The following is a 57,671-nucleotide window of genomic DNA, read 5'->3' on the forward strand; positions in this document are numbered from 1 at the left end:
CTGGAATATTAGACTCCATTGGCGGTTGATTGGATAACGCGCCAGGGATCCCACCAGAAGAGCCGCCAGTGGTGTTATTTTCAACTGTCATTTCACTGCGCAGTGCTGGTAAATCAGGGTTAAAACGCTTTGATGTTTGCTCAACAGCAGTAAAATCCATACTGACGTCGACTTGAGAGGTAAAATTATCAGGACCTAAAATTGGCACCAGAATCGATTCAATCTTAGTGCGATATTCAGCTTCTTTTTGCTGTACTAATTCAAGTTCACGCCGAGCCGTCGCAGACGCGCCATCTTGGCTGCCAGAGTTCAATAAACGGCCGTTAGAGTCAGTTACCGTCACCCTTGATGGTTCTAAACCTTGTACTGCAGAAGCAACAATATCGACGATAGCATCGACTTCACCTTGGCCTAAGCCACCGCGACGGGTATTGATCACCACAGTTGCACTCGGTTTAGAGGCATTACGGGCGAAGACGTTTTCTTTAGGTAACGCAAGAATGACTTTGGCACGACTGACACTTTGTAGTTGCTCTATCGCACGGGCGAGGTTTTCTTCTTGGCTATGCTTAAGACGAGCCTGTTCCATGCGTTGGCTGACACCAAAGCCACTGTCTTTATTCAAAAAATCTTGGTTGGCCGCAGGACTGTCGATACCAGCACGGCTCAACATCATTTTGACTTCTTGATATTTATCTTCAGGAACTTTAATAACGTCCACGTCGATTTGGTACTTAACTTTATTTTTATCAAGTACATCTAGCACTTGAACCATTTCCTGAGTTTCCATTTTACCCAATGGACGATACTCTGGCTCCTGCGCCCACAGCATGACAAATACCGCCAAGGCTAAACAAATCGCTAAGGCTAAAATCATAGTCACTTGGCGCATCATATCGACACCGCCAAGATTTCCCATCATTCCTGACTTATGTTCTTGCTGGACACCTTGGTCAGCTAAACCGGAATTGGATCCGACAATCATTTCTGTACTCACGATTCGTACCTGCTAATTGGGTTATTCACTGGCCTAGACAGGCATGCTCATTATTTCTTTGTAGGCTTCGACAAGCTTATTACGCACTTGCACTGTCGCCTCGAAAGCAACACTCGCTTTCTCACGGGCAATCACAGTGTCCGATAAAGAAACGGTAGTATCACCCATCTCTAAACGTGTCGCGAGGTTTGACGATGCGGACTGTAAGCCGCTGACATTGCCGACGGCTTGCGATAGCAACTGACCGAAGTCTGCACCACTGGTGTTATTCACTTGCTGCATGATATTTGGCTGAACGCCAAACGACGGCGTTATTTCGCCTTGGAGTTTCTGCATTTCCTGCAGGAATGAATTTGCGCCTATTTGCATGCTGAGCTCCCAGTCGTCGAGTTCTTGACGATCAAAATACCGATAACGGGACAATGCAAAATAACGGCCAAGTTTTCAGATGGTCGTGATTGATAATAAATTGACGGGATAAGAAGATGTCAATATCTAAGGATTTTGGATGAAATGAGCCACTTTTGCGGTTGTGTGTTTTAATAAATACAGCCTCACACTCAATGTGGAGGCTGCGTGATGATAACTTGAATTTATAGACTAATTTGGCAGTTGGATCCCCATATCACGCATCCTTGCCATCTTGTATCTTAGGGTTCGTGCGCTAATTCCTAGCTTTTCGGCGACTAACTTACGACTTCCTTGGCATTGATTAAGGGTCTCTAAAATAATCACATGTTCTTGAGCTTTAAGCTCTTCACCTAAACCGTCCGGCTCAGAAGAAAATGGGTCTAGATCTTCACCGCTTAAAATCACATCCTGCGCATCGATAATAATGTCATTGGCAGTGATCAATTGACCAGCTCTTAATATCAAAGCACGCTGGATCACATTGTCGAGTTCACGTACGTTCCCAGGCCAGCGATGACTCAATAAACGTCGACGCGCATTCTCATCCAACTCAGGCACATCGGCAACATTCAATGCCTTAGCATGTTTAGCCAGTAAATGACGCGCAAGAGGTAAAATATCTGCAGGACGTTGACTTAACGCAGGCCAAGCTAAAGGAAATACGTTAATTCGATAGTAGAGATCTTCCCTAAATCCGCCAGCTGCGACCACTGCCTTTAAATCACGATTGGATGTGGCAAGCACGCGCACATCCAATTTAATGGTTTTACGGCCACCTAAACGCTCAACTTCACGCTCTTGCAAAACCCGCAACAACTTAGCTTGTAAGCCTAAATCCATCTCAGAGATTTCATCGAGCAGCAAAGTGCCACCTTGAGCCTGCTCAAATTTCCCCGGACACGCTTGATAAGCCCCCGTAAATGCACCCTTTTCATAACCAAAAAGGGTGGCTTCGAGCATGTTCTCAGGAATAGCGGCACAGTTAATGGCCACAAAGGCTTGATTAGCACGGCTACTGTGTTGATGAATATAACGGGCCAAAACCTCTTTACCCGAACCGCTAGGACCTAAGATCATGACAGAGGCATCGGAGGCGGCAACCCGTTGAGCCAGTGCTAATAAGGCTAAACTTTTTTCATCAGCGACGACGGGCTGATCCACATTTTGTTTTAATGGCAAATAGCGTGAGACTTGATTGAGTAACACTTCTGGTGCAAAAGGTTTTGCTAAATAATCAACAGCGCCTAATTTTATAGCGTTCACCGCGCTACCAATAGTCGCGTAGGCCGTCATCAACAGCACTGGCAACTTAGGATGATGCTGCTGCAGGTAGTTCAATAAACCTAAACCACCAATACCTTGCATCTGCACATCGCTAATAACTAAATCAAACTGATGTTGTTTCAAGGCTAAAATAGCGTCTTCACCGGAGGCAACATCAACACACTCATACTGAGCCAGCATTAAAGTATCCAACAAGGCTTCACGTAATGAAGCATCATCCTCAACGAGCAATAACTTTGCTTCAGACATGGGTAATCTCCAAAGGTAATATCACCGCGGATTTAGCCCGAGGGAATACTAAAGACACAGTACAGCCTTTATTCGGTAAACAACTGAGTTGCAGTTGTCCTCCATGATTGCGCACCACAGATTGCACAACGGCTAACCCAAGCCCAGTTCCCTGCGACTTAGTCGTAAAGAAAGGTTCAAATACCTTCTGCTGCATAGTGGCGTCTAAGCCTTTGCCATTATCGATTACATCTAATAATAACCGTTCGCCCTCTTCCTTCGCTTGGATACGAATTTCAGTTGCTCCAGCTTCTATGCTGTTCATGACTAAATTATTAATCGCCGAGCTTAATGCATTGGAATTAGCTAACATCGAGCTGCTTGATGCATCATCAAATGACAAGTCACAGCCTTGCTTTGCCGCTATCGGCTCACAATTTGCCAAAACATTGTCGATAACCTCAGCCAATGAGATTAGATCTCCAAGTTCATCCTGACGGCCTTTCGCCATCAATAGCATGTCGTTAACCTGCCGCTCGAGTTCATTGAGTCTATCAACAAGTTTTTGCTGGAATTTCGCTTTAGCGGCATCGGATAACTTAGGACTAGCAAGATTTGAAGCATATAACAAAGCGGCTGATAAAGGCGTGCGCACCTGATGAGCCAAAGTTGCTACCATCTTGCCCAGTGCAGATAAACGTTGTAAATGGGAGATATTTTTCTGTAATAACCGAGTTTCAGTCAGATCAGTTAACACAATTAATTGACCAGGCTCTGGCGTGAGTGGCGTAATTGCTAATTTAACGCGGCGGCCATTACGCAGTGACACTTCGTGACCATCATCGTCCTGTGGCGCAAAGGCACTGTGGATCACATCAATCCAGCGAACGCCACACAATGAGCGCTCTAGTAATTCAACTGCAACCGGATTGGCATCCGTGACTATACCGTCGCCATTGATAATCACCACGCCGGATGGCATAGCCTGTAAAATATGCTCCATTCGATTGGACATATTAGCGGCCTCACGCAGTTGGTTCCATTGTTTGCTAGTGTGCTTGAATGACTCAATTTGCGCTAGTGGGTTGGCTGACATAGTCACTCCGTCAAAAAATTGCTTATGACGGAGTGACTGCAGTATCTATGCCAAATTAGAAACTGAACTTTAGAGGTTAAAACTACTGATATAACAATAAAATAGAAAACTAATCTTTAGTCATTCCGTACTTACGCATTTTTTCTACTAGCGTTGTACGACGAATTCCTAACATCTCAGCCGCGCGAGCAACAACGTTATCTTGCAGCTCTAGTGCCTGACGTATCATGTCGATTTCCAGTTCTGCTAATAAATCCTTAAGGTTAACGCCTTCAGGCGGTAGCTCACTTGGGAAACGTGTCTCAGGGATTTCAACCGGCTCTTCATCACTAAAGATAGAAGCCAAAGCATCACGTTCCTGTTGCTCTTCGCTCATCTCTACACAATATTCGGGCACATCGATATGGCGATACTTAACGGGTAAGTCGTTAACATCAACCAGTCCACCCGGATATAAAATGGTGAGGCGTTCGACTAAGTTAGACAGCTCACGCACGTTGCCCGACCAAGCATGTTCTTTCAACGACTCTATCGCACGCTGCGTAAAACGCACTTTGCCACGACCTTCGTTGTAGACTCGGCTCACCAACTCTTGTAATAGCAAAGGCACATCGTCCTTGCGATCACATAGCGCAGGCATTTCAATCGGGAATACGTTTAGGCGGTAATAGAGATCCTCGCGGAACTCATTCACGCTGATCATGGTTTCTAAATCTCTGTGTGTCGCTGCGACAACGCGCACATCGGCATTGATGGTCTTAGTACCGCCAACACGCTCAAATACTCGTTCTTGCAGTACACGAAGCAATTTAACTTGCATCTGCAATGGCATGTCACCAATTTCATCGAGAAATAGTGTGCCACCTTCTGCCAATTCAAAACGGCCCTTACGAGAACAAATTGCCCCAGTAAATGATCCCTTCTCATGACCAAAAAGTTCACTCTCTAACAACTCTGGCGGTATAGCACCACAGTTAACAGGAATAAAAGGGCCATCACGGCGCTCAGACAAATAATGGATATTACGGGCGACCACTTCTTTACCTGTACCGGATTGGCCCAGTACTAGTACAGTCGCCTCAGATGTCGCCACTTGATTAATCAAGTGTCTTACATTGGCAATACCATCACTGCGCCCAACCAAGCTTCGAAACAACTTAGTTTGATTCGCACTTGTGGGGACTTGAGGGCGTTTAACTTGACCAAAGACTTGGCAGAAGTGTAATAATTCGGTGAGTTGAGGATAGGTTAAAGGTTCCTCAATATTTCCAAGAATGTTAGACACTTGCAGATCGTCAACGTTGCCAAGCAACAGCATAGGTTGCCATGGATGTTGACCCGCGATGTTTTTAAGTGCATCAGCATCCATAACATCAGTTAGGATAACTAAAGCTCGAAAACGAGTATCTTGGAGGCTAGCACTTAATTTTTCGGCGTCAATTTGTGCAATTTGCTCACCTAAAAAATCAAAAATGCAACACAGGCGATTTAATCGCTCTGATGGGGGGCCGATAAGTAAAATTCGTTGATCTGTTTGCATCATTCAGTAGGCCGTAAAGCTCTAATATGTATTAATTCGCATTAATTATTTATGATTAGTTGCTGTAAAAGCTTAACAAATTCAATGTAACAATCTGTGCCACCATCACTACTTGTGATGAATATTGTATTATCAGCAGACGAGAAGCAAGCCTCAGATGAGGTTTATGCCAAACTGAATTGATTTTAGTTCATTTACGTCATGATTCTAGTCTAAAACGTCAATACTTTGACTTTTAGCCAAAAAAAAAGACGCAACCAGTGCGTCTATTTTTAATCACGAAATAAGATATTAACCCGCTTCAGAATGTGCAGAAATATTATGTTTATCTGCAGGAATTGCATCCCAACCCTCTTTGATAGTACGTAAAATGTCACATACATCATCGATTGCTTTCACATCATTATTTAGGTTAGCTTCAGAAATTCTACGCAACATAAAGTCATATAAATCACTCAAATTTCTAGCTATCTGGCCACCAGCATCCATATCTAAGCTATTGTTTAAACCAGTAATAATCCCAATAGCTTTGCCAATGTACATGCCTTTATTAGACAAGTCATTTTGTTCAATCGCAAGGCGACTTTGTGCTAAACGTTGTAGTGCCCCCGCAAACATAAGCTGAATAATACGATGTGGTGACGCAACAGTAATTTCACTCTCTAAAGACACCTTACGATACGATTGCAGTGATCCTCTCATAAACACCTACCTGTTTAAATCTATAGTCTCATAAACACTAATCTGGCGCTTATTCTTATTACCTGCATGTAATAATGCTTGTCTATCTGCCATAACAACACTTGCTTTACCTGTGTACTCTTGAGTAAGTTCAAGCTGATGTTGAAGATAATCAACATCTGTCATATTAGCATCAGCCACTAATACATTGAGTAAAATTTGACGCTCTCCAACCAGTACCTGCAAGTTCGACACCAACTCGTCAGATTGAGACTCTTCAGCAGGAAGCTGAGTCAGCTTATTTAAAATTTCACTCAAAAGGACATTAAGCTCATCGAGTTGTTTCACTTATACTTCCCTTACTCATTTATAAATTCACTATCGTTTTTTAACAGCTCCAGGAAGCGAATTCAAACGATCAACAAGACCACTGCTCTGTTGATTGAGTTGACCAACGACAAGATCCATCGCATTAAATTGCTTCGTTAAACGCGCGGTTAACTGATCCATTTTAAGCGTAAAGGCTTCTCTTTGATCTGCGATTTGGCTTTGCTGATTGGTATATCCGGTTTGACGAGAAGCAATCAATCCTCGAGACTTGACATAGCTATCTGCAAGATCATTAAAGCGATTAGCAAGCCCTTTATCTGGTGTCGAGAATAATGCCTCAACACTGGCCATATCTTCAGAGATGACTTTATTAAGTTTAGTGTCATCGACAGATAACTTACCATATCTATCTGTTTTTATACCTATATCATATAATGCTATCGAACTGCCGCTATCAGTTGGCACTCGTTCACTCGATATACTTCGGAGTTGCGATTCTATAGAACGGATCATAGAGTCGCCCTGTAATGCAGCTGCTGTTTTTTTCTCTTTATCATAGGACGACATTTTATCAACTGCTGTCGCTAAACTATTGTAGGCATCGACAAAAGCTTTCACATTTGTCTTTACTGCATCATCATCTTGTTCAATTTTTAACGTAGTCGTCTTAGAAACATCAGCATCAGTTAAGTTTAACGTCACACCTGCAATAGCATTTTTAACTTCATTAGTTTGTGAGGTAACTTTCTGATTATCGATATAAACAACCGCATTTTTAGCATCTTGAAGCGTGGAGATATTTCCAGCACCGAACATATCATTTAGTCCAGTTCCAGTCGTGTCATTAGCTATAATACTAATTTGATTGTCTTCACCTGACTTATCTGAACTAAAAACCAAACGACTGCCTGCATCACTGGTAATAACAGTTGCAGTTACGCCCGCATTATCTGGTGATTCATTAACTTTTTTAGCAATCGCAGCAAGCGAATCGGTAGCCGAAACATCAATGGAAAAATTCTTACCATTGATACCAAAATCAAGGCTCCCTTCACCTACAGGTAATGCAGGATCAGCAACGTTTTTTCCAGCAATTTTATGATTTACGGCAAGTTGCTCAACTTTGATACCATAGCTACCGGCTTGTGCAGTTTTGTCTGTTGTTGCTGACAAATAAGTTTGATTACTAACAGATACCTTACGCAGATTGAGGGCATCGCCAGTTTGAAGTTTTTTTAAGGCATCTTGAAACGTAGACAACGCACTTTTTAAGGTTCCCATTGCAGAAACTTTTGCTTTGATGCTGTCTTCCGTTTTATTAAACATCGCTTCTTTCGGTGTTTTTTCGGCATCGACTAACACTTTAACAATGTTGCCAATATCCAAACCAGAACCGATACCCATCGCTGTTAATGCCATATAAACCTCTTACTCTTCAACTATCACTACTAGTAATGTGGATATCTACGCCTCTGTTTTCATCAAAAGCCCAGTGACTTCAGATAATTTCTCAGCTAAGGCTAATGCTTCTTCACTCGGCATTTGCCTAATGACATCGCCAGTATCTCGGTCAAGTACAGTCACAACAGCTTGTCCAGAGTTCTCATCAACCTTAAATGCTAAACCTTTACGCATCATAGACATCATATCAGACAACTCTGTGGCAACTTGAGCCAGCTTACTCGGATTCTGTTCATTTTTCGTTACATCTTGTTCCGCAGCTTGTTCACTAGCCGTATTTCGCTTTAACTCAGTATCTGGAGCAGATACTTTTAGCGGCGTTTGAGCTAAATCAACCTTACTGTGAAGCATAGAAGGTGAACTTGCTATATTGATATCCATAGCCATACCTCAGCAAATTTAGTAATAACTTTAAATAGTTACATTAAAATTACCCTATAAAACTACATTAACCTTTAAAGTGGCAAAGGGAGATCCGTCACCGAACCTCCCTTATCACTTTCTCACTATTCTGCGTTAAACTACAGCAGTGACAAGGCCACTTGAGGTAACTGGTTGGCTTGGGCCAACATTGCAGAACCCGTTTGTTGTAACACTTGATTCTTGGTCATTTGTGATGTTTCTTTCGCGAAATCCACATCAACAATTCGGCTCTTCGCATCAGCAACGTTTGCTTGAGTATTAGCACTGTTACTAATGTTGTATGCTAAACGGTTTTGAATCGCACCCAATTTTGCTCTTTGGTTATCGATTGTTTTTATTGCTGCATCAATATTTGTTAGTGATGTACTTCTCTGAGCCGCTGTAGATACTTTAATATCTGATGCCTGTACTTTTATCGCACTTGCAGTTACTTTACTCACCGAAATTGCAATATCTTCACTATTTTGATGGCCAACTTGGAAAGTTTTTCCACTTGAAAAACTGCCGTCTAATAGTTTTGTGTTACCGAATGCTGTTGTGTTAGCGATTGCAGTGATTTCAGTTGCAAGCGCATCAAGTTCTGATTTTATAGCACCAATATCAGATGTTGAATTTGAACCATTTTCTGCCTGAATTGTTAAATCACGCATACGTTGCAACATGTTAGTTTGTTCTTGCATCGCACCTTCAGAAATCTGGGCGATTGAAATGGCATCGTTAGCATTGCGCATACCCACATCCAAACCACGCACTTGGCTGTTTAGACGGTTAGAAATCGCCAAACCTGCAGCATCATCTTTGGCACTGTTGATACGTAAACCACTTGATAAACGTTCCATTGAGGATGCTAATCCAGTGGCAGATGAGTTTAAATTTTTCTGTGCTTTCAAAGATGTGACGTTAGTGTTTACTGTAATGGCCATGATCGTTTCCTCTTTATACCTGGCTTGTGAACTTGCCTGTCTACTTAAGCCAGGCGGGTCTTAGTGGTTACACTATATTTAACGGCAGCATCTTTTTTAACTTTAGAGTTATTTTTTAAAATATATTGATTTTATAAAATAACTCTAATTATCATAAGCATAAATATCAAACCCTATAAAACTTTGCCTACTTTTCTAGATAATTCTAGAACAAGTAGGCAAAAACACTTCAAGATAACGCCAATAACTTCACATCAGTAACATTAACCAAGAAGAGATAATGCAACTTGAGGTAACTGATTAGCCTGCGCAAGCATAGCTGAGCCTGTTTGCTGCAGCACTTGGTTCTTCGTCATAGTTGCAGTTTCTTTTGCAAAATCAACATCAACAATACGGCTCTTTGCATCAGCAACGTTGGCTTGAGTATTAGCACTGTTACTAATGTTGTACGCAAGTCTATTTTGAATAGCACCTAAGTTTGATCGTTGAGTATCAATAAGTTTGATTGCTGCATCAATATTTGTTAATGAAGTACTTCTTTGCGCAGCAGTTGAGACCTTCACATCAGATGCCTGAACTTTCAAAGCACTTGCAGTGACTTTCGATACTGAAACAGTTATGTCTTCTGTATTTTGATGTCCGACTTGGAAAGTTTTTCCCGCAGCAAATGAACCATCAAGTAACTTGGTATTACCAAATGCAGTGGAGTTTGCAATCGCAGATATTTCAGATGCTAGCGCATCAATTTCTGATTTAATAGCACCTATATCAGATGTTGAGTTCGCACCATTCTCAGCTTGAATAGTCAAGTCACGCATACGTTGTAGCATATTGGTTTGCTCTTGCATCGCACCTTCTGAGATTTGAGCAATTGAAATCGCATCATTTGCGTTACGCATACCCACATCTAAACCGCGCACTTGGCTGTTCAAGCGGTTAGAAATGGCTAAACCAGCGGCATCGTCTTTCGCACTGTTAATGCGTAGACCACTGGATAAACGTTCCATTGAGGTCGCTAAACCGCTACTGGAAGTATTTAAATTCTTTTGTGCCTTCATTGAAGTCACGTTGGTATTTACTGTAATAGCCATGTTGAGTTCCTCTTCCTAGTTATACCGCCAAGGCTTGGAGCTTGGCTAAATTTTTAACAATTTATCTTACAGATGGATAGGTACTTGCTTTCTGTTAAATAAAGTCGAACAGGGAAACAGAACCCACCTTACTAAACACGCTAGAGACTGCGTTCAATGCAAGCTGTTGCTTTTCAAATTCCGTAATCGCTGATGCATAATCGAGATCTTCCAAGAGTGATAGCGCTGATGAGTTCACCACTTTCTCCTCGGTATGAGTCTCTTTGTAACTTTCGACAACTTTCAGATTATTCCCCGCCACACTTCTGGCAGAACTAATTTGATTGACGCCACTATCGATGTTATTCAATATCTGTGCCAACTGAGCTCGCCCTTGGGGAGTGTTGGCAGAATTAGGGTCTTCAATTAATGCAATCGCACTGCTGATCGTATCGAAAATACTGACTTCGGCCTGCGGCTCCATGGTGAAACTATCGCCAGCGCTGGGTTTTCCATCAATTTTAACTTCTATACCATTAAAACTAACGGGATTAGTGGCATCGAAGTTAGCTACGTTTGCGACGGGATTACTTGCAGAATCGAGCACTTGCAAGTTAGTACCACCGGCACCATTATCAGTGAAGTTAAATGTATATGTATCAGCAACATAAGTTGCTGTATCAGCAATTTTTGCTGTTTTAACGCTTAACTCCCCCTGCTGACTGGCCAAATAATTGACGCTATAATCACCAAGTCCATTGGGTGCTTTCATAAACGCGCTATCGCCAGGGATGTTTGTCCCCATGGCAACACCCGTTTGTACTAAACTATTTTTGACGCCAGAATCGCCGCTATACACTATTTTAGGCGGCGTCGAGTTATCAAAAGCAAAAGGTTCTTTATCGGTACTGAAACCAGAGAACATATAATTGCCAGATTCATCCTTACTATTCGCAATAGAGAGCAATTCTTCTAAGCTGCCTTTCATCTCTTCGGCAATCATTTGCCGCTCAGTTCCTGAGAGTGTGCCGTTTATCGCTCGCATAACTTGCTCACGCATAGAGCCAGTTAAATCTTCAGCACTACCGAGTTTGCTTTCTGCCACAGCAAGACGATTTTTCGCATAGTCAATATTTTTCATAAACTGATCGACTAGCGCATTTTTCTGATTCAGATTATCGATACCCTGTGACGCCACAGGATCATCACCAGCAGTATTGACTTTCTTACCACTGCTCAATTGGTCAAGAATTTTGCTGGTCGCCGTTTGCTTTTGCAGCACACTGGTAATGCTTTGATTAAAAATCTGCGCGGATGATAATCGCATAGTTAAATCTCCTAACGCACAGAGGATAATAAGGTGTCAAAAATCTGCTGTGCAGTCGTCATGATCCGCGCAGAGGCTTGATAGGCTTGCTGAAAACGCATTAAATTTGCTGCTTCTTCATCTAAGTTCACACCCGACTCACTCTCTACTCGCGCATAAGCTTGTTGATACACGGCCTCTGCCGAACCGACACGCACTTCAGCCGCTTTCGTTTTACTGCCTACCTCGAGCTTAGTATTCTCGAACACATCAGCTAGGGTCGACTTTCCCCCATTCATCACCTTACTTTCGCTAAACTTAGCCATAGCGACAGCATTAGAGTTATCCCCCTCTGCGAAGGATAAATCGAAGGTAAATCTGTCATTGCCTGCAGCCGCTTTGCTGTCAACTTCAAAGGTAAAACCAAAAGCGCTAATACTCGGAGGCGTATAAGGGGCTGCAGCCCCAAGGGATGTTCCCGCGGCGTCGAATGCTTCATAGGTTGGAGGCACAACTGTGGTATCGAGCTTTATCGTCAACTCACTGCCCGTTACAGGGAAATTTGCGGCATTACGATTGCTAATTTGAGTCAGCTTCACTTGGGTATTGCCAGAGTTAGCGGCATCTGCGGTAATCTTTGGTGATGCGGCGGCAATGCCTTTAGGGTCTTTCATGACCACTTCAATGCCATTTGAAGCACCCGCTGTCGGGCGAATGGCAAAACGATCGCCAGACGCCATAGCGCCCGCTTTTATGTCAATTGAAAATCCAGATCCACCCGATAAAGTCGAGCCATTTAACGTCAGTGGCGTAATTGCCCCCGTTTTCGAATCTCTCAGTTCATAAGTTGCAGGCGCGGTAAATGACAGTTCGTAGGCACCACCAGTTAATAAACTGGTGTCATCTATGGTGACGCCTAACGTTGCATTACCCGTATTACCAGAAAAACCTGCTGCACGGCCCAAAGACATCATAGGATCGTTGATATCTTTGAAGATATTGGCACCAACTTGCCCATTGAGGTCAATACCTTGTGCTTGCATTTTATTGAAGTTATCAGCCACGCCCAAGGCTAATTGGTCGAGCTCATGACCCGCGGGAATTAACGTTTGATCACGATAATCAAAAATGGCCCCTAACTGACCGCCAAGTTTACTCGGATCAACAGTGACACTTTGCGAACCAATACTTGAAGTCAATTGGAGCTCATTCGGAAATGGATCACCCGCTTGGACTCCCATCGTCATAGCAATTTCACCAGAAACCAACATCACTGAGCCACCGAGCATTACGCTCTTAGCACCATTTTCTAATGGAATAACATTCACTTGAGCATACTGGCTTAACTCTTGAACAAGTGCATCTTGCTTATCAAGCAACTGCGCATCCTGATTCGGCGACTTCATTAACTCTAGGTTTAAATTTGCCAGTTCTGTACTGATCTCATTGATACGCTTAGTCATACCAGTGATCTGGTCATTGGTCTGATTAAGCTGGCCATTCAAATACGACTGCATCTGATTAAGACTGCTGGCAACTTGCTGTGCGTTTGTTAGAGTCGAACTCCGAATACCCAAATCTGCAGGCAAATCAGCCACACTATTCAGCCCCGAAAACAGGTCATTCAAGCTTTGTGGCACAACTTTACCTACCTGTGAAAACAGCTGATCTAGCTCACTCAATTTACCGTAGCTGGCTTCGGCGGCACTTAACGTTGTTTGGCCAATGCGTAACTCTCTTGCGGCATAGTCATTGTAGATACGCTTAACGTCATTAACGTAAGTTCCTGTGCCATAAAAACTACTACCAAAACGCTGCGATTCAAGAGTCGACTGGGTTGCCACTTGTCTGTGGTAACCAGCGGTATTGGCGTTAGCTATGTTATTACTGGTAACACCCAGTTGCGACTGGGAGGCAAGCACCCCAGTTCGCGCTATATTCAGTAGATCAACGGCCATTAGTTGACACTCCTATGAACAAACAGGGTTGTAAGATTCATCATTTGTCTTCTCCTGGCAGAATTGATTTCAGTTCTTCACTGATCGACTGCATCACTTTAATCACTTTTTCAGCGTATCGAGGATCAGTGGCATAACCCGCATCCTGCAAAGCTCGGATGAATTGAGTAGGGGAAGCGGCCACTTTTTTCGCATCTTGATAACGTTCACCTTCGGCAATGAAGGACACAAAATCGTTAAAGCTATGCTCGAAATCACTATAAACTCGGAAGTCAGCTTTTTGCTGGACAGCAACACCGTGCTCAAATTCTAAGGTACTGACGTTAGCCTTATCACCTAACCAACGACGATCAGCTTTAATGTTGAATAGGTTATGACTCGGCGCACCGTTATTGCCGCGGACGATTTTTTGTCCCCAGCCAGTTTCCAGTGCCGATTGCGCCAACAATACTTCTGGTTGAGTACCTAATGTTTTTGCGGCTTTTTCAGCATGTGGATATAAGGTCGCTAAAAATTCTTCTCGACTACCAAACCTGACAATCTTTTGGGTTTCCCTAAATGCTGCCGTCGGCAAAACTTGGCCGCTAATCACAGGTTCTACCACTGAAAGTGATTGTTCACTCCAGCTCGGCTTAGGCGTATCGATAGCCAGTGAACGATTAGGCGCATCAATGTCCATTGATGAATTGGCATCTTCAGCTCTATCCGGTTCAAATACAGGCCGAGCGATAGCAGCCGGCACACCATGATTTACAACTGTGGGTTCAACCACAGGAGCGGCTGAACTCTGCATAGGCACATTAAGCGCTTTATCGTCGTGGAGCATTTTCATGCCACCATCGTCACGCAATACCGATGCAGGCGTGAAATGACTTGTTTCGGGAGAGAGTTGCTGCACCATCATATCGGCAAGGCCCAATACACCTTTGTCAGATAAATCGACCGATAACTGCTGATCGCGCATCTGCTCGTAAAACTGAGTGTATTGGCTATTGAGTGGACTATCAGACTGAAAAACCGCATTGGCATCGCGCATACTTTTCATCAGCATTTGCACGAAAATACCTTCAAATTGTTGGGCGACCTTTTTCAAGGCGCCCTTCTCATCTTTCTGAGCCTGGGCGCGGAGTGAATCTAGCCCGCCCAGGTCAAGAAAATGTGATGAACTTGAAAGCTTTTCCATGATTTTCCCGACAGAAATTAGATGATAATAAGTTCACCATGCAAAGCTCCTGCCACTTTTAATGCTTCAAGTATTGCTAACACATCTGAAGGGGCTGCACCGACTAAGTTAACCGCTCTAACCAGCTCATCCAGCGTAGTGCCTGGATTAAACATAAACATACGACGGTCACTTTCTGTCGCTGTGATCGTACTGTTACTCGTGACGGTTGTTTGACCATTTGCCAACGCGTTAGGCTGCGAAACCTGTGTCGCCTCCGCAATCGTGACAGTCATGCCGCCATGGGTAATCGCCGCAGGGAGTAAGCGTACGTTTTGCCCAACCACTATGGTTCCAGTACGTGAATTAACGATCACTTTGGCAGATTCCTCTGCGGGAACAACATCAAGGTTTTCAAGCGTTGCTAAAAAGGAGACCCGTTGTGATACATCACGTGGAGCAGTTACCTGAACAGACGTCGCATCTAAAGGACGCGCCATATCAGGACCTAATAGATCATTGATCGCATCGGCCATTCGCTGCGCAGTAGAGAAATCCGAACGACGTAGGTTAAACGTCAAATAATCGCCAGTTGAAAATGGGGTTGCAACACTACGCTCAACAATCGCGCCATTGGGTATACGACCTACAGTTGGCGTATTTTGAATCACCTTTGAACCATCTAAACCATCGGCACTAAAACCACTCACCACTAAACTACCTTGGGCTATGGCATACACATTACCATCTACCCCTTTCAAAAAGGTCTGTAATAAGGTGCCACCGCGTAAGCTTTTGGCTTCGCCTAAGCTAGATACCGTCACGTCAAGATCTTGACCAGGTTTGATAAAAGCGGGCATATCCGCATGTACGGCTACCACTGCAACGTTTTTAATTTTCGGTTTGACGTTGTCCGGGAGATTAATCCCAAAGTTTTTGAGCATAGTCATAAAGGTCTGCTCGGTATAACTGGTTTTTTCCCCCGTTCCCGGCAAACCGACCACTAAGCCATAACCAATCAACTGGTTACTACGCACACCTTGCACATTGGCAATATCTTTAATTCGTTCAGCCTGACTAGGTAGAGAAAACACTAGCATGGCAACGGCTAACACCAGTTTATATTTCATGATACGACTCCTTAGAAGGGCCACCAGTCGCTCATAAAGAACTGGCTTAACCAGCCCACTTTTTGAGCATCTGCGAAAGTGCCTGTGCCACTGTATTGGATACGGGCATTAGCCATTCGCGTTGAATCGACAGTGTTATCGGGTTTAATGTCCTGCGAGCGAACGAGACCAGTGACACGAATAAACTCATCACCATTATTGATTGAAATCCATTTTTCACCACGGATCACTAAGCTGCCGTTGTTCAGCACTTGCATCACGTTTGCCGAGATGCTGCCATCTAGACTATTGCTCTGATCCGCATCCGATTCACGCTTAGTGTTCATGCTATCTTTGTAACGCAAATCAATTGGCACTCCGCCAATGGACACATTACTACCACCAGCAAAGATGGGATCTAAGCTCATGTCTGAGCCTTTTTTGATCTGATTGCCTGCACTCTTCTTAGCTTGAGTCGATTCCTTCAATACGATAGTGATAATGTCACCGACTTTGTGGGCGCGTATATCCGAATACAAGCTAGATGCCTGACTGTCTTGATAAATAGAGCCAGTTGCGGCAATTTTTGTCGGCGGCGCCTCTGGGTATACCGGCGCGTAAAAGGGATCATCCGCAAGGGGTTTCTTTTGCGTCGAGCTACAAGCTGCAAGCAATAACGCGACGGCCAACACAAGATATCTAGCCATGATGTTTGCCTCTATAAATTCTGAGTCACATAAGACAGCATCTGATCTACCGCTGAAATCACTTTGGAGTTCATCTCGTAAATGCGCTGACTTTCGATAAGGTTCACCAGTTCCTCGGTCACGTTCACGTTAGAGGTTTCTAAGGCGCCCTGACGAATCGCTCCCATGCCATCGAGCGAAGCGGTACCTTGAATTGGCGTGCCGCTCGCACCAGTTTCCGTATATAAGTTTTGTCCCATAGGATCTAAACCCGATGGATTAATAAAATCCGTCATAGTCAACTGACCCACGACTTGGTTCTCAGCGGTACCCGGCGTTTTTACTGAAACTTCACCCTCTGCTGAAACGGTAATACTGGTCGCATTATCAGGAATAGTGATCGCGGGTTGTAGCAAATAGCCAGAACCTGGCGTCACAATCTGACCCGTATCGTCTAAGGTAAACTGACCATTTCGAGTATAAGCAGTGGTTCCATCAGGGAGCTGGATTTCAAAAAATCCAGGACCTTCAATCATAAGATCCAGCGAGTTATCCGTCGTCAGCATGTTACCCTGAGTAAACATTTTTTGAGTGGCGACGACTTTCGTACCCGCACCTATGTTTAATCCGTTGGGTAACTTAGTGTTAGAAGCACTAACACCACCCGCTTGGTTAACTGTTTGATAGAGTAAATCTTCAAATACTGCGCGGCTTTTTTTGTAGCCCACAGTGCTAGCGTTCGCTACGTTGTTTGAAATCACTGAAATATCAGTTTGCTGTGCGTCTAAGCCAGTTTTACTAATCCATAACGCCGGATGCATAATCTATCTCCTAACTAATACGCATTAATGAAGATGAAGCGCGATCATTCTCTTCCGCGGTTTTCATCATCTTGACTTGCAATTCAAACTGCCGCTGAAGATCAATCAAAGACACCATTTCATCAACAGGGTTAACGTTACTGCCCTCTACGGCACCACTTTCAACTGCGACGAAAGGGTCAGCTGGTGCAGGTTCACCTGACATTTGTCGAAATAATCCATCTTCACCACGCATCATCTGCGCATTGCCGGGATTAACTAACTTCAATCTCGCCACTTCTTCTATCACTTCAGCAGTCGCCCCTTGAGGGCGAACAGACACTATGCCATCCTGTGAAATTGACACTTTATCAATAGGTAATGGCAGCACTATCGGGCCAGCATCCCCCATCACGGGATTGCCTCTGTCGTTATACAACATGCCCGTCGCATCGAAACTGAGACTACCGGAACGGGTATAAGCTTCACTGCCATCTTTCGCCTGAACGGCAAACCAGCCATCGCCTTTAATGGCAACATCGAGATCCCGTCCAGTGGTTTTTATCGGACCAGAGCGAAAATTAGCTGACGGAGATTCTGTCATCGCAAACACCCTTGAAGGCAACCCTTCACCGAAGGCTTGCATCGATCTGGCCTGCGCCATATCTGATTTAAAACCATCGGTATTAGCATTGGCTAAGTTGTTCGCACGGAGTGCCAGCTCATTCATATTTTGCTTAGCGCCACTCATGGCGACATAAAGGAATTTGTCCACAGACTGCTCCGTCAAATTTTCTACATGACAATATCCAAGCAAGCATCATGCCAAAAAAAATAACGTTTAATTTACTGATAGAATTGAAAAATATGAAAATGAAGTGATTTGACGGCAGGATAAAGGCTAAGTGTTGCCACTGGCGGCAACACTTAGTTAAATAAAGTAATGATTAGCGGATTTGTAATACGGTTTGTTGCAGCGTGTTATTCACTTCAAGGGTACGAGAGTTCGCTTGGAAGTTACGCTGCGCCGAAATTAAATCAACCAGTTCAGTCGTCAAATCGATGTTCGATTGCTCTAACGCCGATGAACTGATGCTACCAAAAGTTCCACTATTTGCCTCACCCGCTAACGCTGGACCTGAGTTCAAACTAGCCTTCCACGACGTATTACCCACTTGCGTTAAACCTTGTTCGTTAGCAAAACGAACTAAAGCAACCCGTGCTAAAGGCACGGTTGAACCATTAGAATAACTCGCGGTCACTAAACCATCTTCGCCGATTTCAACGTTAGTTAAGCGACCTACAGTCGTACCATCTTGCGTCAACTCAGTTGCACCAAAAGGAGCCGCATATTGCGTTGGGGCATTAAACTTCACAGTCAAATCTTGAGTACCATCGGCCCCAGCCCCTAAAACACCCGCACCACTGACGCCTAAAGCCTCAGTCTTGACTATAGCAGGATCGCTACCTGTGTAGACACCAACTGAATTGAACTTGAGAACAGAGCCTTTCCAACCACCAGCAGTTTGAGCCGTGCCCGTTGCATCAGGTGTACCATCGCCAGTGGTATCTGTTTGATAAGTACCAGCAGGACCGGCTAGATCGACTTGTTTTCCATCAACAGCATAGTAAGCTACCCAATTGTTCTCACCATTGTACGAACCATCTTTGGGCTTAACAAAATAAGTGGTCATAATATGTGGCTCACCGAGTGAGTCATAAATTGTCATTGATGTAACGTTATTGTAGGTTTTTGCATCTAGAGGATCGAATGCCGCGGGGTCGAGTGCACTTTCCTTAGCATTTAAGTTCATTTGTAAAGTAACATTCTCAGTCTTTACAGGGCTACCCGCAGTGTCTGGTATTTGTACCGGCTTAGCCGTCGTTAAACTCACTGATGTTGAGTTCCCATCTTTATCCACTGGGAAAGTTTGCAAATAATTACCAGCAGAATCAACCATGTAATTATTTTTATCGACCTTAAATGCTCCAGCACGGGTAAACGAGTGGTCTAATGTACCCAGTTCAGAGGCTGTAACGAAAAAGCCACCCCCTTTAATCGCCATATCAAGGGAGTTATTCGTCAACTGTAAGCTACCTTGATGGAATTGTTGTGCCACTTGACTCGTAGCAACACCACCACCGACAGCAGTTTTAGCATTTGAAAAAATAGAATTAGCGTACACATCCGCAAATTCAGCACGGGACTCTTTAAAGCCAATGGTGTTCGCATTAGCAATGTTATTCGCCGTAGTGTTTAAATCTTTCTGCGCGGCAGAAATGCCACTCAATGCAATGTTAAACGACATAATTCACCTCTACACTTGACTCAATTCATTTATGAGCGACTTACGCCCAATTCGGATACTGCAAAAATTCTTTTAGGTAAACTTAGGTTTCAGACACAGCTAACACATCGGTTAACTTGATGCCCATACCGCCTCTCAAGTTAAGAATCGCGCCAGTACTGGCCGTACCGAGAGAAACGCTGGTCACATGAGCATAGGTCGAGACTGGCAATTCTTGGGATTTCCCATCCACTAAACCACTCGCCTTGATCGTATAGTTACCTGCGGTTACAGGGTTTCCATCTTTATCGAGGCCATCCCAGTTAACATCGACATTGCCCCCCTTACTGCCATCAACTTTAAAGGTGGTCACAACTTGGCCTTTCTCATCCTCAACACGTACAGTAACTTCAGGAATTTTAGCTGGCGTGCTAATCACACCTTTTATTGTTGGGCTTTCAGCTGAAATGTTACCTGTATCAGTTGGGATCAATACCTTGCGACCAACAAGTCCTGATGCCTGTAATGCTTGGCTTGATGTCATAACACCGTTTAAATTAACGATTTCCTTATTCAACTTAGTAATACCATCAACCGTCGAGAATGATGCCATCTGCGCAATCATTTGGTCGTTGTCGACGGGCTTAAAGGGATCTTGCATCGATAACTGTTGGCTTAATAACGAGAAAAAGTCATCTTGAGTTAACTGCTGGCTTTTTGCTTCCGGTACTATTGACTCTTTTGGCAAACGTATGCCATCAAGAAACGGATTACCCGTTGAGCTGGTTGATGAATTCGTCGTAACGGCATTTGGCTGACTCTTATTTTGAGCCGTCTGCGCCGACGCTTGGTTAATTTGATTAATGAGGCTCACAGCTTACCTCCTAAGTAACACATGTTATTTACCCATCCCAAGTGTTTGTTGCAGCATAGACTTAGCTGCTTCAGCGACTTGAACATTCATTTGATATGAGCGCGAAGCAGAAATCATATCTGCCATTTCTTCCATGACATTAACATTCGGTTTATAAATAAAGCCGTCCGCATCCGCCATAGGATGATCGGGCGAGTATTCTTTCAGTAGTGGTATATCACTTTCTACAATGCCTTTTACTGCAACGCCTTGAGAAGCTTGTTGCTGACTTTGGGCTTTAGCCATTTCGGCTTCAAAAATGGGATGACGGGAACGATAGGTCTTATCTACACTACTCGAGACGGAATCCGCGTTGGCTATGTTGCTCGCGGTGGTGTTTAGCCTGACCGATTGAGCAGACATTCCCGAGCCAGCAACATCAAATATGCTAAATAAACTCATGATTAATCCCCTCTCAACGCTTTCTTCATGCCACTAAACTTACTGTCTAAAAAACCTAGCGACATTTGATATTCAAGTGCATTTTGCATGAATGCTGATTGTTCCTGTTGGATATCAACAGTATTACCATCACCGGTATCGGGTTGATTTGGCACACGGAACTTAACAAATTGCCCAGTCAACTCCGCAAGCCCAAAATGCTTATCTGGCTCTTGCATTTCAAGACTATTTCGCTGCTGCTGTTGGCCTCGAGCGGCCTGCATTGCCGCAGAAAAATCAACATCGCGGGCTTTGTAATGTGGCGTATCTGCGTTAGCGATATTGCTTGAAATGACTTCAGCCCGCTGCGCTCTAATACCGAGAGTGTATTGATGCACACCCAGTGCATTATCAAAATTGATCGCCATAAAATTGCCTCCTCGTGTTCTCACGAAAATAAAGCAATTCATGTGCCAACATCAGGAAAATTTTGAGAATAACAACAAGGATGAGTAAGTGATGGGTAAAAAATTACCGACAATTGTCGGTAATTTTCTTTAGAGCGGCTGAGTTAAGTCTTTTTCTGGTAATAAATGCCAGGGTTACAACGAACCATATCAAACTCGTCCGTTAAACCAGCGATAGATTCTGATGCACCGAGAAATAAAATCCCTTTGGGATTGAGAGCGGCAGCGAATTGCCGCAAAATTTTTGCCTTTGCCTCTGGTGCAAAATAAATCAGCACATTGCGGCAAAAGATAATGTCGAACTTGCCAAGCAGACTATAACTCTCGAGTAAATTATGCGCTCTAAAGTTCACCAACCGCTTCACATTGTCCTTTAACTTCATATTGCCTGAAGGTAATGCATCAAAAAACTGACGCTTACGTTCTTCAGATAAACCACGCGCTAATGCCAAACTATCGTACTCGGCATTTTTGCAACGTTCCAACATGGAAGGAGATAAATCCGTTGCTTGAATAGAAGCACTACCAGCCAAGGCACCAGGCTTCTTCTGTTGATACTCAAGAATAGTCATAGCCAATGAGTATGGCTCTTGGCCTGACGAGCAAGCCGCAGACCAAATTTTAAGCGGACGCCCCAGACGACTGTATTCAGGTAGTAGGACATTATTCAACAACTCAAATGGATAACGATCACGGAACCAAAGGGTTTCATTGGTCGTCATAGCATCGATCACTTCAGCTCTGAGCGCACGCTCAGTAGGCTTCATCGAATGCTTAACCACATCAGATAAGGATGGCAGGTTATATTTGCCCATCAAAGGAGCAAGACGACTGCGCACAAGATATTGCTTATTTTCACCCAGTACGATGCCGCTGTGTTGCTCTAAGAACAACCTAAATTGATTATATTCAGCCTCAGCGAGTGATTTATTTGGCACATTCACATCCTAAATCCTATAGCAAGCACCAAAATCAGTGCGAAACCATCATGTTATAAAGTCGAGATTATAGCGTAAAGCGTATCTAGGTACTAACCTACAGCAATTACAAACTTAAATGCTTATTCACAGCAGCGGCCAGTTCGTCAGGATTAAACTTAGCGATAAAGTCATTAGCCCCCACTTTTTGAACCATTGCCTGATTGAATACACCACTTAACGAAGTATGCAGTACCACTTTAATATGCTTAAGCTTAGGATCATCTCGGATTTCAGCAGTCAGGGTGTAGCCATCCATTTCAGGCATCTCAATATCAGAGATGATGAGGGGGATCTCATCGGCCACATTATCCATCTCTTTGGCGATCTCTTTAAGCTTGTCTAATGCTTCACGACCATCTTTTGCGGTATCAATTTGTAAATTCAATGACTCGAGTGAACGAATAATTTGTTTACGCGCCACGGCAGAATCATCAATAACCATAATATGGTAATGCTGAGTTCTGTCGAGGGTCAGTTTTTCATTGGCTTCTTCACTGATAGCCGTTTTAACCGGTGAAATCTCATCTAAGATTTTTTCCACATCGAGAATTTCAACTAATTCACCTTCAATTTCAGTCACAGCTGTCAGATAAGAATAACGGCCAGCACCTTGCGGCGGAGGCATAATCGCTTCCCAATTCATGTTGATTATCCGCTCAACAGAACTGACCAAGAAGCCTTGAACACTGCGGTTATATTCAGAAATAATGATGAAACAGTTTTCAGTGCTTGCTAAAGGTTTTCCCCCTGTTGCCGCACTCAAATCAATCACTGAAATGGTTGTTCCACGAATATGAGCAACACCCTTCACATAAGGATTAAGTTTAGGCAAAGTGGTCAGTGGTGGACACTGCAGTACTTCTTTCACCTTAAACACGTTAATCCCAAACCGTTGACGACCGTTTAATTTAAAAAGCAGCAATTCTAAACGGTTTTGTCCAACGAGCTGGGTTCGTTTGTTGACTGAATCAAGAATACTCGACATAACTCTGCCTTGTTGTTCTGTTTATGTTCGGCCCTATAACTCAGTTGAGTATAGGCATATTAATTGCTTACGTCTTATCTATCGATAAACATAGTCGAAACTGAGTCAATCTTCTGACAGTGATGCAAATTATTATTACAGTGGTCAGCTTCGAACTTAATAAAAGTATAGGTGCATTCTGGCGTTACAAGCTAGTCTCTTCATTATGAAAGTAAATTTAGTCTGTTTTTTTAGTCTTTTCACCCTCTTCATGCCCGCTTTTGCGAGTGCAGAGCCTATTGTCCCCACCGTATCGGCAATCTCAGAATTAGCTAAAGCGCTTATTTCAGAAAAAATATCCGTTCCAGAAAATGCCAAAGTAAATATTTCGCCACAGATGGTTGACGCAAGAATGCTGCCGTCACAATGTTCGTCTCCAATGAAAGTTGAACTGGCTAGCGATAGGGAAATTAGCCGTAATAACACCTTAAAAGTCAGCTGCGATACACAAGACTTAGCTTACCCTTGGCAAATCTATATCTCGGTTCGGGTGGATATCTTATTCCCCGTTGTTGTCTCAACCGAAATCTTAGCACCAGGCGAACTCATCTCTCCTAGTCAAGTAGAAGTCCGTTACATTGAACAAAATAGCTTGAGAGGTGCCGAATTCGATGACCCGAGTAAATTGGCTGGCGTGCGAGTAAAACGACGAGTAGCAAAAGATAATCCCATATTAAGCAACAACTTATGCTTCGTTTGTAAAAATGATTCGGTATCTATCTACGTTCGTTCTGGCTCATTCGAGCTCAAAACAGTAGGCGAAGCCCTACAAGATGGCAATAAAGGTGATCGGATCAGAGTCAAAAATAGCAGTTCAAACAAAGAACTAGATGCTATAGTCACAGGCATTGGCGAAGTTGAAGTAAGAATGTAAAATAATCTAAAGCTTTTTTGTAAGCTGCCGATACCCCAGTTAAGAAATCCCGTACACACGACGCTGGAGCCTAAAATGGCAATTGATATTAGCAAACTCAACACTGCAACGACTGCGCAAGTTCGTTCAGGCGCAACGAAAACGAGCAGCGATCAATCTGCTCAAGTTGCTACAAAATCGACAACACCACAGAGAAGCGACTCAGTGGTCATTACGGCCCAGGCACAACAACTTCAAGGAGCTCAGACTAAAATGGCTAGCCTTCCTGAAGTTGATCAAAAGAAAGTAGCAGAAATCAAACAAGCTATTGCCGAAGGTCGCTATAAAATTGACCCTGAAAAGTTGGCTGCCAATATTGCAAGTTTTGAAGCCGAACTTAATGACTTAAATAAAGAGTAACTATGACTGAAATAGCTAAACTGGTAGATCTACAACACGCCCATTTGGCTGTTCTTAAGCAAATCATACTCAAGGAAAAAGGCGCTTTGGTTGACCAAAACGCCGATTTACTGCTTTCCCTTGCTAACGAAAAATCGCAATGTCTGAAAGAACTAAAGAATAATGATGATATTCTGGCAAAACACAGTGATAAATCGCTACTCACTCAGCAAGTCGAACTCGTGCATAAAATGGCTGAGATCAAAGACGCATTGACTGAATGCAAAGAATTAAACGAACAAAATGCCAGTTTAATTGAGATGAATTTAGCGAGTTTAAATCGCTTTGCTCAAGCTTTACAAGCCAGCAGAAACGCCTCCAGCCTCACCTATAACGATAAAGGCAAGACCTCGACTATCTCAAGTTTAGGCAATGATTTAAAGGCCTAACAAGCGCATCACTCCCACTTAGCATTCCCTTTTCTAAGCTCTGATTAGATATTAATGTCTTGTACAAAAAGAAAAGCCGCGTAAATACGCGGCTCAATACATGCTGTTGAACATACTCTCAAAAACGCTAGAAATACGTCACTTCCTTCACTCGTTGTGGACGGCTCTGTTGTTGATAAAGCGCCCAAACCTGTGAAAAATCAAGTTCTAACTCAGTGACATAATGCTCGCCTGCGGGATAACTCTTAACGACTCGTGCGCCGCGGATCACGCCAGAAACTGACGCTTTGACATTATCGTCCGTCAACATCCAATCACTGACACTGCTGTTTGCCGTTATTTTCTGCCCATAAACTTGTTCCGCTAATTCACGATAAGCCACAATTTTTGATGCCTGCATAGCCATCAACACTCTTTGTGATTGCTCTTTAGCCGGTTGAGTCGCTAACGGCGCATATCCTATAGCCGTTAACTTAGGAAAACTCGGTGGCGGCACATCTTCCCATTGCACATATCTATCTTTAGCAGCGCAGCCAGTTAGCATTAGCCCCGTGATAAGTAATAAAAGGTAGTGTTTCATTTTCCATCTCCTAAGACACGCACTTCATTCATGCCTGGACTCGCCTGACGATATAAGATGCCATTTTGTGACACAATTTGCTCCGAAGGCTGCATGTAGTTTGCCAACTCTTTTTGAGTCACAAAAGTTTGAGATGCCGATACCACGCGATTGTTACTAATGTTCACAATCCGAGTATTGATCGCCATACCATTGGTTACTACGCTCATAGTCGAAACGACAAGATGCTCAACAGGAAGATCTTTCGACAATTTTTGCCAATCTCGCGTCAAAATAAAATCCCCGTCAGATGTGACTCTCAAGCCATCAGCTAAGTTTAAATCCACCACATTAAACTGAAAGCTATGGAGCGACGTCATTAATCCTTGCTGTAACTGTTGCGCTAACGCATTAGTGCCATTCAAATCACCCACTAATACTGGTGTTGCAACTACGATAGGTTGATCAGAACGCAAAGCATCATTTTGCTTAACAAGCTCAGTCACTATTCGCTGTGCTAAATGGTTAATCACTGCCGTTGGCGGCAACCCATTGCCATCCACTAAACTCGGTTTGGGCGGCGTAACCGGTTTAGCTACACATCCACCTAACATTATCAATGTTAAGGGAATAATCACACGCTTTAGCATTGGATTTACCTCATCTATGGGTGCATTGGCAGTCAAGTGACTCACTTTCTAAGCTTCAAATTTTTAATGAGTAACAAAAACCAGCAATCTTTGGACCAATATTAACCTCAGTCCGACAATATTCTTCTATTACGCAGTATATCGACTGTAACAATGGAAACTTTATCAAAAGTTCTCATACTCAGGCACGAAATTTGCTTTATTGACATATTAGATTAAGAGTCAGAAAACTGGCTCGATTGGTAATATCGCCATTAGCTTAGCGATAAGGATTGAATTGATGCACATACCAGGTTCAGCTTCGCTCATCATTTTGAGCCTTTTACTACTTTCTTTGCCCACCAGAGCCGAATGGATAGAAGCCAGCGGAGAAGCAACTATTATCAATGGTAATACAGCTCAAGCAAGGGAAGAAGCAATTAATCAAGCAGTTAGCTATGCGACATTAAGCACAGGTATTCAAATCTCCAGTGAGCAACAAACCTCTAATGGTAACCTCACACAAAATAACTTTGCGATAAATCGCAACGCCCAAGCCATAAACATTCAACTCGTTAGTGAACAAATTCAGGGAAATAAAATATATGTATCCCTACGCCTCGATCTAAATGATGATCCAACACAACAGTGTCCTAATGGCCAATTAAAGGCCGCTATTTTAATACCTCAAACACAAATAAAAGATCGTTCTCAGCTTAGATATGGACAACTTTCAGGCTTTGAAGAGGTCATTTCAGAGGCGTTAGGGAACACTATAGAAGATTACTCTTCAACTGGCTTTAGTCACATCCATGCTAACGAGCGACTCGATATTGAACAAGACCTAGTGGATATTCGCGGTTATCGACTCCCAAGCTGGCTCAGTGAAATTACCGACAGCCAATATATTCTTCAACCGCAGATCATTGATATATCGATAGAGCCTGTACAACCCACCTTCTTAGGATTTTGGGATGAAGCTCCGCTAAGGCAATTTCAATTCAAACTCAGCCTCTATCATGGGATCAGTGGCGAAGAGGTCTGGAGCAAAAGCTACAGCACATCAGCCCCATGGGAATTTGAAGAACAGGCTATCATTGCTCCCAACAGTAATAGATTCTGGCGTTCCTCCTATGGAAAAAGTATTACTCAATTAATATTGCAAGCTACCCGAGATTTAGACAGCACACTTAATTGCAGGCCATTACTTGGCCAAGTCGTTAGCCGACAAGCAGACAGGATTATATTAAATCTAGGCCGTAAACATGGCATTCGTGTCGGTGATAAATTCCAAGTAGTATTACAACAAAACTTACCCGATAGACTCAATGAAATGCGCGCCGTCGCGACCAAAAGTCGTGCAACGGTAAAAATTGAGCAAGTAAGCGAAGAAAGCGCCACCGCAGTACTTGTAGACCAAAATGCCGCCTACAATGTACAGATAAACGACATAGCGCTTAAGATTTAAGCAACTAAATCATAAGCCTTTTAATCAAAGATAAAACCAGTATAATCACTGTCGTCTCTTCATAGCTCAACAGGATAGAGCAGCCGCCTCCTAAGCGGCCGATCGGGGTTCGAGTCCCTGTGGAGAGACCAGATAGTGACCTTGGTGATATCAAACTCCCAGAAATCTTCCGGAGAAACGGAATGACCGAGCTATTTGCGTCTAATCTCAATATTATCGTTAAGCGTTGGCCTATCGTAGCTGCTGCGATTAAAAACCAAACCATCAATGAATTAGATGCTCACCTTATCAACGGTCGTAATCAAACTATCAGTGTTAATGGTATTCAGCTCAGTAGTCGTCATGACCGCATCGCCGAAGCACGGCTCTTTATCAGTACATTACCTGCAGATGCAACTCACGTAACCGTCTACGGTGTCGGTATGGGAGATGTACCAAGTTTACTTATCGATAATCCACAGTATCTTTCAATTGATGTTTGCATTTTAAATCTCAGCGTTTTTGCCCTCCTCATCAGTTACACAGATCAAAGCGAATGGTTAAAGCATCCAAACATTAATTTGACTGCGCTTCCAAGCACAAAGTTAAATTTTCCTAATATTGCAATTACACCAGATCTCACTCTTGTCAGTGATGAGAATGCGACTCTCAGAGACTTATTAGTCATGGAGCTCAATCGTGAGTTCTCTAATCAGCGACATCAATCTGATGATCCTGCAATATTAAAACGCTTCGAGGATAACCAACTTTATATTACTCACGATCCTGATGCTGCGAGCTTAATAAATAGTCATAGTAGCTATAAAGCTATCGTGATTGGCTCGGGTCCTTCTTTAGAAGAGCATTATGATTATCTGCAACAAATTAGTTCAAGTTCCCATAGGCCACTAATCATAGCGGCCGATACTGCATTACGTGGTTTACTTCACAATAATATAAAACCAGATATTGTGATCTGCATTGACGGATTGATAGGTGAATACCATTTACCGCTAGCCTCGACTCATAACATCAATCTTGTTTATTTTCCCCGGGTTGATCCAATGGTACTTAATGCTTGGTTAGGCCAAAGATTTATTGCCTATGGAGGCAGTAAAATATACGACCAGCTCGCTTCTCAATATCCCAAACTAAGACTGTTCACGAGTGGAAGCGTCATTCATCCGGCAATTGATTTAGCGATCAAATTAAAGGCAAAAGAAATTACCCTATTAGGGTGTGATTTTTGTTATTGCAATAACAAGAGTCATTCGTTCTGGAATGATCACAAATTTGGTCAAAACGATATAAAAGAACAAATATGGGTTAATGCGGTTATTCAGAAAGTGAAGGAAGCTAAACACTGGTTGATCAATGGCAAAGGCCAGCGGATAGCGACGGATCTAAACCTAAGAGCATATCTCAGACACTTGGAACGCTACATCGCTAAGCATCCAGAAGTAAAGTTTTACCAAGCGAGTTTATCAGGCGCTAAAATTCGCGGTTCTCAGTATAAGGACCTCATGTTATGAGCTTAAGTCTACAAGATTCACTGCGGCAAACGGCAGGTTTATTTAGACTCGGTCAAGAAGCAAAGGCTTCAGTAGAGTTACGGTTCTCTCTTGATAAAATAGAAAAAAACTACCCAGAACTTGTCCTTAATTCGACTTTTCAGCAAATATTGCCTGCTATGCTTCAGGCACAAGAGCAACACGATTGGTTAAGTCTTGCCGATTATTTAGAATATGAACTAATAGAACTAGTCTGATAAAGCAAGAGCACCAGACATCAAGCTTCCCAGAGACTTGCCGTTAATAGACTATACCGAGCCATTTGCGAGTAACTATGACTACACATTCACCTATTTTTATCGCTGAAGTATCCAGCAACCATCATAGAGACCTACAACGTTGCATAGAATTTATCAAAACAGCTGCAGACATAGGTTGCGATGCTGTTAAGTTTCAACTGTTTAAAATTGAAGAACTGTTTGCACCTGAGATTCTATCTAAGAGTGAAATGCATCGTAAACGTAAACAATGGGAGTTGCCCGTCAGTTTTCTGCCCCAACTCAAGCAATCCTGCGATGAATACGGTATTCAGTTTTCTTGTACCCCGTTTTATCTCGACGCGGTAGCACAGCTTGAACCCTTTGTGGATTTCTACAAGATCGCATCCTATGAATTACTTTGGGACGACCTGCTAGCGGCCTGCGCGAAAACAGGAAAACCAGTTGTGATTTCAGCGGGCATGGCCACGATAGAAGAAATCGATCACGCGTTAAAAACCTTGAAAGAAAATGGTGCCAGTGACATTACCTTACTGCACTGTGTTTCTGCATATCCAACCCCAGAACGTGAATGTAACTTAGCCGTTTTGGGCAGTTTTAGAAATCGTTACCAAGTTAAAGTTGGATGGTCTGATCATACCGTTTCCAGTGCTGTCATCAATCGGGCCGTACATAGATGGGAAGCGGATGTTGTCGAGTTCCATTTAGATTTAGATGAAACAGGCGATGAATACGCTGCAGGTCATTGCTGGCTACCACAGCAAATTGCAACGGTAATTCAGGGGGTAAAACTTGCAACCGTCATTGATGGAAGCCCTGTAAAACAATTTGTTGCCAGCGAAGCCTCAGATAGAGCATGGCGAGCCGATCCGCAAGATGGATTACGCCCAATGAAGTATCAAAGAGAAAAGTTTGGAGTATCAGAATAATGAGTATGTCCCCAATTACAGTAGTAGCAGATGCTATTATTGAATTTTTAGCCCACCAAGGGATTAAAGCATTTCACAATTATCCCGGCGGAACCATCGCTCCTTTATTAGATGCTTGCAAACGTTTCGGTGTGACTGTTTACACTTCACGAAATGAGCAAGGCGCCGGTTATGCTGCACTGGCTCAAGGCAAACTAACCCAATTACCAGGTATAGTGGCAGTAACATCAGGCCCGGGTGTAACCAACGTATTAACGCCCGTCGCCGATGCCTATTTTGATGGTATTCCGATGTTAGTATTTACGGGCCAAGTAGGTACTGGCGACCTCACAGGCCAAAAAAGAGTAAGACAATCTGGATTCCAAGAAGTTGATACCCCATCATTGATGAAACCTATCACTAAGGGGCAATTCCAACCTAAAAACAGTGCGGAGCTATACGCTATTCTTCCTATTGCATGGCAACTGGCTTTAGAAGGCAGAAGAGGTCCTGTTTCGATTGACTTACCAATGGACGTTCAACGCAGTGCAGCAACTGAATCCATCAAAGCACCCGAAATGGTTGCTAATCCTGTGAATCGCACAGAGCTAGGCACTTTTATAGATGCGCTAATCAATGCCATTGACCATTCACAAAAACCAGTGATTATTTGCGGCAATGGTATGATATCACCAGCATTAGTGGATGCAATCCGTACCTTAAGAAACTACTGGCCTGCACCTGTGAGCCATAGCTTGCTGGGCGTAGGAGTTTTGGACACCGATGATTCTGGTTCATTAGGGTTTCATGGCCATACCGGTAGCCAATTAGCAGGTAAGGCAATTGCTGAGTGTGATTTATTACTGGTATTAGGTTCCAGATTAGATGTTCGCCAAACTGGCACACTGAAAACAGCCTTTGCCTCCAATGCTAAAATTTTTAGAGTCGATTTAGATATTGGAGAATTAACTGATAGTCGTATCGCTCACCATAAGGCTGTTCAAGCTGAACTTGAGCAATTTTTTGATGCCTTACACCCCAAATTTGCTCAATTATCACCACCTAATCTATCATCATGGCATAACACCATTTCGCAGTGGAAAGCGCAATTAGCTTGGCCCTACCCAGATTATCCAGGAATTGCACCTAAACTCTTGCTAGAAAAACTAAGCAACTCTTTGCCAGAGAACACTATCGTCACCACAGGTGTTGGCGCACATCAACATTGGGTTGCAAGGCACTTTAGATTTGCCCTCCCCCATCGCCAGCTTTTTACCTCGGCAGGCCATGGCACCATGGGCTATGATCTCCCGACAGCGATAGGTGCCGCAATCCACTCACCAGAGTCCACCATTTTGTGTATCGCGGGTGACGGTTCATTTCAAATGAATATCCAAGAACTGGGCGTGATCAAGGAGTTAGGCCTTAAGATCAAAATACTGGTTCTGGATAACCACAGACTAGGCTTAGTATCTCAATTCCAATTAATGAATTGGGAAACCGATACTGCTTGCGGTAACAAACAATCGCCTAATTTTGCCTTAATAGCTCAAGGTTACGGCATTAAAGCATTGCATTGTAGTGATAGCACTAAACTAGAACAAACATTGGCTGAATTTATTGAGACCGATGAATCCATTCTGCTTCATATCGAAATTGCCACAGAGCATGATGTCCTCCCAATGCTATTAGGGGGTCAAACAACAGATAAAATGTGGCCTTACTTTGACATGCAAGGTAATCCAAGGGATCCATCAAATGTCTAAACTCGTTTTAATCACAGGTGGAAGCAGAGGAATTGGTGCCGGTATCGCCAAAGCCTTTGCGGAGGCGGGATATTGGGTCGCTATAACTTACCTTAATAACCAAGATAAAGCCGTGTCATTAGCTAACATCTTAGGAGATAAGGTAGCCGCTTTTGCATTGGATCAATCAAAACCTGAGAGTATTAAACAATGTATTACTGAGGTCGAAAAATATTTTAATCGAAGTATTGATGTACTGATTAATAATGGCGCCATAGCCCAGGAAAAGCCCTTTAGCGACATTACTGCCGATGATTTTACCACTATGCTGAACACTAATCTGCGCGGCCCATTCTTGCTCGCACAAGCTTGTATTCCTGCAATGCAACAGCATGGCTTTGGCAGAATCATCAACATTGGCTCCATTGGAGGTCAGTGGGGAGGCTATAACCAAGTTCACTATGCCGCAGCCAAGGCAGGGCTTATTAACCTAAGCCAATCAATTGCAAAAATCTATTCGCGATATGGGATAAGAGCCAACACGATTGCTATAGGTTTAGTTGCAACAGAAATGACTGAGCATGAATTGAATACTGAGACAGGCAAACAAAAAGCAGCGGCAATTCCAGTTGGACGTCTTGGCAAAGTTGAAGATATAGCCTCAATCGCCCTCTTTCTCGCCTCCCAAGATAGTGATTATCTCAGTGGACAAACCATAAATGCCAATGGCGGAATGTACTTTGGATAAGGATGCTCTAATGAGAAGAAATTGCTTTCTTTGTCAATCAAAAACCGAAGTTGTTTTTTCAACAACTTGGGTACTTCCTGGCCTCGAACCAAGGGAAATAGGTTTTTCTGTATGTCCTGAATGTGGATCTGTTTGTCAAAGTCCATCGGTTAGTTTTGATGAAATGATGACGTTTTATAGCTCGATGGCGGTTTACACTAATCCAGGAAGACAAGAGAAACCAACTGAAGCCAAGATTAGAGACCTTGATGAGCAAATTCGTTTTATTCGTAGAGGCATAGGTTTCCTTCCCAACTCAGCACTGCAAATTGGTAGCTCTGACGGTTATACCTTATCGCGTTTTCGCGAGGCAGGAATTAGCAGAGTCCTAGGCGTTGAGCCAGGTACAGCGTCAGTTGAACTTGCAAAACGGTTATATCAAATCGATTGTATCCACGGCAGCGCAGAAGATTTTGACACTGACGAACAATTTGAGCTAATTATTTTGACCCATGTGCTGGAGCATCTTTATCGTCCCCAAGACACCCTAAAAAAATGCCATAACCTGCAACAGAACATGGCAGAGGGGTTTATTTATGTCGAAGTGCCACTCATGGCTAAACCTGCCAGTCTATGCCCTGGATTTTTCTCTTTCGAACACATTAATTACTACACTCGGGATAATTTGGTTCGCAGTCTGAGCGAAGCGGGTTATTCAGTTGTATCTCTCGTCGAGCACTACAACAGTAACCTTTCGCCTATTATTGGCGTGCTAGCAAGTACCAAAGCACAAGACCACTGTGATGATGCACAACCCAATATCTGCCGGAATAGGGCTATTTTGTCTGATTACCGCGCAAAAGAAGTGGCGTACTGGCAAGGTTGTTTAAATGCAATATTACCAGCACTTAAGCAGCGTAAGCGAATCTTCCTTTGGGGTGCAGGTATCCATACATGCCAAATTGTTGCCAACACTAATCTTATCGACGAATGCGTTATAACGGGACTGACTGATACCTCCAAACTAAAGTGGGGATTAAGGCAAGGTGAGTGGATTTGCCAAGCGCCAGATACAATCGATTGGCAGGATGGAGATTGTGTCCTCATCTCATCCTACGCCAGTGAGAAAGAAATATTTGATGCGATCAAATGGCTAAGAGATAAAGGTATTCTCACCTTAAGACTTCACAATGTTGACGATACTCGGACTCATTAATGATAAAGAATTTACTGATTGTGGGTGCAGGCGTAGAAGCCTGTGAAGGTATCCGCATTGCCAAGGAAATGGGACTTAAACTTGTTATTGCTGATGGCAACCCCTCAGCCCCAGGACTTACCATGGCAGATTGGCCAATTATTGCCAGTACCTACGATGGTCAAGCCATCTTAGCTGAAGTCAAAAAACTCCAAACACAGGGCGTAAATATTGATGGTGCGATCGCCATGTGTGCCGATGTACCTTTAAGTGTAGCTATCGTCAGTAATGACTTGGGGTTACCAGGCCTGTCACTTGAGTCAGCTTTTTGGGTTTCTGATAAATTAGCAATGAAAAAGAGGCTGCAAGCAGAAGGTATTCCTATTCCACGCTTTGCGGATGTATCGGATAAATCAATTTTACTTAGTCAAGCCAATCAGATTGGCTTTCCACTGATTATTAAACCCGTTGATAGCCGTGGCGCACGTGGAGTTCAGCTAATAGAGATAGCCTCAGAACTTGATAGCGCATGGGAATTGGCAGCCAAAGAATCCCCAACCTCAAGGGTCATGCTGGAAGAATATCTCGAAGGTCCACAGTTCAGTACAGAAACCTTGATCGATCGTGGACGCTACTATACCCTCGGTTTTGCCGACCGTAACTATGAGTGGCTCCCTCGAACTAAGCCTTTTATCATTGAAAATGGCGGCGATGCTCCTACGGGTGTTAGTGCAAACATCAAAGCTGAGGTTATTGCCACTGTTGAACGAGCAGCAGCGGCACTTAGGATCAACCAAGGCGTAGCCAAGGGAGATATGGTCTATACGGCTCAAGGCGCTAAAGTGATTGAAATTGCAGGGAGACTCTCAGGCGGATTCTTTTCGACCACCCAAATCCCCCTTGCGACTGGCGTTAATTTTATCGAAAAGGCTATCAAACTCGCCCTTGGCGAGCCCTTAACCACAGAGGAAGTTACAGCTAAATATCAGCGGGCGGTCGCTATTCGCTACCTTGATTTAGCACCAGGCCAAGTCCGCCACATTTATGGAGAATCACAAGCATATCAATCTATTGGGGTTGAAATGTTAACGCTATTTATAGCGCCTGGTAGCGTAATTTATCCGCTTGCTAATCATACGCAAAGAACGGGATTTGCTATAGCCTGTGCCGATAACAAAACCGATGCAATAGCCAGAGCGCAAGCCGCGCTGGCGTTGATCCACATCGAATATGAGGATGAACCAGTATGACTACTGCCCTCTACACGGTATTTCATCTCAATCTAGCCTTTTCCTCCATTGAAAATGAACAACATGCCGAAGTCATTCGCAAATGCTATTGGCCACTCCTACAGATAGCGCAAAAAGGTATTCCTGTCGGAATTGAAATGACGGCCTATACCTTAGAAGCAGTTCAACAGGTTGACCCTCTGTGGGTAGCGGAATTCAAACTATTGCTCCAACAAGGAATGTGCGAACTTATCGCCAGCGGTGATAGCCAAATTATTGGGCCTTTGGTTCCTGCAAAAGTCAATCAGGCTAACCTCCGTCTTGGGCAGGATACCTATCACACCTTGCTTGGGGTACGTCCTCAAATTGCCTATATCAATGAGCAAGCCGTTTCAGCAGGGCTCTTAGATGTTTATATCGATCAAGGTTTTGAAGCTGTAGTGGTGGAATGGGATAATCCCTACTCCCATAATCCAAACTGGTCCAACACACTGTTAGATAGGCCACAGAGTTTACAAGCCGCAAGTGGTAGAACAATTAAGGTGATTTGGAACCACGCAATCGCTTTTCAAAAGTTCCAGCGTTATGTTCATGGCGAATTAACACTCGAAGATTATCTGCACTATCTCGTTAAAATCTTCAAACCTGGCATGTTGGCCTTTCCTGTTTATGGCAGTGATGCCGAAGTGTTCGACTTTCGTCCAGGTCGCTATCAAACTGAGGCGGATCACGTTGAAGGGGAATGGCAGCGGATTACCACCCTTTTTAACACTCTTGCAGAGATGGATAACTATTGTTGGCAGTTGCCTCAACACATTCTTAAGTTTTGGCAAGAATCAAATGCGGTCGAAATCACCAATGCAGAGCATCCGGTTTCAGTCAAAAAACAAGCTAAATATAATGTTAGCCGCTGGGGATTAAGTGGTCGTAATGACCTCCTACTTAACAGTCTATGCTATCAACGATTCACCACACTCGCACATAATCCACATGCAACAGAGCAAGACTGGCGAAACTTATGCCGTATGTGGGCAAGCGATCTGCGTACCCACCTCACCGCAAAACGCTATCAGCAACTTAACTTGGTTGCTAATCCTGCTGATGCGCCAGTATTTGCGCCTTGGGAAGCACAAGAAGATATTCAGATTGAGTACGATACACAAAGACGTCGTTTGCATATTCGTACCCCTAAGGTACACCTGAGCCTAAATGGTAACCGTGGATTAGCTATTGATAAATTAGCCTTTAAGTCCCACGGCTTTGAACCCGTCCTAGGTACCTTATCCCATGGTTACTTCGACCATATTAGTTATGGTGCTGATTTCTACTCGAATCATTTGTTGATGGAACGATTTCGTGCACGTGATCGTGTCACCGATCTCAATCGGGTGAATTATGAATTAGGCTGCGCAGAGGGCAATTTAGTGATTTATTGCCGTCAATCATTAAAAAGTGGCGCCATCATTAAATGGTACCGTATCGAGCATGAATCTTTACATACAGGCCTTTTCTTTGAGGACAAGCAGCGCCCTGAAGCCTCAATCCGACTCAGTTATCTGACTTTACTCGGCTATGATAATAGAGCCTGGTACCAGACCAATCTCGGTGGTGAACAGGAAGAGTTTTTTCAAATACAAGAGGATATGGACCAAGGTTCTCCTGTTTCTTCAATTGTTTCGGCAAATAGCGCCATTGGTGCTACTGCTGGCCAAATTCGGTTTGGCAGCGGCCAATGTGGCGTGCGATTAACTTGGGATCCCGCCAATTGTGCTGCACTCCCCATGATTTTGAGTAAAAAAATAGATGATAAATACCTTAATCGACTATGGTTTTCGTTAGCAGAAGCCGATGAGACACTCAAGGAAGGTGGCAATTTACTCGATTTCAATCTCTGCATTACCCCAGAGAGTATTAATCTATGACCAAAATACTCGCCATCATTGGCGCACGCCTTAACTCTAGTCGCTTAGCTGGTAAACATTTGCTACCACTCGCTTGTGATGCCGCAGGTAATACTCTTCCTATTATTGGCCATATTTTAAGGCGCCTAAAGACGTGTAGCACAATTAGCGCAATAGAACTTGCCACAACTGCAGATGAGTTCAACCAACCCCTAATCAATTGGGCACAAGAAAACCAGCTAACCTGTGTCCCCTTTGAAGGTGATGTTAATGATCTGATGGGCAGGCTTGATAGGATCATCCAGCGACAACAGCCTGATTATATCGTGTATATCTGTGGTGATTGCCCACTTATAGACCCCAATTTTATCGATCACGCCTTAACGGCACTAATGGCATCAAACAAGGACAGTATTAAGCTCCGTGACAATGTAAGCTCAATTCATGAGGGAATGGCATTTTACAGCCAAAGGGGATGGAAAAAACTGATGACAGCCAGTCAATGCGACATGTCTCGGGAACACGTAGGTTATGCAGATAAACTCACCCCTGTACTTGATTATCTCTCTATTGACGATAGTGCGGATCATTCACGGATAAAGCACCGGATTTCCGTGGATACCCCTGCCGATTTTCGCTTTATGGCAGAGGTGTACTTTCGTTGGTATGTCCACCATGGTACGGAGTCGATTGTAAGCCTTGAATGGGTACAGCAACAACTGCTTGATGACCTTGCATTAGCCGCGATAAATACCCATGTACAGCAAAAAGCTGCCGATAAACAGTATCCTAAGGTAAGCCTTTATTGCCATGTTGATAGTGTCATAGGGATGGGGCACCTCAAACGCTGTGCCCTGATTGCCGAGGCACTACAGGAACAATTAGGATTAGGCACCCAATTACATGTTATTGGCTCCCCCTATGAACTCCCTTGGCTACACACCAAAGTGCAATGGTTTGAGGATGAAGTTGAACTCTTTACTCGCATTAAGCAGGACAAAAATCCCCTATTGATATTGGATTTCCATCCCGATTTTATCGATATGCTAGCTCTTGAAGATGCCTGTCACCACGCCAAACAGCAAGGTCATGCATTACTCGCGCTCGACAAGCTAACTGTGTTTGTAGAAAGTGTCGATAAGCTATTTATTCCGAGTTTTTATTGCAGTATTAAACATCCCAATATCAGTTACGGTTGGCAAAATTATCTCTTTAGTCCTATCACATTGCTCCCTAAAAAACCGCAAGTGATGATTTTAACGGGCGGCACAGATGCGCTGGATTACGGTCGATATCTACCCCATTTACTGGAAGATACGATCAACCCTCACTGGGATTACCTTTGGATAAGAGGCCCGTTAGCAAAGGCGCCTGAGATCAAAAGTGACTCCAAGATCAAGGTTCTCCATAATCCGAGCAACCTGCCACAATTATTGGCCGAATCAACAATAATATTAAGCTGTTACGGCTTATCCTTATTTGAATCTATCGCCGCACGGGCAGCCACTATCCTGTTACCAGTCAAACACCTGTGTGAAAATGCCGAATTGGACGCACTGGCAGCACATCAATGTTGCCAAATAAGCAATACTTTACCCGAGGCCGTATCTCAATTAATGATTTTACAAAACCAGCCTGAAGTTCGGAATCAACTTATAAATAAAGCTGGAACAGTTTTTGCCGATATAAAGGGGATGTCAAAATTACTTTCTATCGTGAGTGAGTTGCTTACGACCGTAAACCGTCACTGAGGAACAATGTATGTTTATCTTAGTTACCACCCCCGTAGGTAGAACAGAGCTAGGCGATCAAATCGATTATTTCCCGAGCCGTTGGAGTGGTAGCTCAGGCAAATTTAAAGTCACGACCTTTTACCCGTTTAATTTATCTTATCTCACCGCCATGCTAAAACGCGATACGGAGCATCGGGTCCGTATGATAGATATGAACTATTACGGAGTCGACAGTGATGAATATCTCAATATAGTCATCCAACTCGCACCAGATTTATTGATTGTAGAAATTGACTCTATTATTTACCGCAAACAATTGGCCATATTTAAGGTGCTTAAGCAACACTTGCCGCAACTTAAAATTCTTGCCTGCGGTCCGCAGCCGACTGCGACCCCAGAAGACTGTTTGCTGCAAGGCGTAGATTATATTGCTACAGGTGAATTTGAGCATTCCATCACTCACTTTATCCAAAGCGGTTTAAATGTTCATTCTCCTGGGATATATCCCAATAAACAGCCGAATTTAGTTGATATTAATACATTACCCTTGCCCGATGATATCGATCTCAAACGACGTAATTACTGCCGTCTGTATGGCTCAGAATATAACGAAGTTGAAATGTGGATCACCCGTGGCTGCCCGGTAATGTGCAATTTTTGTGTGGTGGCAAATGTCTACTATGCCAAACCTAACCACAGGGTGAGGGATTTAGATAAAGTCATTGCTGAAATTCGCTATCTCCAAAAGACCATACCCGATTTAGAGGGTATCTTCTTCAATGAAGAAGCCCACACCATTAACCGCAATTATCTACGAGCCCTGTGCCAAAGATTGATCGATGAAGGCCTGAATAAAGAGCTTAAATTCAACTGCATGGGTAACTACGACACTCTTGATACCGTAACACTCACACTGATGAAGCAGGCCGGATATTATAAAATCCGTATTGGGCTTGAGAGTTTAGATGAATCAGTAATGCAGCATATTTCTAAGTACCGTTCGAAGAGCAACTACCAACGTCTACTTGATGTACTGCACGATTGCCGCGAACTAGGAATTAAAATATACGGCACAATGTCAGTCGGAACCGTTGGGGCCAATTACGATTCAGACATTGAGTCGCTCAATACGATTAAAAAATTGCATGCCGAGGGATACATTCAGGAATTTTCTCTCTCCATCAACACCCCACTTCAAGGGACGCCTTTTTTTGATAAAGCAAAAGCGGAAGGTTGGCTTATTGCCACCTCCTCTGACTATGATGGGAGCTATGGTTCGATGGTCAACCTCCCCAATTATTCGGCGGAATTGATCAATAAAGCGTTTGAATATGGTTCGAAAATCAGAGCTCACATCAACCAAATAAACCAAGAGAAAGGCGTGCGTTACTCCTCCTATGACCGCGAATGGTGCGCCCCTGTTTATGCCACATCCCATCGTCTAATTGGGACCAAAATACTATGATGCCAATCTTGAGTGTTTGCATCCCTAACTACAACCATGGTGCGGTATTAGGGGAAACCTTAACCTCGGTATTATCAAAAAACGTCACTGCAAATTTGGATGACGTTGAAGTACTGGTTTCCGATAATGCGTCCACCGATAACAGCCTCAGTATTATTGCTCCGTGGCGCAGCCACCCAAATCTCCGGGTACTTGAGCAACCCCACACGCTGCCAATGTCCAGCCACTGGAACAGAGTGATGCAAGCTGCCAAGGCTAATTGGGTATTAGTGTTATCCTCCGACGATATATTACTACCCCAGTCACTGGACACCTTAAAAGCAGTGATCAAATCAACCGAAGCAGACGCGATATTCTTTGAATACGATTTTCTCACGCCCCAAGGCCGAGTCAGTAAATGCCCCTTCTATATGAACAGCGCGATAATTCTGGGTGAAGAGCAAAGCAAAATTTTTCTGAAGGGAAACAATTTCCCTCTCTCTGCATGCTTGTTTCGTCGCAAAGCACTGGAACAACTCGGTGGATTTGACGAAACAAAAGTCTTCTGCACTGACTGGCATGCATGGCTAGGCTTAAGTGCACGGGCATCTAAGATCATATATATCAAAGAGCCTTTAATGCTATACCGACAACACGAGGCCAACGAAACTCATCGATGTATTGAAAACCTGAGTGCTCTTAAGGAAGTCATCGCGATGAAACAGGACTTTATCAACAAAAATAAAGTGACTGATCCCGACGTACTATGGGGGGCGTTAAATAATGATGTAAAACTGGCCCATCGCTATGCTGAAATAATGAAATCTCGTCAGTTAGAACAAGCTTATTTACATTATCAAAAACAAGTGACGTTACTCACGAATAGACTCACTAGTCTGAGGTCAACAAAACCCATGCCGATGACAGCTCCTTATCCATTACCATTGGGCTCAGAAGTAATAGGACTGGCCAATCTAGCTCTCAAATAATCCTCTAGACAGTAACTTTCCGACCAATGCGGCAGGGTCGGTATATGCTCATCGTTAGGATGTATAATCTCCATAATGCCATTATTGAGCGGACTATATCTGACGTTTAGCGTATACCCCAACTTTTCAAACAAGCGACTTAAACGTTCGAAGGTCCATAATTGTTCAGTCCTGACTCGATATGTTAACAAGGGTAGTGGAGCTGAATAAGAGGACAACAACATAATAGCGTTAGCTACATCCCGCACATCAGTTAACGCAAAGTGTTTATCTTTATGTCCAAGATTGACAGACCGTTTAGTCTTGACTGCATCGACAAAGTAATCAACTAACTTCCCCCGAGGATCATTAGGGCCATAGCTAGATGACAATATCAAATGATAACAATCAAGCCTTTCACAGCGACGATAATAATCCAAAAACACCGCAAGACTTTGTTTAGATGCACTATACATATCCACTGGGCCAGGGGTTTCAATATCCCCAAATTGCCAAAAACTACCTGTTGCGATAAAGCGAATATTCACCTGTGTCGATGCCCATTGCAGCAAACGAAGGGGCAATAATAAATTCGCCTGCAAGCCTTCTCCTTTAGCCTCCTCACCATAACTGGCCGCAAGGTGAACGATCACTTTAGGGGCAAACATTGCTAGGTGAGATTCAAGCCTAGGGTCATCAAATGCAAGAGCCCCATCTATCGCGTGACGATTAATACATAAAATCTGCCAACCTTCAAACAATGCGCTCCTTCGTAACGTCTGCCCAAGAAAACCCGAAGCACCTGTTATCACCATACTCTTAGTCACTTAACCTCCGGCATAATAACACTAACGAATCAGCCATATAGTCGAGCATTGGTGTATCTAAACTGGGATGCACTCCTAACCAGAAGGTATTGGTCATCACATCGTCAGTATTGGTTAATTCAGTCGCAACACGATAATTGAGCCCTTTAAAATAAGGTTGTTTAGTCAAATTCCCAGCAAAGAGTAATCGTGTTCCAATTTTTGCCTGTTCTAACTCTCGCAGTAGTAAAGTTCTTCTCCCTGCAAGGGAACCAGACAAGGTCAGCGGTATACCAAACCAACTTGGATTGCTTCCCTGTGTAGCTTGTGCAATTTCAAGCCCATCAACATGACTTAGTTTAGATGCTAAATAGTTGAAATTATGGCGACGTTTCTCACAAAATGAAGCTAATTTATCCATTTGTGATAGACCACAAGCCGCCTGCATATCGGTGATTTTTAGGTTATAACCAATATGGCTGTAAATGTACTTGTGGTCATAACCTTGGGGAAGCTCACCGAGTTGATGGTCGAAGCGACGTTTGCAAGTATTATCCTCCCCAGGCTTACAATAACAATCACGCCCCCAATCACGAAAGGATTCGACAATTTTTGCCAACTTTTTGGAGCGGGTAAACACTGCACCGCCCTCCCCTGTTGTGATATGGTGAGCGGGGTAAAAACTTAAAGTTGCGACATCACCAAAACTTCCTACATGCGACCCTTGATATGTGCTGCCAAGGGCATCACAACAGTCCTCGATTAACCACAACCCATGCTGATCGCAAAACGATCTCACTGCTGCAAGATCGAAAGGGTTACCTAAAGTATGCGCAATCATGACCGCACGCGTCCGCTCACTTAAAGCTTGCTCAAGTAAACTTACATCAATGTTCAAAGTGTAGGGATTGACGTCCACAAAAACAGGGATCGCTTGGTTTTGAATTATCGGATTAACCGTTGTAGGAAATCCGGCAGCGACAGTAATCACCTCATCGCCGGCACGTATAGCTTTTTCCTGCAATTTTGGGGATGTCAATGCAGTGAAAGCTAATAAATTTGCAGCAGAGCCTGAGACTGTAGTCAATACATGTTCAACCCCCAGCCATTGCCCCAATCGCTGTTCAAAAGCTTTATTGTAACGTCCTGAGGTTAACCAACCATCTAAGCAAGCATCAACTAACATGCTGATATCATTACTATCAATCAACTTACCCGAAACAGGTATATAGCTCTCTCCTGCGATAAACAACTTCTTTACTTGCTTATCAGTGTATTGTCGGGTAAGGGTTAAAATCTGCTCCCTCAATGCAGCTTGGTTCGTCAAAGACAAGCTCCTGTTTCAGATAAAGATGAATTCATATAATTGTGAATTTGCGCTTGAGTGAGTAGCCTAACATCTGCACCATCCGCTACACCTAGATACCATTCAAGGATCTTTTCAATTGTCTGGCTCAGGCTCCAATGGGGTTGCCATTGTAATGACTCGCGTGCCTTTGTGCTGTCCAATAGTAGAATTTCCGCTTCCTTAAATCGACTAAATTGTGATTCAAAACAATATTGCATGCCTATATGTTGGTAACAACGTTGCACTAACTCGCCAACAGTCAACATATCCTTTGCAAGGGGACCAAAATTCCACGCTTCAGCATACTTCTGGGGCTGCTGATATAACGCCTCAGCTAACAGTAGATAACCGTGTAATGCGTCTAGCACATGTTGCCAGGGGCGAACAGCATCTGGATGACGCAATGCGACATGCTTACGGCGAACGATCGCAGCCATAGTATCAGGAATAATACGGTTAGCAGCATAATCCCCCCCCCCAATCACATTGCCCGCCCTTACAGATGCAATACCTATTTGGGGAGTGTTGCCGAAAAATGAAGCTCGATAAGCATTTACCACCAGTTCACAGCCAGCTTTGGAGCAGGAATAGGGATCAAAACCACCAAGACGATCGGACTCAATAAAACTATACTCGCCATGGGAAGGCTGATAACACTTGTCGGAACTGACGATGATAACGGCTAAAGGTAAAGGCCAATCCTTAAGGGTATCGAGTAATTTAGCCGTCCCCATGATGTTGGTATCTAGGGTGCTCAAGGGGTCCTGATATCCCGTAGCCACCAAAGATTGCGCCGCAAGATGGAAAATTACGTCAGGTTTAAACGCCATTATCTCTTTTTTGATTAACTCAGCATTATTTATGTCACCAATCCTATGCTCAACCACTGAGGCAATTTTTGCTAAATCAAATAATTGCTTTGGCATCACCTCTAAAGAAAACCCACGAACCTGCGCCCCAAGTGTCGTTAACATCAGGCTCATCCAACTGCCCTTAAAACCAGTATGTCCGGTCAGAAACACCCTTTTACCGGACCAAAAATCCACACTTGCTTTCATAGCCAGCATTTCCAAGGCGCTTTATCCGTTTGCCACAAGTTTTCCATTTGTAGTTTGTCCCTTAATGTATCAATCGGATGCCAGAATCCATCATGGCGAAATGCCATTAATTCCCCTGCCATGGCGAGTTGTTGCAGTGGCTCTTGCTCCCAAGAGGTGTTATCACCGTCAATAAAAGTCAGCACCTTAGGCGACAGGACAAAAAAACCACCATTAATCCGCCCACCTTCATTGGCTGGCTTTTCATCAAAACGAATCACTTGATTCCCCTCAAGCGTAAGCCCACCAAACCTTGGGGGAGGAACCACTGCCGATAAGGTAGCTAATCGGCCATGCTCTTTATGAAATCGGATCACAGAGCTGATATCAATATCCGACAAGCCATCCCCGTAGGTCATACAAAAAGTGTCTTCACCATCGAGCAATTTAGCAATGCGTTTAAGGCGGCCACCAGTCATAGTGTCACGCCCTGTATCTACTAATGTCACTTTCCAAGGCACAGTGGAAGCGTTATGAAGATACCGCTCCCCAGTCATAAAATCCAAAGTCACATCACTGGTAAAAAGATGATAATTACTAAAATACTGCTTAATTACTTCCCCCTTGTAACCACAAAGGATGATGAAATCACTTAATCCATGCACTGAATAAATTTTCATGATATGCCACAACAGAGGTAAGCCACCAATCTCTACCATTGGTTTAGGCCGAAGGGCAGTTTCTTCACTTAAACGAGTCCCCAAACCTCCAGCCAAGATCACAACCTTCATAGAGCCTCCTAAGATGCAATAAATTCCATAAACAAAGATGAAATCCGTTGTACATCCCCTTCTGCCAGTCCTGGATATAATGGTAGGGTTAGGATTTGCCCATAGAAGGATTCAGCATTGGGAAAGCTTCCTTCCTTAAAGCCTCTTCGTAAATAAAAGGGTTGGAGATGTACGGGGAAATAATGCACATGCACTTGTACATTTGCAGCTCTCATATCGTTGAATAGTTGCTTTCTTCTTGATGCGTCATTTAGGCGGATGATGTGTAAATGTCTAGCGCTTTGAGAATTAGATAAAGGCTCAACGCAGCTCAAGGGTAAACCAACGAGTTCTTTACGATATATAGCGGCTAGTTCATTGCGTTTCAAAACAAAGGCATTAAGCCTGCTAATTTGCGACAAACCAAGCGCTGCCTGCAACTCGGTCATCCTATAGTTAAATCCCAAGGCGTGTTGTTCATAATACCAGTCCCCTTCATCAGGTCTTAACATTTTATCGGGGGCTTTAGTGATACCGTGGCTGCGGTAAAGGGCCATTTTTTCAGCTAATTCTGAGCTGTTTGTCATGGCCATACCGCCTTCGGCGCTGGTGATAATTTTGACGGGGTGAAAGCTAAAAACTGTAATATCAGAGTATTGGCAGCTACCCAAAGGGTATCCATGATAGCTCCCGCCAATCCCATGTGAGGCATCTTCAATGATGTGAAAGCTATATTGTTCAGCAAGAGCAGCGATCGCTGCCATATCACAACTATGACCACATAAATGTACAGGGATAACAACCTTAGGGAGCTTCCCTATCCGAGCCGCTTGTTCTAATTTCATTGCCAATGCATGTGGACAAAGATTACCCGTTAGAGGATCCACATCGACAAAATCAACCTCAGCTCCACAATAAAGCGCGCAGTTTGCCGAGGCGACAAAGGTAATTGGAGAAGTCCATACTATATCGTTTGTTCCAACCCCAAGAGCGAGACATGCAATATGCAAGGCAGAAGTCGCACTATTTACTGCTACGCCATAGCGAGCTGAACAATAGGAAGCAACTGCTGACTCAAATGCAGGAACCTTAGGCCCTTGAGTCAAATAATCAGAATTAAGCACTTCAATCACAGCATCAACATCAGCCTGATTAATGTCTTGTCGGCCATAGGGGATCATGCAACGGTATCCAGTTTAAGAATTTCAGCCTGTGTTAAAAAATGTGGATTAGTGCCAGAATTATATTCAAATCCCATCGGCACAGCCTGCCCCTTCTCTCCTAAGGCATTGGTACAAAAGTCTGTTTCACGCCCAAAAAAACGAATACTTGGCGTGATGACAAAGTGGTCATCAAATTCAATCGTATGATGGGAGTCATCCCCTGGACACATGACCTCATGCATCTTTTCCCCGGGACGAATACCTACAATCTGCTGCTCCAAACTCGGCCCATAGGCTGCAGCAAGATCAGTGATGCGTATGGAAGGAATTTTAGGTACGAAGATCTCTCCGCCCTGCATACGGGAAAAGTTTTTTAAAACAAAATCAACACCATCCTGAAGAGTAATCCAAAAACGTGTCATATCGGGATGCGTAATGGGCAGCGAAGTCGCGCCATTGGCAATCAGTTGTTTAAAGAAAGGCACGACTGAGCCACGTGACCCCACAACATTACCATAGCGAACGGCGGCGAATCGGGTTTTGCCATCTCCCACCACGTTATTAGCGGCAACAAACAGCTTATCGGAGGCCAACTTAGTCGCACCATATAAATTAATTGGACTCGCGGCTTTGTCTGTTGAGAGGGCGATGACCTTCTTAACATTATTACTGATGGCGGCCCGGATCACATTTTCGGCCCCATGAATATTGGTTTTTATGCATTCCATTGGGTTGTATTCGGCAGCGGGAACCTGTTTAAGTGCGGCGGCATGGATTACAAAATCCACATCTTTAAAAGCTTGTTTTAATCTATCTGCATCACGCACATCACCAATAAAATAACGCATACAAGGAGCGTTAAAGATTTGCTGCATCTCGTATTGCTTTAGCTCATCACGTGAAAAAATGATGAGGCGTTTGGGTTTGTATCTTTGGAGAATAGTTTTAGTATATTTTTGTCCAAATGACCCAGTGCCACCGGTAATCAAAATTGTTTTATTATCAAACATAAAGCTCCCCACTTACTGTTTAAACCTTCGATTAACTGCTTGTGACAACTATGAGCAAATTCGTCAAACAACCCTGTTTATACAAAATTCGCGCCAAAAAACTTCATAGCGCTCAACACATAAAAAAATTATACTACTAATTAGAAATGATTATAGGCAACTATAGATAAAATATGAAATTTTTATCTGCTTATTGATATGTATAAATCAGAAATTTACAATTTAGTAGCAAATCTCGATTGACTTTTAGTGTCAAAAGATTGATGGGGCGTAACTTGCGCTAAGCCTCCATGAAATGACATTATGCTCGTAGCACCAAAGTGCACTTTAAGTTGTTCGCCCAAACGAGGAAAATATGCAACTACAAACCAACATATCGAATAACTTTACAATAAGCCCCTTCAACGAGTACTACTTACCCAGTATTAATCGCCATACGTTTGAGAGCGTTGACTCAAGAACTATATATAATAAAAAATTTAAACAGAGCTTTGCTTCTCAAGACAAGCTCAATATAGTGGTCGGACTAGATTCAGGACTATTAGCAAACTATGTATTAGAACAAGATATAGCCATAGGATCTAAATTTATTTTCGTTGAATTGGATGAAGTGCTTCCGCTACTCGTTATAGACATCCCATCGGCTCAAGAGAAACATGTTAAAATTGTAAATGAACTTGAATTTATAGAACTCTTAAAAAAAGAAGATATTCAATTATATATTGCCAAAGGTAAATATAACGTCTACGCATCTCTTGGAGCATCATCCCTACACCTTGATGCCTACAATACACTTTTGAATAGAATAGAGAATACAATTCAAGATGAATACTTCAATTATAGTATAAGTTTCACTCAAAAAATATTTTTTCAGACGCAATTAGAAAACATACCCGACAATAAAACACCAGCAAAAATACTTAAAGATACATTTAAAGGTAAGACCTGCTTAATAGTTGCAGGCGGACCATCTCTTGATGAAAACATTGAATGGATAAAAGAAAATAATAAAAATATTTTTATTATTGCCGTATCTCGCATTGCTGGAAAACTAGCAAAGAATTCTATTCCAATAGATATAATTACTTGTGTTGATCCACAAGAGTTTAGCTTTGATGTCAGTAGAGAAATTTTTACATTGAGCGAGAACACTCTTCTAGTAAACTCTTACCACATTTGCCCCAAAATACTTTCTCAATGGCATGGACAAAGCGTATATCTGGGTCAAAAATACCCATGGTTCAACAGTAATGATCACGATAATATTATAACTGTTGGACCTACTGTGACTAATAGTTCGATTCGTCTGGCGATTGAGATGGGATTCAATAGAATACTATTAAGTGGCGTTGATTATTGTTACTCAAAATCTGGATATAGCCATGCAAACGGAACAGTTGAAGCGAATCTCGGCCCAACATTGGGGCGAAATAACAAATGGGTTGAAACTTATGCAGGCTATCAAGCAGAAACTCCAATACAACTGATTCATGCAATGGATGCACTAACCGATGAGGTAAAAAACTATTCTAACGTTGACTTTATTAACCTATCGGCTAATGCAGCAAAAATCGATGGTATTAACCATATTTCAACGAATAATATTATTTTAGATGATTTCGGTAGGAAAATAAAGTCTAATTCAACATTCAATAACATCGTAAGAAATAGAGAAAATTTAGTATTATCACTAAATGAGTGCAATGAAAAAAAGGATACTTTCAAAAAAACCTTAAAACTAACAAAAAAAGCCTTAGTACTCACAAAAAAATTAAGCACTAACACGTTAAAGTCCAAGGTGATAATAAATAAAATAAATAAAATAGAGGATGAGATTAATTCAAAAAACTCTATCGCCTCAAAAATAATTAAGACATATGGTTATTTTGAGTTTTCAAAATTTCTAACAACAAGAGAAACAGAAATTTGGACTCAATCACATATTAACCAAATGACAACAGACTACTACGAAGCCTTCAGCAACATTTGCCATGACATGCTGAAACTAATAACAAAATCTTGCGAAAAAATTGAATTTAGAATATTAGAAATTGATTCAAAATCATTAATACAGCTAGCTCCAACCTGGTTCAAAGACAACCAACCAGGAAGAGCCATTCTATGGCACAACAAAAATAAAAAACTAAATAATGCCGAAAGAAAAATTTACATAAAATTAAAAAATGAATTCAATAAAAATATTACGCAAGTAAGAAATGAGTATATTAATACTTTAAAATCTGTATCATCAATGGAATTCGTCTATAAAAAAATCATAGGACTAAACTCGAATAAAAACAGTTATGGATTATCACTTACAGTCCAAAACTTATTCCCCTTAATTGAATCTGACAATGAAGCGAAAAGGCTATATCACCTCGCCTTATCATTCCAACTCAGCCTTGAACAGCAGCCGCAGCAGGCATTAGATGCTTTACTTGCTCTGCCTGAAGAACTTTGTACTGAGATGGAGTTAAAGCACATTATTTTACTGGCACTCAAACTAAGTAACCTTGAGCTTGCAACAGCAACTCTAGTCAAAATTTTGGCTTATAGTGATGAGTACATGCCTCAGTATGCGCATATTTTAAAACTCCAGGGCAAGATTCAAGACTCAGTTAATGTCTACCTAGATTACCTAGAGAAGTATCCATCGGATACACAAACATGGATAAAACTTGGATTATTCATGTTTGAAATCAATCAAATAGAAGCTTCTCACACTGCATTTTCTAATGCAATTAATGCCGATCCCGATAATCAAGTGGCACGTGATTACTTATCTGAACTCACAAGACTAATGAACGTCTCACAATAACAGGCTCAAGATCACCGAACTCGCATATTCGTGTTCGGTGATTTCACTATTACCTCGCTAGACCGTATAATTAGCCTCGTTTCAGCATTGCTCATCTGCATATCCTAGGAGATTTTGTTTGGCTCATACCTATATACCTTTAGAAACTTACCGCCGTAAGTGGATTTTCAACCACAAAGACTTGCCTGTCACCGACGAGGACAAGGCGCACATCCTGCCGTTAACAGATAAAAGTGCGATGGAAATCTGGAACCAATGGATCAGCAACAAGAGTAGTCGTGCGGAGCAATTTACTAAGGGAGACTGGGCGACGAAGGCTGATGCTTGGGTGGAAACAGATCATTGGCAGAGCGCTTGGGATAGTGAAGATAGCAGTTTACCCACCATGTTAGCTGAGTTTATACAATGGCCCGATGAGACGCCAGTGTATTTTTGCTATGAAAAATATCAGATTATTGAAACTCGTTGGGATGTGTTCGTCCGCAATTGGAAGTGTTTTCTTTTCTTTGACGACGGTCCCATTTTGATCTCGCCAAAACAGAAACAAGCGGTGATGTTCGAACAGAGTGGTCAGTACAAGCTAGGCACTCGCGGATAATTTATACAGGTTGCTTAACGCTGATGATTTCCCATCGATAGCTTTACACCAACATTTTTACGCCGATAATTTAGCGGGATGAGTCATCTTGTTGGCATGCTCATATTTAATGATGAGTATGCCATATTTAACCATGTTTGAATGATGCGTAAGCACAATTAGCCTATCACTCCCCTCTTCTTTAGATTAACATCCGTTTTCGGTGCCGAGTATTTGAGAAGTTGGGGTCAACTTTTTGCTGTAAATACTCATAAAAATCTGCTTAAAACCCAATAATTAAAATAGAAAAATGAGGTGTATTATGAAGTTACTCTCTACTCTTACTCTAGCAAGCGCGCTGCTATTACCCCACACATTAATGGCCAAAGAAGTCTCAGGAGTGCAAGTCGCCGAGACAGTGACATTAGATAGCCAAACATTACAGCTCAATGGCGCGGGCGTTCGCAGTAAGTTCTTTATGGATTTATATGTGGGCAGTCTGTATTTGCCAGCAGCCTTGAGTAGCACTGCAGCGGTTATCGATGCTCCGATTGCGGCAATCCGCCTTAATATTACCTCTGGCATGATCACCTCAGAAAAAATGCGCGATGCGATCACTGAAGGTTTTGAGCACGCGACCGCAGAAAACACCGCCGATATTCAACCGCAAATAGATGCCTTTATGGCGCTGTTTAACGAAGAAATTAAAGAAGGTGACCAATTTACCTTAGTCGCCAATAAAGCCCGCGGCGTGACGGCCTATAAAAATGTTCAGGAACAAGCCACCATCGAAGGTGAAATGTTCCGTCAAGCACTGTTAAAAATTTGGCTAGGTGACAAGCCAGCCCAGAAAAGCCTCAAAGAGGCCATGCTAGGCAAATAACTGACATTAACGTTAAAATTTGAATTCGATATCCAAGGCGGCAGCGCCTTGGCTATCCATTTCAAGTGCGGCTTGGTCGGTCACTTCTAACTCACCATCAAAGTAATAACCGGCGTAAAGATTCACTGTTAATGCTGGGGTTGCTTGCCAACCGCCACGTAAATAACTCACCCATTCGTTCGTTTCTACCACTGTGCCATCGTCTTCGATAAGGAATCGCTCAGTTCGACGCGAACTACCAAAGCCGACATTCCAATCGGAATTAAATCGATAACTCAGCTCTAATCCTGCAGGACCACTAAAACCAGCTTGGAAAGGATTGGCGAGTGCCCAATGTTCATCTATCTGCCAGCGCATAGCGAGATAAGGCACAGTGCGAACTTCATCGATATCATTGAGATACGCGACGCCAAAGCCAATCATATTCCCCGAATCAAATGCATACATGGCAGACGCCACAATACCGTAACTCTGGGCTTCGCTGGCCGATGCAGTGTCGGCGTAGGCATATTGGATCTGCGGCGCTAAAAAGAAGGTCCAATGTTTATCCATGCGATAATTTAACGACACTCCGGCACGGTAACGATTGATATGATCCCAATTCTGCCCGTCGGTACCAAAAAGCGGTGCGACATTGTTAGCACCAGTGAGGGTGATATTGCGCCAATCATAATCCAGCCTGTCGTAACCCACACGAAAGCCCAAAGACCATTGCTGATTTAACGGAACATTCATCCCTGCACTCAGTAATAAACTGTCCCTTTGTAGCTCAGTATTACCATTGGCAACCTCGGCACTCTGGGTGCTGATCTGCGCGACACTTAATCTAAAAGGCTTATATTCCTGCGAAGGTTTATCCGCTGCAATAGCAGCACAACTCATTAACGGCAACAGTAATACAGCGCTTTTCAGCAGGCGCAGTTTTGCGCTCGATGGTGAGAGTTCTAGATTAGCCACGTCAGCTCCTTGCATTTAAAATGATTAACAGATTTTTTGCGCATAATACGCGCTATCAAGCTAAAAGGTTCATGCTTTCAATGTTGAGATACAAAATGATACTTTTATATTGTGCAAGTTTTATTAAATCCGATGCGCCTTCAGGAACATGTCTGCACAACCCAAAATATACTCATTTCTATCGCCAACGAGTTCATCTGCCGCTAAGCCCAATTCTAATTTGAGTTTTAGCTCACCAAACAACATTAAACATAAACGCACCGCACTATGGTGCGCATTACCGAAGCGATATTGCCCTAGCGCTTCTACTGTTACTAAATAATCAGCCAATAATCCCACTATATGTTTCGGGCCCGCGTCGAAGAACAACTGCGACACTTCAGGATGGCTTTCGGATTGCGCCACACAGGCTTTGAATACCGTAATAGCTTCAGGGCTGACAATCATCTCTCCAAATTGCAGGGCAAACTGAGTTAATGCCGATTCAGGCTTAGTCGGATCGCTTAACAAATCATCATTAAGATTATGGCCAACACACTTAGATTCGATTGCCGCAACAAATAATTCATCTTTGCTGCCGTAATGGGAATAGACGGTTTGTTTCGACACGCCCGCAAGCTTGGCAACCTCATCCATACTGGTATGGGGAAACCCTTGACGACAAAATAAATCAATAGCAGCCACAAGCACTTGCTGACGTTTTTGTTCGCTACGGCTCAGAGGTAACTGCATCTCAGAGGAATGCGTCATATCGACTCTCGAATAGATAGACATAATAAATTGGCATTAGTTAAGCACAAAATAGACTAGACAGTCTAGTTCCTCGCAACTAGACTAGCAAGTCTAGTTACATAGCATTAACGTTTAACTTACAGCGGAAGCACTTAAAATGGATCGAACTGCCCGACGTTCTTGGCGCACTATCAGCGTCTGCGTGTTTGCTTTAGTCACATTATCCGCCTGTCAAAAGGAAGTCACTGAACACGCCACGACAACCATACTGCCCACAGTCACAAGCAAAGCGTTGATCCTGACCCCAAGCTATCAGCACGAGCAAACCTTCACGGGGACTATCCGTGCGGGCAACACGACTGGCGTCGGCTTTGAACTAGCAGGAAAGTTAAACGAACTACAGGCCGATTCCGGCATCAAAGTGAAGCAAGGTCAAATACTGGCAATTCTCGATACCCGACTACTCGAAGCCGAACGTCAAGAGATCCAAGCGAGTCTGGCGCAAACCCAAGCCGATGTTGATCTGGCCACCAGCACTCTAAAACGTAATCAAGAATTGAAAAAATCTGGCTATGTATCTGAGCAGCTATTAGATGAAAACCGCTCACAATTAAATAGCTTAGCCGCGGCAAAAAAACGCCTACTTGCCTCACAGCATGCCAATCAACTTAAGCTCGATAAATCCATCTTAGTGGCGCCTTTCGACGGCACCATCAGCCAAAGACTGCATAACTTGGGCGAAGTGGTTACTGCGGGTAGCCCCATTTTCACCTTAGTGGGCAATATCAATCCTGAAGCCTACATTGGCGTACCTGTCGCGTTAGCGGAGCAGTTTCACGCCGGACAGAAAGTACAAGTCAGCGTGCAAGACCAAACCTTTACCGCCGAAATTGCCGGTATCAGCGCCGAAGTGAATCCCATCAGTCGCACCCTACAACTAAGGATCAGCCTGCCCCAAGATGCCCGTGTGATTAACGGTGAAATTGCGTATCTGCATCAACAGCAGCAAATTGAGCAAGCTGGGTATTGGGTACCAATTTCAGCGCTAACGGATGGCATTCGCGGATTATGGAATCTGTATGTCATCGCAAAGGATGAACAGCAATCCATCATAGAGCGACGAGATGTGGAAATTCTCTACACCACCCAAGACATGGCCTACATTCAAGGCGCGATTCAGCCCAATGAAATCTATGTCAGCCAAGGACTCCATAAGCTGGTCGTAGGCCAAGCCGTGTCTCCCATTGCCGCAGCCACGAGGTAGTTATGATTAAAGCCTTTGTTGAAAACGGCCGCTTAGTCAGCCTCGTTATTGCACTATTACTGGTCGCGGGCTTTGGCGCTATCTCGAGTCTGCCGCGTACTGAAGATCCACACATAACCAACCGTTTCGCCTCTGTGATCACCCCGTACCCCGGTGCTTCGGCCGAGCGGGTCGAAGCCTTAGTCACTGAAGTGCTCGAAAATCAGCTCAGACGCTTAGAAGAAATCAAGCTGATCCAGTCGACCTCTCGGCCGGGGATTTCAGTCATACAGTTAGAATTGAAAGACACTGTCATGGAGACAGATCCCGTGTGGTCTCGGGCGCGGGATTTATTAGCCGATGCGAAAGTCAATCTGCCCGAGGGCATACCATCCCCGACACTCGATGATCAAATTGGTTATGCCTACACCGCCATTTTAAGCTTAGTGTGGAATAGCAATACGCCCGTTCGAGTCGATATGCTCAACCGCTACGCGAAGGAATTACAGAGCAGACTCAGGCTGTTGTCAGGCACGGATTTTGTCAAACTCTACGGCGCACCGACCGAAGAAATGCTAGTGCAGCTCGATGGCAACAAGATGAGCCAGTTACAACTCACTCCCGCTGCCATCGCCCATATTCTCAGCGGCGCCGACAGTAAAATTGCCGCAGGTGAAATCAACAACCGCGAGTTTCGCGCCTTAGTCGAAGTCTCGGGCGAACTCGACTCCTTAACCCGCATTCGCCAAGTGCCACTCAAAATTGATAATCAAGGTCAAATAATTCGACTTGGGGATATTGCCACTGTCACGCGCCAAGCCAAAACGCCCGCGGACAGCATAGCCTTAGTCGATGGTGAACAAGGCGTTTTTGTCGCCGCGCGCATGCTTAACAATAGCCGTGTCGATCTCTGGCAAGCACAAGTGAATAGCGTCGTCGATGAACTTAATCGCGAAGTGCCCGCCAATATCCAGATCCAATGGCTATTCGAGCAAAACAGTTACACCAGCGATCGCCTTGGCGGACTCGTGGTAAACCTGCTGCAAGGATTTGTGATCATCTTGCTGGTATTGCTACTCACCCTAGGACTACGAAACGCCATCATAGTAGCGATTTCATTGCCCCTCACGGCACTGTTTACCTTGGCCTGCATGAAATATATCGGACTGCCGATACATCAAATGTCGGTGACTGGACTCGTCGTCGCCCTTGGGATCATGGTGGATAATGCGATTGTGATTGTTGATGCCATCTCACAACGGCGTCAACAAGGGATGAGCCGCCTAGCCGCAGTGAGTGAAACCATACACCACCTTTGGCTGCCCTTAGCGGGTTCAACGATTACCACGATTTTAGCCTTTGCGCCCATAGTACTGATGCCCGGTGCCGCTGGGGAGTTTGTCGGTGGCATAGCCATGTCAGTGATGTTTGCGCTGCTGGGCTCTTACCTGATTTCCCACACGATAATTGCAGGACTCGCGGGACGATTTAGCCATGAAGGCAAACATGATGTCTGGTATCAACACGGGATCAATCTCCCGCTGCTGAGCCAATATTTTCAAGCGAGCCTCAGAATCGCCCTTAAGCGCCCTATTCTCAGTGCGCTGCTTATCGGCATTACGCCAGTATTAGGTTTTTACGCCTCGGGCAAGATGACAGAGCAATTCTTTCCGCCATCGGACAGGGACATGTTCCAAATTGAAGTCTATCTTGCGCCCCATGTGAGTTTAGACAACACCTTGAACCAAGTGCAACTGATGGATAAAAAGCTCCATACAGTCAATGGGATCACCCAAGTCGATTGGGTGGTGGGCGGCAATACGCCCTCATTTTATTACAACCTGACGCAGCGCCAACAGGGCGCGACTAACTATGCGCAGGCCATGGTGAAAGTGACCGACTTTGAACGTGCCAATGAGCTGATCCCCGAATTACAACAGCAGTTCGACAGTGCTTTCCCCGAAGCACAAGTGCTAGTACGCAAACTCGAGCAAGGTCCGCCCTTTAATGCGCCTGTAGAGTTGATGATCTTCGGTCCGAATCTCGATACGTTGCGATCGCTGGGCGACGAAGTTCGCAATATCCTCGCGCAAACGCCGGACGTACTCCATACCCGAGCCACTTTAAGTGCCGGTGCGCCTAAGCTGTGGCTGCAAGTGAATGAAGATGCCAGCCTGATGAGTGGTTTAAGTCTGACGGATATTGCCAAGCAGATCCAAATGTCGACCACGGGCGTTATCGGGGGCAGCGTGCTTGAGCAAACGGAGTCATTACCCGTTCGAGTGCGACTCGGTGATGGCAGTCGCGAACAAGTCACCCGCCTTTCAGAAATTCAATTAGTGACCCCTTCGGGTGAGTCGGTCGCGCTCTCTGCCCTCGCCCACAACGAAGTGCAAGTGAGCCGCGGCGCCATTCCAAGACGTAACGGCCAAAGGGTGAATACCATAGAAGCCTATATTGTCAGTGGTGTGTTACCCGCCCAAGTGCTGAACGATATCAAAGATAAAGTGGCTCAACTCGCGCTGCCATCGGGTTATCGCATTGAAATCGGCGGTGAAAGCGCGAAGCGTAACGAAGCGGTCGGCAATTTACTGTCCAATGTGATGTTAGTCGTCACCTTGTTATTGGCCACTGTGGTGCTGTCGTTCAACTCCTTTAGGCTCACGGCCATCATTTTGTTGAGCGCGATACAATCAGCGGGACTTGGCCTATTAGCCGTGTTTGTGTTCGGCTATCCCTTTGGATTCCCTGTCATCATAGGTTTGCTAGGCTTGATGGGACTGGCCATTAACGCTGCCATAGTGATCTTGGCTGAACTTGAGGATATGCCGAGT

54 protein-coding genes and 1 tRNA gene (2 of these 55 cut by a window edge) are annotated in these 57,671 nt (G+C 43.7%); 21 read left to right on the plus strand and 34 right to left on the minus strand.

The window, feature by feature from the left end:
* The 24 genes from fliF to L5M29_RS16570 all read right to left on the minus strand — a co-directional run.
* A protein-coding gene (gene fliF / locus L5M29_RS16455; protein WP_028761190.1) for a flagellar basal-body MS-ring/collar protein FliF crosses the window boundary here: on the minus strand, positions 1-985 show its 5' portion. The gene continues 704 nt to the left of window position 1, outside the view; the window shows 985 of its 1,689 coding nt (coding positions 1-985); its start codon is at positions 983-985; its stop codon lies beyond the left edge, outside the window.
* A 45-nt stretch (positions 986-1,030) separates the two neighbouring features.
* Positions 1,031-1,366 carry a flagellar hook-basal body complex protein FliE gene (fliE, locus tag L5M29_RS16460; RefSeq protein WP_028761191.1) on the minus strand — a complete coding sequence of 112 codons (336 nt, stop codon included), beginning with the start codon at positions 1,364-1,366 and terminating at the stop codon, positions 1,031-1,033.
* Positions 1,367-1,597: 231 nt separating this feature from the next.
* Positions 1,598-2,941, minus strand: coding sequence for a sigma-54-dependent transcriptional regulator (locus L5M29_RS16465; protein ID WP_028761192.1), 1,344 nt, complete (start codon positions 2,939-2,941; stop codon positions 1,598-1,600).
* A complete protein-coding gene (locus L5M29_RS16470) occupies positions 2,934-4,016 on the minus strand; it encodes a sensor histidine kinase (protein ID WP_173497646.1) in 1,083 nt (360 codons plus the stop codon). The genes L5M29_RS16465 and L5M29_RS16470 overlap by 8 nt, the downstream gene beginning before the upstream one ends.
* 109 nt (positions 4,017-4,125) lie before the next feature.
* Positions 4,126-5,559 carry a sigma-54 dependent transcriptional regulator gene (locus L5M29_RS16475; protein ID WP_011847309.1) on the minus strand — a complete coding sequence of 478 codons (1,434 nt, stop codon included), beginning with the start codon at positions 5,557-5,559 and terminating at the stop codon, positions 4,126-4,128.
* Between the two features lie 288 nt (positions 5,560-5,847).
* Positions 5,848-6,258, minus strand: coding sequence for a flagellar export chaperone FliS (gene fliS / locus L5M29_RS16480; protein ID WP_212600932.1), 411 nt, complete (start codon positions 6,256-6,258; stop codon positions 5,848-5,850).
* A 6-nt stretch (positions 6,259-6,264) separates the two neighbouring features.
* Complete coding sequence (locus L5M29_RS16485; RefSeq protein ID WP_263168851.1) at positions 6,265-6,585, minus strand: flagella biosynthesis chaperone for FliD, FliT; 321 nt, start codon at positions 6,583-6,585, stop codon at positions 6,265-6,267.
* Between the two features lie 30 nt (positions 6,586-6,615).
* Entirely contained in the window at positions 6,616-7,986 is a 1,371-nt protein-coding gene (gene fliD, locus L5M29_RS16490) for a flagellar filament capping protein FliD (RefSeq protein ID WP_263168853.1), read from the minus strand.
* Positions 7,987-8,031: 45 nt separating this feature from the next.
* Positions 8,032-8,409, minus strand: a complete 378-nt coding sequence (locus L5M29_RS16495) for a flagellar protein FlaG (RefSeq protein WP_263168854.1) — start codon at positions 8,407-8,409, stop codon at positions 8,032-8,034.
* A gap of 140 nt (positions 8,410-8,549) precedes the next feature.
* Positions 8,550-9,374 (minus strand): flagellin, encoded by an 825-nt coding sequence (locus tag L5M29_RS16500; RefSeq protein WP_263168856.1) that lies wholly within the window; start codon positions 9,372-9,374, stop codon positions 8,550-8,552.
* Positions 9,375-9,637: 263 nt separating this feature from the next.
* On the minus strand, positions 9,638-10,465 hold the full coding sequence (locus L5M29_RS16505; RefSeq protein WP_263168857.1) for a flagellin: 828 nt from the start codon (positions 10,463-10,465) through the stop codon (positions 9,638-9,640).
* 94 nt (positions 10,466-10,559) lie between these two features.
* Complete coding sequence (gene flgL / locus L5M29_RS16510) at positions 10,560-11,771, minus strand: flagellar hook-associated protein FlgL (protein ID WP_263168860.1); 1,212 nt, start codon at positions 11,769-11,771, stop codon at positions 10,560-10,562.
* An 11-nt stretch (positions 11,772-11,782) separates the two neighbouring features.
* Positions 11,783-13,708, minus strand: a complete 1,926-nt coding sequence (gene flgK / locus L5M29_RS16515; RefSeq protein ID WP_263168862.1) for a flagellar hook-associated protein FlgK — start codon at positions 13,706-13,708, stop codon at positions 11,783-11,785.
* Between the two features lie 40 nt (positions 13,709-13,748).
* Positions 13,749-14,891, minus strand: a complete 1,143-nt coding sequence (flgJ, locus tag L5M29_RS16520) for a flagellar assembly peptidoglycan hydrolase FlgJ (protein WP_028761202.1) — start codon at positions 14,889-14,891, stop codon at positions 13,749-13,751.
* Between the two features lie 17 nt (positions 14,892-14,908).
* Positions 14,909-16,000: a flagellar basal body P-ring protein FlgI gene (locus L5M29_RS16525; protein ID WP_028761203.1), complete on the minus strand. Its 1,092-nt coding sequence runs from the start codon at positions 15,998-16,000 to the stop codon at positions 14,909-14,911.
* 11 nt (positions 16,001-16,011) lie between these two features.
* Positions 16,012-16,686 carry a flagellar basal body L-ring protein FlgH gene (flgH, locus tag L5M29_RS16530; RefSeq protein ID WP_028761204.1) on the minus strand — a complete coding sequence of 225 codons (675 nt, stop codon included), beginning with the start codon at positions 16,684-16,686 and terminating at the stop codon, positions 16,012-16,014.
* An 11-nt stretch (positions 16,687-16,697) separates the two neighbouring features.
* A complete protein-coding gene (flgG, locus tag L5M29_RS16535; protein WP_028761205.1) occupies positions 16,698-17,486 on the minus strand; it encodes a flagellar basal-body rod protein FlgG in 789 nt (262 codons plus the stop codon).
* A 10-nt stretch (positions 17,487-17,496) separates the two neighbouring features.
* Positions 17,497-18,240, minus strand: coding sequence for a flagellar basal-body rod protein FlgF (gene flgF / locus L5M29_RS16540; RefSeq protein ID WP_105251930.1), 744 nt, complete (start codon positions 18,238-18,240; stop codon positions 17,497-17,499).
* Positions 18,241-18,412: 172 nt separating this feature from the next.
* Positions 18,413-19,774: a flagellar hook protein FlgE gene (flgE, locus tag L5M29_RS16545; RefSeq protein WP_105251929.1), complete on the minus strand. Its 1,362-nt coding sequence runs from the start codon at positions 19,772-19,774 to the stop codon at positions 18,413-18,415.
* Between the two features lie 82 nt (positions 19,775-19,856).
* Positions 19,857-20,627, minus strand: a complete 771-nt coding sequence (gene flgD, locus L5M29_RS16550; protein ID WP_173497640.1) for a flagellar hook assembly protein FlgD — start codon at positions 20,625-20,627, stop codon at positions 19,857-19,859.
* Positions 20,628-20,651: 24 nt separating this feature from the next.
* A complete protein-coding gene (gene flgC / locus L5M29_RS16555; RefSeq protein WP_263168865.1) occupies positions 20,652-21,068 on the minus strand; it encodes a flagellar basal body rod protein FlgC in 417 nt (138 codons plus the stop codon).
* 2 nt (positions 21,069-21,070) lie between these two features.
* Complete coding sequence (flgB, locus tag L5M29_RS16560; protein ID WP_113939454.1) at positions 21,071-21,475, minus strand: flagellar basal body rod protein FlgB; 405 nt, start codon at positions 21,473-21,475, stop codon at positions 21,071-21,073.
* A gap of 143 nt (positions 21,476-21,618) precedes the next feature.
* A complete protein-coding gene (locus tag L5M29_RS16565) occupies positions 21,619-22,458 on the minus strand; it encodes a CheR family methyltransferase (protein ID WP_168824478.1) in 840 nt (279 codons plus the stop codon).
* 100 nt (positions 22,459-22,558) lie between these two features.
* Positions 22,559-23,479 carry a chemotaxis protein CheV gene (locus L5M29_RS16570; RefSeq protein ID WP_028761211.1) on the minus strand — a complete coding sequence of 307 codons (921 nt, stop codon included), beginning with the start codon at positions 23,477-23,479 and terminating at the stop codon, positions 22,559-22,561.
* Positions 23,480-23,684: 205 nt separating this feature from the next.
* Between L5M29_RS16570 and flgA the strand changes: the two genes are divergently transcribed.
* The 3 genes from flgA (at position 23,685) to L5M29_RS16585 (ending at position 25,219) form a co-directional block, all read left to right on the plus strand.
* Positions 23,685-24,392, plus strand: a complete 708-nt coding sequence (gene flgA, locus L5M29_RS16575; protein WP_028761212.1) for a flagellar basal body P-ring formation chaperone FlgA — start codon at positions 23,685-23,687, stop codon at positions 24,390-24,392.
* A gap of 75 nt (positions 24,393-24,467) precedes the next feature.
* Positions 24,468-24,791: a flagellar biosynthesis anti-sigma factor FlgM gene (gene flgM, locus L5M29_RS16580; RefSeq protein ID WP_107948432.1), complete on the plus strand. Its 324-nt coding sequence runs from the start codon at positions 24,468-24,470 to the stop codon at positions 24,789-24,791.
* Between the two features lie 2 nt (positions 24,792-24,793).
* On the plus strand, positions 24,794-25,219 hold the full coding sequence (locus L5M29_RS16585) for a flagella synthesis protein FlgN (RefSeq protein ID WP_028761214.1): 426 nt from the start codon (positions 24,794-24,796) through the stop codon (positions 25,217-25,219).
* A 127-nt stretch (positions 25,220-25,346) separates the two neighbouring features.
* Here the strand turns inward: L5M29_RS16585 and L5M29_RS16590 are convergent, their stop codons facing one another.
* The gene (locus L5M29_RS16590; protein WP_263139401.1) at positions 25,347-25,799 is read right to left on the minus strand and encodes an LPP20 family lipoprotein; all 453 of its coding nucleotides are present in this window, start codon (positions 25,797-25,799) and stop codon (positions 25,347-25,349) included.
* Positions 25,796-26,428 carry a FlgO family outer membrane protein gene (locus L5M29_RS16595; protein WP_028761216.1) on the minus strand — a complete coding sequence of 211 codons (633 nt, stop codon included), beginning with the start codon at positions 26,426-26,428 and terminating at the stop codon, positions 25,796-25,798. Before L5M29_RS16595 ends, L5M29_RS16590 begins: the two co-directional genes overlap by 4 nt.
* 280 nt (positions 26,429-26,708) lie before the next feature.
* On the opposite strand from L5M29_RS16595, the gene L5M29_RS16600 reads away from it, so the two are divergent.
* From L5M29_RS16600 to L5M29_RS16660, 13 genes are all read left to right on the plus strand, one after another.
* Positions 26,709-27,875 carry a flagellar assembly protein FlgT gene (locus L5M29_RS16600; RefSeq protein ID WP_131523072.1) on the plus strand — a complete coding sequence of 389 codons (1,167 nt, stop codon included), beginning with the start codon at positions 26,709-26,711 and terminating at the stop codon, positions 27,873-27,875.
* Between the two features lie 55 nt (positions 27,876-27,930).
* Positions 27,931-28,006, plus strand: a tRNA-Arg gene (locus tag L5M29_RS16605).
* Between the two features lie 51 nt (positions 28,007-28,057).
* Positions 28,058-29,386, plus strand: coding sequence for a motility associated factor glycosyltransferase family protein (locus tag L5M29_RS16610; RefSeq protein WP_263168867.1), 1,329 nt, complete (start codon positions 28,058-28,060; stop codon positions 29,384-29,386).
* A complete protein-coding gene (locus tag L5M29_RS16615) occupies positions 29,383-29,622 on the plus strand; it encodes a hypothetical protein (protein ID WP_263168869.1) in 240 nt (79 codons plus the stop codon). Before L5M29_RS16610 ends, L5M29_RS16615 begins: the two co-directional genes overlap by 4 nt.
* A 77-nt stretch (positions 29,623-29,699) precedes the next feature.
* Positions 29,700-30,572 carry an N-acetylneuraminate synthase family protein gene (locus tag L5M29_RS16620; protein ID WP_263168870.1) on the plus strand — a complete coding sequence of 291 codons (873 nt, stop codon included), beginning with the start codon at positions 29,700-29,702 and terminating at the stop codon, positions 30,570-30,572.
* Positions 30,572-32,317, plus strand: a complete 1,746-nt coding sequence (locus tag L5M29_RS16625; RefSeq protein WP_263168873.1) for a thiamine pyrophosphate-binding protein — start codon at positions 30,572-30,574, stop codon at positions 32,315-32,317. Before L5M29_RS16620 ends, L5M29_RS16625 begins: the two co-directional genes overlap by 1 nt.
* On the plus strand, positions 32,310-33,044 hold the full coding sequence (locus L5M29_RS16630; protein ID WP_263168875.1) for an SDR family NAD(P)-dependent oxidoreductase: 735 nt from the start codon (positions 32,310-32,312) through the stop codon (positions 33,042-33,044). Before L5M29_RS16625 ends, L5M29_RS16630 begins: the two co-directional genes overlap by 8 nt.
* 10 nt (positions 33,045-33,054) lie before the next feature.
* Positions 33,055-34,239 carry a class I SAM-dependent methyltransferase gene (locus L5M29_RS16635; RefSeq protein ID WP_263168876.1) on the plus strand — a complete coding sequence of 395 codons (1,185 nt, stop codon included), beginning with the start codon at positions 33,055-33,057 and terminating at the stop codon, positions 34,237-34,239.
* Positions 34,239-35,468, plus strand: coding sequence for an ATP-grasp domain-containing protein (locus L5M29_RS16640; RefSeq protein ID WP_263168880.1), 1,230 nt, complete (start codon positions 34,239-34,241; stop codon positions 35,466-35,468). The genes L5M29_RS16635 and L5M29_RS16640 overlap by 1 nt, the downstream gene beginning before the upstream one ends.
* Positions 35,465-37,369 carry a glycoside hydrolase gene (locus tag L5M29_RS16645; RefSeq protein WP_263168883.1) on the plus strand — a complete coding sequence of 635 codons (1,905 nt, stop codon included), beginning with the start codon at positions 35,465-35,467 and terminating at the stop codon, positions 37,367-37,369. The genes L5M29_RS16640 and L5M29_RS16645 overlap by 4 nt, the downstream gene beginning before the upstream one ends.
* Positions 37,366-39,099, plus strand: coding sequence for a cytidylyltransferase domain-containing protein (locus tag L5M29_RS16650; protein ID WP_263168885.1), 1,734 nt, complete (start codon positions 37,366-37,368; stop codon positions 39,097-39,099). Before L5M29_RS16645 ends, L5M29_RS16650 begins: the two co-directional genes overlap by 4 nt.
* Before the next feature lie 10 nt (positions 39,100-39,109).
* Positions 39,110-40,546: a B12-binding domain-containing radical SAM protein gene (locus L5M29_RS16655; RefSeq protein WP_263168888.1), complete on the plus strand. Its 1,437-nt coding sequence runs from the start codon at positions 39,110-39,112 to the stop codon at positions 40,544-40,546.
* Complete coding sequence (locus L5M29_RS16660) at positions 40,543-41,514, plus strand: glycosyltransferase family 2 protein (RefSeq protein ID WP_263168890.1); 972 nt, start codon at positions 40,543-40,545, stop codon at positions 41,512-41,514. Before L5M29_RS16655 ends, L5M29_RS16660 begins: the two co-directional genes overlap by 4 nt.
* On the opposite strand, the gene L5M29_RS16665 is transcribed toward L5M29_RS16660, so the two are convergent.
* Genes L5M29_RS16665 through pseB form a run of 6 tightly spaced genes read right to left on the minus strand, consistent with a single transcriptional unit; the run spans position 41,457 to position 47,627 of the window.
* Positions 41,457-42,320 (minus strand): NAD-dependent epimerase/dehydratase family protein, encoded by an 864-nt coding sequence (locus L5M29_RS16665; RefSeq protein ID WP_263168891.1) that lies wholly within the window; start codon positions 42,318-42,320, stop codon positions 41,457-41,459. The two genes, L5M29_RS16660 and L5M29_RS16665, sit on opposite strands and share 58 nt — an antisense overlap.
* Positions 42,313-43,626, minus strand: coding sequence for a lipopolysaccharide biosynthesis protein RfbH (gene rfbH, locus L5M29_RS16670; protein ID WP_263168893.1), 1,314 nt, complete (start codon positions 43,624-43,626; stop codon positions 42,313-42,315). Before rfbH ends, L5M29_RS16665 begins: the two co-directional genes overlap by 8 nt.
* Positions 43,623-44,705: a CDP-glucose 4,6-dehydratase gene (gene rfbG / locus L5M29_RS16675; RefSeq protein WP_263168895.1), complete on the minus strand. Its 1,083-nt coding sequence runs from the start codon at positions 44,703-44,705 to the stop codon at positions 43,623-43,625. Before rfbG ends, rfbH begins: the two co-directional genes overlap by 4 nt.
* Positions 44,702-45,475, minus strand: coding sequence for a glucose-1-phosphate cytidylyltransferase (rfbF, locus tag L5M29_RS16680; RefSeq protein WP_263168897.1), 774 nt, complete (start codon positions 45,473-45,475; stop codon positions 44,702-44,704). Before rfbF ends, rfbG begins: the two co-directional genes overlap by 4 nt.
* An 8-nt stretch (positions 45,476-45,483) precedes the next feature.
* The gene (pseC, locus tag L5M29_RS16685; protein ID WP_263168901.1) at positions 45,484-46,635 is read right to left on the minus strand and encodes a UDP-4-amino-4,6-dideoxy-N-acetyl-beta-L-altrosamine transaminase; all 1,152 of its coding nucleotides are present in this window, start codon (positions 46,633-46,635) and stop codon (positions 45,484-45,486) included.
* Entirely contained in the window at positions 46,632-47,627 is a 996-nt protein-coding gene (pseB, locus tag L5M29_RS16690; RefSeq protein ID WP_263168903.1) for a UDP-N-acetylglucosamine 4,6-dehydratase (inverting), read from the minus strand. Before pseB ends, pseC begins: the two co-directional genes overlap by 4 nt.
* Before the next feature lie 355 nt (positions 47,628-47,982).
* On the opposite strand from pseB, the gene L5M29_RS16695 reads away from it, so the two are divergent.
* The 3 genes from L5M29_RS16695 to L5M29_RS16705 all read left to right on the plus strand — a co-directional run bounded on the left by L5M29_RS16695 (position 47,983) and on the right by L5M29_RS16705 (position 51,905).
* Positions 47,983-50,445 carry a 6-hydroxymethylpterin diphosphokinase MptE-like protein gene (locus L5M29_RS16695; protein WP_263168906.1) on the plus strand — a complete coding sequence of 821 codons (2,463 nt, stop codon included), beginning with the start codon at positions 47,983-47,985 and terminating at the stop codon, positions 50,443-50,445.
* Between the two features lie 118 nt (positions 50,446-50,563).
* Positions 50,564-51,043 carry a DUF2947 domain-containing protein gene (locus tag L5M29_RS16700; protein ID WP_198572644.1) on the plus strand — a complete coding sequence of 160 codons (480 nt, stop codon included), beginning with the start codon at positions 50,564-50,566 and terminating at the stop codon, positions 51,041-51,043.
* A gap of 301 nt (positions 51,044-51,344) precedes the next feature.
* Positions 51,345-51,905, plus strand: coding sequence for a chalcone isomerase family protein (locus L5M29_RS16705; RefSeq protein WP_263168908.1), 561 nt, complete (start codon positions 51,345-51,347; stop codon positions 51,903-51,905).
* Positions 51,906-51,917: 12 nt separating this feature from the next.
* Here the strand turns inward: L5M29_RS16705 and L5M29_RS16710 are convergent, their stop codons facing one another.
* Positions 51,918-52,862, minus strand: coding sequence for an autotransporter outer membrane beta-barrel domain-containing protein (locus tag L5M29_RS16710; protein ID WP_259527771.1), 945 nt, complete (start codon positions 52,860-52,862; stop codon positions 51,918-51,920).
* Between the two features lie 123 nt (positions 52,863-52,985).
* A complete protein-coding gene (locus L5M29_RS16715) occupies positions 52,986-53,612 on the minus strand; it encodes a TetR/AcrR family transcriptional regulator (protein WP_259522376.1) in 627 nt (208 codons plus the stop codon).
* Between the two features lie 139 nt (positions 53,613-53,751).
* Here L5M29_RS16715 and L5M29_RS16720 point away from each other — a divergent pair, with 139 nt between their 5' ends.
* Together L5M29_RS16720 and L5M29_RS16725 are read left to right on the plus strand one after the other, a co-directional pair.
* The gene (locus L5M29_RS16720; RefSeq protein WP_259522375.1) at positions 53,752-54,858 is read left to right on the plus strand and encodes an efflux RND transporter periplasmic adaptor subunit; all 1,107 of its coding nucleotides are present in this window, start codon (positions 53,752-53,754) and stop codon (positions 54,856-54,858) included.
* A gap of 2 nt (positions 54,859-54,860) precedes the next feature.
* Positions 54,861-57,671, plus strand: the 5' portion of a protein-coding gene (locus L5M29_RS16725; protein WP_263168914.1) for an efflux RND transporter permease subunit. Its footprint extends 258 nt past the window's final position; 2,811 of the gene's 3,069 nt are visible here — the first part of the coding sequence; it begins with the start codon at positions 54,861-54,863; its stop codon lies beyond the right edge, outside the window.

It is taken from the genome of Shewanella sp. SM95 (assembly GCF_025653595.1).
GTDB lineage: Bacteria > Pseudomonadota > Gammaproteobacteria > Enterobacterales > Shewanellaceae > Shewanella > Shewanella oncorhynchi.

Excerpts from the sequence above, each read along its gene's own strand:
- fliE (WP_028761191.1), bottom strand. The coding sequence starts at position 1,366 with ATGCAAATAGGCGCAAATTCATTCCTGCAGGAAATGCAGAAACTCCAA.
- L5M29_RS16465 (WP_028761192.1), bottom strand. The coding sequence starts at position 2,941 with ATGTCTGAAGCAAAGTTATTGCTCGTTGAGGATGATGCTTCATTACGT.
- L5M29_RS16470 (WP_173497646.1), bottom strand. The coding sequence starts at position 4,016 with ATGTCAGCCAACCCACTAGCGCAAATTGAGTCATTCAAGCACACTAGC.
- L5M29_RS16475 (WP_011847309.1), bottom strand. The coding sequence starts at position 5,559 with ATGATGCAAACAGATCAACGAATTTTACTTATCGGCCCCCCATCAGAG.
- fliS (WP_212600932.1), bottom strand. The coding sequence starts at position 6,258 with ATGAGAGGATCACTGCAATCGTATCGTAAGGTGTCTTTAGAGAGTGAA.
- fliD (WP_263168853.1), bottom strand. The coding sequence starts at position 7,986 with ATGGCATTAACAGCGATGGGTATCGGTTCTGGTTTGGATATTGGCAAC.
- L5M29_RS16495 (WP_263168854.1), bottom strand. The coding sequence starts at position 8,409 with ATGGATATCAATATAGCAAGTTCACCTTCTATGCTTCACAGTAAGGTT.
- L5M29_RS16500 (WP_263168856.1), bottom strand. The coding sequence starts at position 9,374 with ATGGCCATTACAGTAAACACTAACGTCACATCTTTGAAAGCACAGAAA.
- L5M29_RS16505 (WP_263168857.1), bottom strand. The coding sequence starts at position 10,465 with ATGGCTATTACAGTAAATACCAACGTGACTTCAATGAAGGCACAAAAG.
- flgL (WP_263168860.1), bottom strand. The coding sequence starts at position 11,771 with ATGCGATTATCATCCGCGCAGATTTTTAATCAAAGCATTACCAGTGTG.
- flgK (WP_263168862.1), bottom strand. The coding sequence starts at position 13,708 with ATGGCCGTTGATCTACTGAATATAGCGCGAACTGGGGTGCTTGCCTCC.
- flgJ (WP_028761202.1), bottom strand. The coding sequence starts at position 14,891 with ATGGAAAAGCTTTCAAGTTCATCACATTTTCTTGACCTGGGCGGGCTA.
- L5M29_RS16525 (WP_028761203.1), bottom strand. The coding sequence starts at position 16,000 with ATGAAATATAAACTGGTGTTAGCCGTTGCCATGCTAGTGTTTTCTCTA.
- flgH (WP_028761204.1), bottom strand. The coding sequence starts at position 16,686 with ATGGCTAGATATCTTGTGTTGGCCGTCGCGTTATTGCTTGCAGCTTGT.
- flgG (WP_028761205.1), bottom strand. The coding sequence starts at position 17,486 with ATGCATCCGGCGTTATGGATTAGTAAAACTGGCTTAGACGCACAGCAA.
- flgE (WP_105251929.1), bottom strand. The coding sequence starts at position 19,774 with ATGTCGTTTAACATTGCATTGAGTGGCATTTCTGCCGCGCAGAAAGAT.
- flgC (WP_263168865.1), bottom strand. The coding sequence starts at position 21,068 with ATGAGTTTATTTAGCATATTTGATGTTGCTGGCTCGGGAATGTCTGCT.
- flgB (WP_113939454.1), bottom strand. The coding sequence starts at position 21,475 with ATGGCGATCAATTTTGATAATGCACTGGGTGTGCATCAATACACTCTC.
- L5M29_RS16570 (WP_028761211.1), bottom strand. The coding sequence starts at position 23,479 with ATGTCGAGTATTCTTGATTCAGTCAACAAACGAACCCAGCTCGTTGGA.
- flgA (WP_028761212.1), top strand. The coding sequence starts at position 23,685 with ATGAAAGTAAATTTAGTCTGTTTTTTTAGTCTTTTCACCCTCTTCATG.
- flgM (WP_107948432.1), top strand. The coding sequence starts at position 24,468 with ATGGCAATTGATATTAGCAAACTCAACACTGCAACGACTGCGCAAGTT.
- L5M29_RS16585 (WP_028761214.1), top strand. The coding sequence starts at position 24,794 with ATGACTGAAATAGCTAAACTGGTAGATCTACAACACGCCCATTTGGCT.
- L5M29_RS16590 (WP_263139401.1), bottom strand. The coding sequence starts at position 25,799 with ATGAAACACTACCTTTTATTACTTATCACGGGGCTAATGCTAACTGGC.
- L5M29_RS16595 (WP_028761216.1), bottom strand. The coding sequence starts at position 26,428 with ATGCTAAAGCGTGTGATTATTCCCTTAACATTGATAATGTTAGGTGGA.
- L5M29_RS16600 (WP_131523072.1), top strand. The coding sequence starts at position 26,709 with ATGCACATACCAGGTTCAGCTTCGCTCATCATTTTGAGCCTTTTACTA.
- L5M29_RS16610 (WP_263168867.1), top strand. The coding sequence starts at position 28,058 with ATGACCGAGCTATTTGCGTCTAATCTCAATATTATCGTTAAGCGTTGG.
- L5M29_RS16615 (WP_263168869.1), top strand. The coding sequence starts at position 29,383 with ATGAGCTTAAGTCTACAAGATTCACTGCGGCAAACGGCAGGTTTATTT.
- L5M29_RS16620 (WP_263168870.1), top strand. The coding sequence starts at position 29,700 with ATGACTACACATTCACCTATTTTTATCGCTGAAGTATCCAGCAACCAT.
- L5M29_RS16625 (WP_263168873.1), top strand. The coding sequence starts at position 30,572 with ATGAGTATGTCCCCAATTACAGTAGTAGCAGATGCTATTATTGAATTT.
- L5M29_RS16630 (WP_263168875.1), top strand. The coding sequence starts at position 32,310 with ATGTCTAAACTCGTTTTAATCACAGGTGGAAGCAGAGGAATTGGTGCC.
- L5M29_RS16635 (WP_263168876.1), top strand. The coding sequence starts at position 33,055 with ATGAGAAGAAATTGCTTTCTTTGTCAATCAAAAACCGAAGTTGTTTTT.
- L5M29_RS16640 (WP_263168880.1), top strand. The coding sequence starts at position 34,239 with ATGATAAAGAATTTACTGATTGTGGGTGCAGGCGTAGAAGCCTGTGAA.
- L5M29_RS16645 (WP_263168883.1), top strand. The coding sequence starts at position 35,465 with ATGACTACTGCCCTCTACACGGTATTTCATCTCAATCTAGCCTTTTCC.
- L5M29_RS16650 (WP_263168885.1), top strand. The coding sequence starts at position 37,366 with ATGACCAAAATACTCGCCATCATTGGCGCACGCCTTAACTCTAGTCGC.
- L5M29_RS16655 (WP_263168888.1), top strand. The coding sequence starts at position 39,110 with ATGTTTATCTTAGTTACCACCCCCGTAGGTAGAACAGAGCTAGGCGAT.
- L5M29_RS16660 (WP_263168890.1), top strand. The coding sequence starts at position 40,543 with ATGATGCCAATCTTGAGTGTTTGCATCCCTAACTACAACCATGGTGCG.
- rfbG (WP_263168895.1), bottom strand. The coding sequence starts at position 44,705 with ATGAAAGCAAGTGTGGATTTTTGGTCCGGTAAAAGGGTGTTTCTGACC.
- rfbF (WP_263168897.1), bottom strand. The coding sequence starts at position 45,475 with ATGAAGGTTGTGATCTTGGCTGGAGGTTTGGGGACTCGTTTAAGTGAA.
- pseC (WP_263168901.1), bottom strand. The coding sequence starts at position 46,635 with ATGATCCCCTATGGCCGACAAGACATTAATCAGGCTGATGTTGATGCT.
- pseB (WP_263168903.1), bottom strand. The coding sequence starts at position 47,627 with ATGTTTGATAATAAAACAATTTTGATTACCGGTGGCACTGGGTCATTT.
- L5M29_RS16695 (WP_263168906.1), top strand. The coding sequence starts at position 47,983 with ATGCAACTACAAACCAACATATCGAATAACTTTACAATAAGCCCCTTC.
- L5M29_RS16705 (WP_263168908.1), top strand. The coding sequence starts at position 51,345 with ATGAAGTTACTCTCTACTCTTACTCTAGCAAGCGCGCTGCTATTACCC.
- L5M29_RS16715 (WP_259522376.1), bottom strand. The coding sequence starts at position 53,612 with ATGACGCATTCCTCTGAGATGCAGTTACCTCTGAGCCGTAGCGAACAA.
- L5M29_RS16720 (WP_259522375.1), top strand. The coding sequence starts at position 53,752 with ATGGATCGAACTGCCCGACGTTCTTGGCGCACTATCAGCGTCTGCGTG.